Annotated in this window: 55 protein-coding genes and 4 pseudogenes (1 of these 59 running past the window's edge); 25 read left to right on the forward strand and 34 right to left on the reverse strand. The window is 68.9% G+C overall.

Features of this window, described 5'->3' with window-relative positions:
* The 11 genes from ACFZCD_RS04555 to ACFZCD_RS04605 form a co-directional block, all read right to left on the reverse strand.
* Window positions 1-230, reverse strand: partial view of an acyl carrier protein gene (locus ACFZCD_RS04555; RefSeq protein WP_391827751.1) — the 5' portion only. Its footprint begins 46 nt before the window's first position; 230 of the gene's 276 nt are visible here — the first part of the coding sequence; its start codon is at window positions 228-230; its stop codon lies beyond the left edge, outside the window.
* A gap of 2 nt (window positions 231-232) precedes the next feature.
* A complete protein-coding gene (locus tag ACFZCD_RS04560) occupies window positions 233-1,243 on the reverse strand; it encodes a 3-oxoacyl-[acyl-carrier-protein] synthase III C-terminal domain-containing protein (protein ID WP_391827753.1) in 1,011 nt (336 codons plus the stop codon).
* A complete protein-coding gene (locus ACFZCD_RS04565) occupies window positions 1,240-2,100 on the reverse strand; it encodes a hypothetical protein (RefSeq protein WP_391827755.1) in 861 nt (286 codons plus the stop codon). Before ACFZCD_RS04565 ends, ACFZCD_RS04560 begins: the two co-directional genes overlap by 4 nt.
* Window positions 2,097-3,140 (reverse strand): hypothetical protein, encoded by a 1,044-nt coding sequence (locus tag ACFZCD_RS04570; protein WP_391827757.1) that lies wholly within the window; start codon window positions 3,138-3,140, stop codon window positions 2,097-2,099. The genes ACFZCD_RS04565 and ACFZCD_RS04570 overlap by 4 nt, the downstream gene beginning before the upstream one ends.
* On the reverse strand, window positions 3,137-3,814 hold the full coding sequence (locus ACFZCD_RS04575) for a hypothetical protein (RefSeq protein WP_391827759.1): 678 nt from the start codon (window positions 3,812-3,814) through the stop codon (window positions 3,137-3,139). Before ACFZCD_RS04575 ends, ACFZCD_RS04570 begins: the two co-directional genes overlap by 4 nt.
* A complete protein-coding gene (locus ACFZCD_RS04580) occupies window positions 3,811-5,010 on the reverse strand; it encodes a glycosyltransferase family 4 protein (protein ID WP_391827761.1) in 1,200 nt (399 codons plus the stop codon). Before ACFZCD_RS04580 ends, ACFZCD_RS04575 begins: the two co-directional genes overlap by 4 nt.
* Entirely contained in the window at window positions 5,007-5,753 is a 747-nt protein-coding gene (locus tag ACFZCD_RS04585; protein WP_391827763.1) for an NDP-sugar synthase, read from the reverse strand. The genes ACFZCD_RS04580 and ACFZCD_RS04585 overlap by 4 nt, the downstream gene beginning before the upstream one ends.
* A gap of 11 nt (window positions 5,754-5,764) precedes the next feature.
* Window positions 5,765-6,751 carry an NAD-dependent epimerase/dehydratase family protein gene (locus ACFZCD_RS04590; protein WP_391827765.1) on the reverse strand — a complete coding sequence of 329 codons (987 nt, stop codon included), beginning with the start codon at window positions 6,749-6,751 and terminating at the stop codon, window positions 5,765-5,767.
* Window positions 6,748-8,067, reverse strand: a complete 1,320-nt coding sequence (locus tag ACFZCD_RS04595; RefSeq protein ID WP_391827767.1) for a hypothetical protein — start codon at window positions 8,065-8,067, stop codon at window positions 6,748-6,750. The genes ACFZCD_RS04590 and ACFZCD_RS04595 overlap by 4 nt, the downstream gene beginning before the upstream one ends.
* 81 nt (window positions 8,068-8,148) lie before the next feature.
* On the reverse strand, window positions 8,149-8,838 hold the full coding sequence (locus ACFZCD_RS04600) for a D-glycero-alpha-D-manno-heptose-1,7-bisphosphate 7-phosphatase (protein ID WP_391827769.1): 690 nt from the start codon (window positions 8,836-8,838) through the stop codon (window positions 8,149-8,151).
* Entirely contained in the window at window positions 8,835-9,638 is an 804-nt protein-coding gene (locus tag ACFZCD_RS04605; RefSeq protein ID WP_391827771.1) for a phosphotransferase enzyme family protein, read from the reverse strand. The genes ACFZCD_RS04600 and ACFZCD_RS04605 overlap by 4 nt, the downstream gene beginning before the upstream one ends.
* Window positions 9,639-9,818: 180 nt before the next feature.
* On the opposite strand from ACFZCD_RS04605, the gene ACFZCD_RS04610 reads away from it, so the two are divergent.
* The gene (locus ACFZCD_RS04610) at window positions 9,819-10,646 is read left to right on the forward strand and encodes an HAD family hydrolase (RefSeq protein WP_391827773.1); all 828 of its coding nucleotides are present in this window, start codon (window positions 9,819-9,821) and stop codon (window positions 10,644-10,646) included.
* Between the two features lie 25 nt (window positions 10,647-10,671).
* Here the strand turns inward: ACFZCD_RS04610 and ACFZCD_RS04615 are convergent, their stop codons facing one another.
* From ACFZCD_RS04615 to ACFZCD_RS04625, 3 genes are all read right to left on the reverse strand, one after another.
* The gene (locus ACFZCD_RS04615; RefSeq protein ID WP_391827775.1) at window positions 10,672-12,165 is read right to left on the reverse strand and encodes an asparagine synthetase B family protein; all 1,494 of its coding nucleotides are present in this window, start codon (window positions 12,163-12,165) and stop codon (window positions 10,672-10,674) included.
* A gap of 141 nt (window positions 12,166-12,306) precedes the next feature.
* Window positions 12,307-12,921 (reverse strand): SIS domain-containing protein, encoded by a 615-nt coding sequence (locus tag ACFZCD_RS04620; protein WP_391827777.1) that lies wholly within the window; start codon window positions 12,919-12,921, stop codon window positions 12,307-12,309.
* Between the two features lie 25 nt (window positions 12,922-12,946).
* Window positions 12,947-14,002 (reverse strand): hypothetical protein, encoded by a 1,056-nt coding sequence (locus tag ACFZCD_RS04625; RefSeq protein ID WP_391827779.1) that lies wholly within the window; start codon window positions 14,000-14,002, stop codon window positions 12,947-12,949.
* Window positions 14,003-14,770: 768 nt separating this feature from the next.
* Here ACFZCD_RS04625 and ACFZCD_RS04630 point away from each other — a divergent pair.
* From ACFZCD_RS04630 to ACFZCD_RS04680, 11 genes are all read left to right on the forward strand, one after another.
* A complete protein-coding gene (locus ACFZCD_RS04630; protein ID WP_391827780.1) occupies window positions 14,771-16,396 on the forward strand; it encodes an amino acid adenylation domain-containing protein in 1,626 nt (541 codons plus the stop codon).
* A gap of 35 nt (window positions 16,397-16,431) precedes the next feature.
* A complete protein-coding gene (locus ACFZCD_RS04635; protein ID WP_391827782.1) occupies window positions 16,432-17,340 on the forward strand; it encodes an NAD(P)/FAD-dependent oxidoreductase in 909 nt (302 codons plus the stop codon).
* Window positions 17,337-17,648: an acyl carrier protein gene (locus ACFZCD_RS04640; RefSeq protein ID WP_391827784.1), complete on the forward strand. Its 312-nt coding sequence runs from the start codon at window positions 17,337-17,339 to the stop codon at window positions 17,646-17,648. The genes ACFZCD_RS04635 and ACFZCD_RS04640 overlap by 4 nt, the downstream gene beginning before the upstream one ends.
* Before the next feature lie 10 nt (window positions 17,649-17,658).
* Window positions 17,659-18,609: an ABC transporter ATP-binding protein gene (locus tag ACFZCD_RS04645; protein WP_391827786.1), complete on the forward strand. Its 951-nt coding sequence runs from the start codon at window positions 17,659-17,661 to the stop codon at window positions 18,607-18,609.
* Complete coding sequence (locus ACFZCD_RS04650) at window positions 18,599-19,381, forward strand: ABC transporter permease (protein WP_391827788.1); 783 nt, start codon at window positions 18,599-18,601, stop codon at window positions 19,379-19,381. The genes ACFZCD_RS04645 and ACFZCD_RS04650 overlap by 11 nt, the downstream gene beginning before the upstream one ends.
* On the forward strand, window positions 19,371-20,156 hold the full coding sequence (locus ACFZCD_RS04655) for a hypothetical protein (RefSeq protein WP_391827790.1): 786 nt from the start codon (window positions 19,371-19,373) through the stop codon (window positions 20,154-20,156). Before ACFZCD_RS04650 ends, ACFZCD_RS04655 begins: the two co-directional genes overlap by 11 nt.
* 16 nt (window positions 20,157-20,172) lie before the next feature.
* Window positions 20,173-20,796, forward strand: coding sequence for a histidine phosphatase family protein (locus tag ACFZCD_RS04660; protein WP_391827792.1), 624 nt, complete (start codon window positions 20,173-20,175; stop codon window positions 20,794-20,796).
* The gene (locus tag ACFZCD_RS04665; RefSeq protein WP_391827794.1) at window positions 20,793-22,034 is read left to right on the forward strand and encodes a condensation domain-containing protein; all 1,242 of its coding nucleotides are present in this window, start codon (window positions 20,793-20,795) and stop codon (window positions 22,032-22,034) included. Before ACFZCD_RS04660 ends, ACFZCD_RS04665 begins: the two co-directional genes overlap by 4 nt.
* Window positions 22,035-22,261: 227 nt before the next feature.
* Window positions 22,262-23,002, forward strand: coding sequence for an alpha/beta hydrolase (locus ACFZCD_RS04670; RefSeq protein WP_391827796.1), 741 nt, complete (start codon window positions 22,262-22,264; stop codon window positions 23,000-23,002).
* A gap of 413 nt (window positions 23,003-23,415) precedes the next feature.
* Entirely contained in the window at window positions 23,416-24,297 is an 882-nt protein-coding gene (locus ACFZCD_RS04675; RefSeq protein WP_391827798.1) for a GNAT family N-acetyltransferase, read from the forward strand.
* A 57-nt stretch (window positions 24,298-24,354) separates the two neighbouring features.
* Complete coding sequence (locus tag ACFZCD_RS04680) at window positions 24,355-24,621, forward strand: Tn3 family transposase (protein ID WP_391827969.1); 267 nt, start codon at window positions 24,355-24,357, stop codon at window positions 24,619-24,621.
* A 46-nt stretch (window positions 24,622-24,667) separates the two neighbouring features.
* Here ACFZCD_RS04680 and ACFZCD_RS04685 read toward each other — a convergent pair whose 3' ends face one another.
* The 6 genes from ACFZCD_RS04685 to ACFZCD_RS04710 form a co-directional block, all read right to left on the reverse strand.
* Window positions 24,668-25,588: a VOC family protein gene (locus ACFZCD_RS04685; RefSeq protein ID WP_391827800.1), complete on the reverse strand. Its 921-nt coding sequence runs from the start codon at window positions 25,586-25,588 to the stop codon at window positions 24,668-24,670.
* A gap of 54 nt (window positions 25,589-25,642) precedes the next feature.
* Window positions 25,643-26,698, reverse strand: coding sequence for a zinc-binding dehydrogenase (locus ACFZCD_RS04690; RefSeq protein ID WP_391827802.1), 1,056 nt, complete (start codon window positions 26,696-26,698; stop codon window positions 25,643-25,645).
* A gap of 79 nt (window positions 26,699-26,777) precedes the next feature.
* Window positions 26,778-27,614: a sugar phosphate isomerase/epimerase family protein gene (locus ACFZCD_RS04695; protein WP_391827804.1), complete on the reverse strand. Its 837-nt coding sequence runs from the start codon at window positions 27,612-27,614 to the stop codon at window positions 26,778-26,780.
* Between the two features lie 40 nt (window positions 27,615-27,654).
* Window positions 27,655-28,230 carry a hypothetical protein gene (locus tag ACFZCD_RS04700; RefSeq protein ID WP_391827806.1) on the reverse strand — a complete coding sequence of 192 codons (576 nt, stop codon included), beginning with the start codon at window positions 28,228-28,230 and terminating at the stop codon, window positions 27,655-27,657.
* A 333-nt stretch (window positions 28,231-28,563) separates the two neighbouring features.
* Window positions 28,564-29,502, reverse strand: coding sequence for an aminoglycoside phosphotransferase family protein (locus ACFZCD_RS04705; protein WP_391827808.1), 939 nt, complete (start codon window positions 29,500-29,502; stop codon window positions 28,564-28,566).
* Window positions 29,503-29,625: 123 nt separating this feature from the next.
* Entirely contained in the window at window positions 29,626-30,768 is a 1,143-nt protein-coding gene (locus ACFZCD_RS04710) for an FAD-dependent oxidoreductase (RefSeq protein WP_391827810.1), read from the reverse strand.
* A 125-nt stretch (window positions 30,769-30,893) separates the two neighbouring features.
* Between ACFZCD_RS04710 and ACFZCD_RS04715 the strand changes: the two genes are divergently transcribed.
* Window positions 30,894-31,469: a TetR/AcrR family transcriptional regulator gene (locus ACFZCD_RS04715; protein WP_391827812.1), complete on the forward strand. Its 576-nt coding sequence runs from the start codon at window positions 30,894-30,896 to the stop codon at window positions 31,467-31,469.
* Window positions 31,470-32,092: 623 nt separating this feature from the next.
* Here ACFZCD_RS04715 and ACFZCD_RS04720 read toward each other — a convergent pair.
* The 3 genes from ACFZCD_RS04720 to ACFZCD_RS04730 form a co-directional block, all read right to left on the reverse strand.
* Window positions 32,093-32,470: a nuclear transport factor 2 family protein gene (locus ACFZCD_RS04720; RefSeq protein WP_391827814.1), complete on the reverse strand. Its 378-nt coding sequence runs from the start codon at window positions 32,468-32,470 to the stop codon at window positions 32,093-32,095.
* An 81-nt stretch (window positions 32,471-32,551) separates the two neighbouring features.
* On the reverse strand, window positions 32,552-33,052 hold the full coding sequence (locus ACFZCD_RS04725; RefSeq protein WP_391827816.1) for a GNAT family N-acetyltransferase: 501 nt from the start codon (window positions 33,050-33,052) through the stop codon (window positions 32,552-32,554).
* Between the two features lie 89 nt (window positions 33,053-33,141).
* Window positions 33,142-33,546, reverse strand: a complete 405-nt coding sequence (locus ACFZCD_RS04730) for an SgcJ/EcaC family oxidoreductase (RefSeq protein WP_391827818.1) — start codon at window positions 33,544-33,546, stop codon at window positions 33,142-33,144.
* A 287-nt stretch (window positions 33,547-33,833) separates the two neighbouring features.
* Between ACFZCD_RS04730 and ACFZCD_RS04735 the strand changes: the two genes are divergently transcribed.
* Window positions 33,834-34,097 (forward strand): hypothetical protein, encoded by a 264-nt coding sequence (locus ACFZCD_RS04735; protein WP_391827820.1) that lies wholly within the window; start codon window positions 33,834-33,836, stop codon window positions 34,095-34,097.
* A gap of 72 nt (window positions 34,098-34,169) precedes the next feature.
* Here the strand turns inward: ACFZCD_RS04735 and ACFZCD_RS04740 are convergent, their stop codons facing one another.
* Entirely contained in the window at window positions 34,170-35,471 is a 1,302-nt protein-coding gene (locus ACFZCD_RS04740; RefSeq protein WP_391827822.1) for a hypothetical protein, read from the reverse strand.
* Window positions 35,472-36,399: 928 nt separating this feature from the next.
* Between ACFZCD_RS04740 and ACFZCD_RS04745 the strand changes: the two genes are divergently transcribed.
* The 3 genes from ACFZCD_RS04745 (at window position 36,400) to ACFZCD_RS04755 (ending at window position 39,124) form a co-directional block, all read left to right on the forward strand.
* The gene (locus ACFZCD_RS04745; RefSeq protein ID WP_391827971.1) at window positions 36,400-37,701 is read left to right on the forward strand and encodes a hypothetical protein; all 1,302 of its coding nucleotides are present in this window, start codon (window positions 36,400-36,402) and stop codon (window positions 37,699-37,701) included.
* 564 nt (window positions 37,702-38,265) lie between these two features.
* Complete coding sequence (locus ACFZCD_RS04750; protein WP_391827824.1) at window positions 38,266-38,622, forward strand: winged helix-turn-helix domain-containing protein; 357 nt, start codon at window positions 38,266-38,268, stop codon at window positions 38,620-38,622.
* Between the two features lie 316 nt (window positions 38,623-38,938).
* Window positions 38,939-39,124, forward strand: a complete 186-nt coding sequence (locus tag ACFZCD_RS04755; RefSeq protein WP_391827826.1) for a transposase — start codon at window positions 38,939-38,941, stop codon at window positions 39,122-39,124.
* A 71-nt stretch (window positions 39,125-39,195) separates the two neighbouring features.
* Here the strand turns inward: ACFZCD_RS04755 and ACFZCD_RS04760 are convergent, their stop codons facing one another.
* A complete protein-coding gene (locus ACFZCD_RS04760; RefSeq protein WP_391827828.1) occupies window positions 39,196-39,576 on the reverse strand; it encodes a hypothetical protein in 381 nt (126 codons plus the stop codon).
* Between the two features lie 308 nt (window positions 39,577-39,884).
* On the opposite strand from ACFZCD_RS04760, the gene ACFZCD_RS04765 reads away from it, so the two are divergent.
* Window positions 39,885-40,421, forward strand: a complete 537-nt coding sequence (locus ACFZCD_RS04765; protein ID WP_391827830.1) for a DUF6519 domain-containing protein — start codon at window positions 39,885-39,887, stop codon at window positions 40,419-40,421.
* Window positions 40,422-40,498: 77 nt separating this feature from the next.
* Here the strand turns inward: ACFZCD_RS04765 and ACFZCD_RS04770 are convergent, their stop codons facing one another.
* Window positions 40,499-41,047, reverse strand: coding sequence for a GNAT family N-acetyltransferase (locus tag ACFZCD_RS04770; protein WP_391827832.1), 549 nt, complete (start codon window positions 41,045-41,047; stop codon window positions 40,499-40,501).
* A 122-nt stretch (window positions 41,048-41,169) separates the two neighbouring features.
* On the reverse strand, window positions 41,170-42,336 hold the full coding sequence (locus tag ACFZCD_RS04775) for a methyltransferase domain-containing protein (protein WP_391827834.1): 1,167 nt from the start codon (window positions 42,334-42,336) through the stop codon (window positions 41,170-41,172).
* 586 nt (window positions 42,337-42,922) lie between these two features.
* Here ACFZCD_RS04775 and ACFZCD_RS04780 point away from each other — a divergent pair.
* Together ACFZCD_RS04780 and ACFZCD_RS04785 are read left to right on the forward strand one after the other, a co-directional pair.
* On the forward strand, window positions 42,923-44,500 hold the full coding sequence (locus ACFZCD_RS04780) for an FAD/NAD(P)-binding protein (RefSeq protein WP_391827836.1): 1,578 nt from the start codon (window positions 42,923-42,925) through the stop codon (window positions 44,498-44,500).
* Window positions 44,497-45,786: an MFS transporter gene (locus ACFZCD_RS04785; protein WP_391827838.1), complete on the forward strand. Its 1,290-nt coding sequence runs from the start codon at window positions 44,497-44,499 to the stop codon at window positions 45,784-45,786. The genes ACFZCD_RS04780 and ACFZCD_RS04785 overlap by 4 nt, the downstream gene beginning before the upstream one ends.
* Window positions 45,787-46,294: 508 nt before the next feature.
* On the opposite strand, the gene ACFZCD_RS04790 is transcribed toward ACFZCD_RS04785, so the two are convergent.
* The 3 genes and pseudogenes from ACFZCD_RS04790 to ACFZCD_RS04800 all read right to left on the reverse strand — a co-directional run bounded on the left by ACFZCD_RS04790 (window position 46,295) and on the right by ACFZCD_RS04800 (window position 48,457).
* Window positions 46,295-47,083 carry a hypothetical protein gene (locus tag ACFZCD_RS04790; protein ID WP_391827840.1) on the reverse strand — a complete coding sequence of 263 codons (789 nt, stop codon included), beginning with the start codon at window positions 47,081-47,083 and terminating at the stop codon, window positions 46,295-46,297.
* A gap of 145 nt (window positions 47,084-47,228) precedes the next feature.
* Window positions 47,229-47,318, reverse strand: a pseudogene (locus ACFZCD_RS04795) (oxidoreductase); the annotation flags it as partial.
* A gap of 263 nt (window positions 47,319-47,581) precedes the next feature.
* Window positions 47,582-48,457, reverse strand: a complete 876-nt coding sequence (locus ACFZCD_RS04800) for an endo alpha-1,4 polygalactosaminidase (protein ID WP_391827842.1) — start codon at window positions 48,455-48,457, stop codon at window positions 47,582-47,584.
* Between the two features lie 694 nt (window positions 48,458-49,151).
* Between ACFZCD_RS04800 and ACFZCD_RS04805 the strand changes: the two genes are divergently transcribed.
* From ACFZCD_RS04805 to ACFZCD_RS04815, 3 genes and pseudogenes are all read left to right on the forward strand, one after another.
* Complete coding sequence (locus ACFZCD_RS04805; RefSeq protein ID WP_391827844.1) at window positions 49,152-50,135, forward strand: LLM class flavin-dependent oxidoreductase; 984 nt, start codon at window positions 49,152-49,154, stop codon at window positions 50,133-50,135.
* A 51-nt stretch (window positions 50,136-50,186) separates the two neighbouring features.
* Window positions 50,187-50,261, forward strand: a pseudogene (locus ACFZCD_RS04810) (transposase); the annotation flags it as partial.
* A gap of 128 nt (window positions 50,262-50,389) precedes the next feature.
* Complete coding sequence (locus ACFZCD_RS04815) at window positions 50,390-50,959, forward strand: IS5 family transposase (protein WP_391827846.1); 570 nt, start codon at window positions 50,390-50,392, stop codon at window positions 50,957-50,959.
* Between the two features lie 32 nt (window positions 50,960-50,991).
* Here ACFZCD_RS04815 and ACFZCD_RS04820 read toward each other — a convergent pair whose 3' ends face one another.
* Window positions 50,992-51,339, reverse strand: coding sequence for a VOC family protein (locus ACFZCD_RS04820; protein WP_391827848.1), 348 nt, complete (start codon window positions 51,337-51,339; stop codon window positions 50,992-50,994).
* A 213-nt stretch (window positions 51,340-51,552) separates the two neighbouring features.
* Window positions 51,553-51,756, reverse strand: a pseudogene (locus tag ACFZCD_RS04825) (hypothetical protein); the annotation flags it as partial.
* 639 nt (window positions 51,757-52,395) lie between these two features.
* On the opposite strand from ACFZCD_RS04825, the gene ACFZCD_RS04830 reads away from it, so the two are divergent.
* Window positions 52,396-52,995: a hypothetical protein gene (locus ACFZCD_RS04830; protein ID WP_391827850.1), complete on the forward strand. Its 600-nt coding sequence runs from the start codon at window positions 52,396-52,398 to the stop codon at window positions 52,993-52,995.
* Window positions 52,996-53,411: 416 nt separating this feature from the next.
* On the opposite strand, the gene ACFZCD_RS04835 is transcribed toward ACFZCD_RS04830, so the two are convergent.
* Both ACFZCD_RS04835 and ACFZCD_RS04840 read right to left on the reverse strand, forming a co-directional pair.
* Window positions 53,412-53,534, reverse strand: a complete 123-nt coding sequence (locus tag ACFZCD_RS04835; protein WP_391827852.1) for a hypothetical protein — start codon at window positions 53,532-53,534, stop codon at window positions 53,412-53,414.
* Between the two features lie 403 nt (window positions 53,535-53,937).
* Window positions 53,938-54,129, reverse strand: a pseudogene (locus tag ACFZCD_RS04840) (hypothetical protein); the annotation flags it as partial.
* 359 nt (window positions 54,130-54,488) lie between these two features.
* Between ACFZCD_RS04840 and ACFZCD_RS04845 the strand changes: the two are divergent.
* Entirely contained in the window at window positions 54,489-55,817 is a 1,329-nt protein-coding gene (locus ACFZCD_RS04845; RefSeq protein WP_391827854.1) for a TolB family protein, read from the forward strand.
* The last annotated feature ends 20 nt before the right edge of the window (window positions 55,818-55,837 follow it).

Raw genomic sequence — 55,837 nt, forward strand, 5'->3', positions numbered from 1 at the left:
ACGAAGGCCGCGAAGCTGCCCACGGTCCTGAAGTCGTCCATGTCCAGCGTGTCCGGGTCGACGAGCAGCCCGAAGGTGTCCTCCATGGCCATCAGCAGTTCCAGGCTGGTGGTGGAATCGAGGTGCAGGTCCTCGAAGAGGCGGGTGTCGTCGGTGAGCCCCGTCACCGGCCGGTTGAGCGACTCGCTGATGCCGGCCTCGATGGCGGAGACGACAGTGCGGTGGTCCATGGTCAGTTGTCTCCTGCGGAGTCGGGCCGGGGCTGTGGTGCGGGCCGGGGCGGCGGCTGGATGCTGCGGCGCTGCGGGTGGGAGGAGGGACGCGAGAGGACGGTCGCGCCGTAGCTGCCTCCCACACCCACCGCGGCCATCAGGTAGTTCCCGCCGGCCACGAGCCGGCCCGCGTCGGCGAGCGTCCTGTAGTTGATGAGGGGGTCGGCCGAGAAGCAGTGGCTGTAGCGCGCGATGTTCTCCAGGAAGATCTTCTCCCTGGGAATGCCGAGCACCTTCGCAGTCTGCCGCCAGAACGTCATGTTCACGTTGTGCGGGATCACGAGGTCGATGTCGGCGAGGTCCAGTCCCGCGTCCGCGACGGCCCGGCACATGGTCTCGGCGAGGAGTTCCGGCCCGACCACACCGGCCTGCCGCGCCGGAGCCCCGGAGGACTCGTCGTCGCTGCGCGCCGCATGGGAGCGGATCACATCGCCGGGGCCGCCCAGGGAGACGAGGCAGGCCGCCGCACCGTCGGCGAGCAACTGCCCCAGGGCGTAGTCCAGTTGAATGAGCGGGGTGAACACCCGGTCCCCGGAGATGATCAATGCGCAGTCGCCCTCGGCCCCCTCGGCGCGGAGCAGCTCGCCGGCGAGGTCCATACCCGTGAGCGCCTGGGCGCAGTTGTGCTGGGTCAGGGCGAAGGCGTCGGCATGCGGCAGGCCGAGGGCGGAGGCGAGGACCTGCGCGGCGTCGATGCCGACCGGTGTCACCTGCTGGAGGGCATGGGTGTAGATGATGAACCGGACGCGCTCGGGCGCGACCCCGGCCAGCACGCTCCTGGCGGCCGGCAGCAGCAGGTCGAAGAGGCCGAGGCCGGGGTCGAGTCGCAGCTTGTCCAGGCCGTGCACCCGGCGGAAGACCCGGATCTGCGCGGCCGACAACCCGTGGTCGTCCAGCACTTCGTCGATCGTGGACTCCGTGCGGGGGAGGAACGAGTCCACCGCCGCCAGCGTGATCGGAAGAGTGTTCATGCTCCGGCCTTCCGGTCGTGCGCGAAGGCCGCGCGGAGTGCGGTCGCGGCGTGTTCCGCCGTGAGGGGGCTGAAGTAGAGGCCGGTGGCCAGCTCCGCCGCCCCGAGGACGCGGTGCCGGTCGGGCGTGCGCCGAAGTCCCGCGATGGTGACGCCCAGATGGTGTGAAGCGGTCTGGGCGACCCACAGCTGATAGGGCATCGGCCGGCCGAAGAGGGCGTCGAGCGCCCGCACGCCGCGCGTGAGGGCCTCCGTCAGTCCGTCCCTCTCATCCCCGCCGAGCTCGTCCAGGCGGGTCCTGTGCCCCTCCGGGGTCAGTCGCAGGGTGTACGGGGCGGGCGACGCCTCGGGAACGGTGACGGACCAGCCCCGTACCGTTTCGACGTGGAGTTCGGCCCGGGTCTCCCGGCAGGCGGGGCAGTCGCGTAGTGCCGGCGGGTCCTGGAGCAGCGGCGGCAGCGTCGGGAGCGCGAAGATCTGACTGTGCGGGTGGGCGACCGTCGCTCCCGCCTCCGGGCCGCGGTTCTCGAAGACCAGCACGACGGGCGGGGTGTACCGCTGCCTCAGGGCGCTGCCGCGCTCGGCCCACACGTCGATGACGGCACGTGCCTGCGCCGCGTTCATCCGGGAGAAGTCCAGCTCGTGTCCTGTGCCATGGACCACGATCTCGCACCGGCCCGCCGCCAGGGGCGGCCACCGGTTGGGGAAGGCGTAGGGCCCGGTGACCGTCTCGGGTGCTTCCAGCCCGCCCGGGCAGAAGGGGCACTCCTCCCCGCCGGACTGAGGCCGGTTGTTCCGGTTGCTTGCGACGAACACTTCGCGGGAGCTGAGGTCGTCCCGCACCAGTCGCACCGTCATCCGGTCCCTCCTCCGTTGCGCAAAGGCAGACCGGTGGCGTGGGAGCCACTGTCCGCCAGGTCGAAAGACAGCTCCCGCAGACCTTCGGAGGCCATCGCGGCCCGCAGTTCCTCACTGCGTCCGGCACGGGCGCTGATCAGCAGGAATCCACCGCCGCCGGCACCCAGGAGCTTTCCGCCGTCGCCGCCCGCGGCCATGGCCGTCCGGTAGAGCGCGTCGATCCGGGGATTGGACACCCCCTCGCTGAGCCGCTGTTTGCTGGCCCAGTGCTCGTGCAGAAGGGGGCCGACCTCGTCGACGCGCCCGGACCGGAGGGCGTCGAGCATGCGTTCGGCGAGGGCGCCGATCGCGTGGAGCGACGAGAGCGTCACCGGGTTGCCGTGCCGGGTCAGCTGGTCCTGCCCGGTGAGCGTCTGGCCGGCGTCACGGCTCATGCCGGTGTAGAAGAGCAGGAGCCGGTCGCGGACGTAGCGGCGGACACCGCCGGGCACGTCGACCTTCTCCGGCTCGATCCGGCGTGAACGGTCGATGCGCAGCGCCCTGATGCCGCCGAACGCCGCCATGTAGTGGTCGTGTTTGCCGACGGGACGGGCGAGGTCGATCATTTCGATGGCGCTGGCCTCCTCGGCCAGGGCCGCGGGCCGTGGGTCCTCCGGGCAGCGCAGCGCGTGCAGGAGGGCCACGGTGAAGGCCCCCGAACCACCGAGGCCGGTGCCGCTGGGCACGTCCGCGCATACGGCGATCTGGGCATTGCGCAGGGTGCCGGTGCGCAGCAGAGCGGCACGTGCGAAGCGGTGCCGCATGCTGTGCGCGTCCGGCACGTGCTCGGTCACCTCGCCGGTGAAGTGGATGCCTCCGTCGAAGCTGCGGGGGTGCACGGTGACGCCGACGTACTGGTCGATGGCCAGGCTGACGACGGTGCTGCCGAACTGGTCCGCGTAGCTCGGCAGATCGGTGCCGCCACCCGCCAGCGAGATCCGCAGCGGAGCCCGCGCGAGCACGAGGGAAGAGAGGGGGCCGGTCGGTGCAGGGTCGCTCATGAGCTGAGCCCTCCCGGGGCGAAGCGTGCGAGATCGTCGGGTGCCGGTCGTGCGGCGAGGGTCCGCGCCAGGCCGGGCGCGTCGTAACGGCAGGTGGCCCACCGGGCGAGCGCGTCCCGGACACCGGGGTCGGTGAGCTGCTTCCGCGCCGTCCTGGCCTCCCGCACGATGATGCGTGCGGTGTGCCGGCCGAGGTGGCCGCTGTCGACCAGCCGCCGGAACCGGTCCGTGTCCTTCCAGCGCGGCGACCGCTCGCTCGCAGGGAGCTCGACGTCCAGTTCCCGGTCCATGGTGTCGAAGCCCCAGGCCGTCCGGCGCAGGGGATCCTGGCAGTTGACGTACCACTTGCGCACCCGCTGGGTGACCGGATCGGAGAAGACCGCCGTGCCGTACCAGCGGCCCCACTCGATCACATACGTGCCGTGGTCGCCGCGCCACGTGGTGGGGTGCAGCCGCCAGCCGCGCTGCCAGCCGTGCGCCCGGCGCCCCCGTCGGTCGAACGCCGCGAGCCAGTCCGTGCCTTCGTGGATGCGCAGGACGGCGCGATCGGGGCCGTCGTGCAGCACCGTGACCGGCAGTGCGCACCAGGTGCGCCGGCCGGACACGTGCCGCAGCAGCACCTGGGCGGCCGCGGGCCACGGCTCCCGCCTGCGCATCGGCGTCCTGCCGGTCACCGTTGTCTCCCCGGGCCGTCGTTCGCATGTGACCGCCGGCGTGCGAGCGCGGCGTCGTAACCGGTGAGGGTGTCCGTCACCATACGGTCCTGGCTGAATCGTTCCTCCGCGCAGGCCCGGGCACCGGATGCGAGCGACGCGGCAAGTTCCGGGTCGGAGAGCACCCGCACCATGGCCTCGGCCAGCCGCCCGGGGTCGGACGGGGGGACGAGCAGGCCGTTGACCCCGTGAGTGATCACCTCGCTGATGCCGGTGACCTCCGTCCCGACGACGGGCTTGCCGGCGCTCATGGCCTCGATCACCGCGAGTCCGAGCCCCTCTTCGAGCGAGGGCTGGACCACGAGATCGGCGGCCGCGTAGACACCGGGCATATCGGCGGCGCCCAGGTCCTGCCGGAGCGTCACCCGGTCGGCGACCCCCAGACTCCGGAGGAGCTCCCACATGCGCTCCTCGTAGGCGAAGTCCGACACCCGGCCGGCCAGCAGCACCTGGACGTCGGGGCAGCGGGCGACGACGGCCGGCAGCGCCGCCGCCAGGTCGAGCTGGGCCTTGCGGGTGTAGACGCGGCCGGGCAGCACCACCAGTCGCCGGCCGTCCACGACCCCGTACCGCCGGCGCAGCGCGGCCCGGACCGCAGCGTCGGCAGGCACCGCGGGAACGCCGTGGTAGACGAGACGCAACCGGTCGGCCGGTACGCCGTAGCCGACGGCGCGGTCCGCGTAGAAGCGGCTGGCCGCGAAGTACATGTCGACGGGCAGGACTTGGTAGGACAGCCGGCAGCGGCCTTCGCCGTACTGCTCCAGGCCGGGGTTCTGCTCGTGCAGGGAACAGACCAGTGCGGCGTTCATGTCCAGGGCCACCATGCTCGCCAGCACCAGGGTCTCGTGGCTGTTCGCATGGACGACGTCGAACTTCTCGCCGGCCAGGGCTCCGCCGAGCTCGTCCAGGACGGAGTACTGCATCTGGCGCCACTTCACCTTGTCGCGCGCGTCCACGCGCCCGGCGAACTCCCGCAGCCTGAGCAGCCGGCCGGCGGGCTCCTGAGAGGTGAGCGGGAGGCCGTCGAGCCACGATCCGTCGGTCGCGACGACCACGTCGTGGCCGCGCTCCGCCAGCCCTTCGCACAGCAGCCGGGCATAGGTCTCCGCGCCGCCGGTCAGGGGTTCGTAGGTCGAGGTGAGCATCAGGATCTTCACCGTTGCGCCTCCGTCCCCGCCGTCACGGCGCCGAGCCAGGGGATGCGCCCCGCGGCGGCGTCCGCGCGGGCCGCGTCCAGCGCCTCCGGGGTGCCCACGTCCCGCCAGTAGCCGCCGAGCCGGTGCACGCCGACCCGCCGGCCGTCGGCGATCAGGGCCGGAGCGAGGTCCTTCGCGTAGTCGTAGACGCGGTCGCCGGGGATCCGGCTGATCACCCGGGGGTCCAGGCAGTAGACGCCGGCGCTGATCCACCGGTAGTCGTCGTCCGGGACATCGGGTTTCTCCTGCGCGCCCCGGACCTCGTCATCCGTGCCGATGTCCAGCACGCCGTACCTGCGTGCCTCCCGGACCCGGGTGCAGGCGAAGGTCAGCGGAGCGGGCCTTGCGAGGTGTGTGGCGACGAGTCCGCCGAGCGGTTCCCCGACGATGACGTCCGCCGAGGCGACCAGCACGGCGTCGTACTCCCGCAGCTCCGTAGCGAACAGGCGCAACGCACCGGCGGGACCCGTCAGTTCCGGTTCCGTGCGGGCGTGGACGGGCACGGACACCGGATGTGCCTGGAGATAGGCGCGCATGCGCTCGGCCCGGTAGTGGAGGTTGACGAAGATCTCCGCGACGCCCGCTTGGACGAGACGGTCCGTGAGGTGCCCGAGGAGCGGCTTCCCGGCCACTTCGAGGAGGGGCTTGGGCGTGTCCGCCGTCAGGTCGCCCATGCGGCTCCCGAGCCCGGCTCCCAGAATCATCCCGGCGAGCCTCATACGGCCGTCTCCGTCCCGTTCACTCCCGCCGGACGGGCCGCGGCTTCCGCCCTCAGCCAGCCGACCACGCTGCGTATGCCGCTCGGCAGGGGCACCTGAGGAGCCCAGCCCAGCTGTTCGAGGGCGCGGGAGTTGTCCAGGCGCACCCGGCGCACCTCTCCCGGCAGGGCCGGGCCGAAACGCGGGGGCTCGGTGCCACCGGTCTCCTGCCGGACCGCGTCATGGATCTCCTGTACGGAGTGTTCCGTGGCCGAGGAGATGTTGATCAGGCCGTGTCCGGCGCCGACGGCCCGCACGAAGGCGTCGGCCACGTCGCTGACGTGCACGTAGTCACGTGTGGTCAGCCCGTCGCCGTTGATGACGCACGGGCGCCCGTCCAGCATGCGCTGCGCGAAGATGGCGATGACGCCGGCCTCTCCGAACGGTGTCTGCCTCGGGCCGTAGACGTTGCCCAGGGCGAGCGCGGCGTACTCCAGGCCGTGGATCCGGTGGTAGATGCGCAGATAGTCGAGGGCGGCGGACTTCGTCAGGCCGTAGAACGACTCCGGTACCCGCGGAGTGGTCTCCGTGAGGAGCGCCTCCTCCTCGGCGGCCTGCCCGTAGATCGTCCCGCCGCTGGAGGCGAACACGACCTTGCGGCAGCCCCCGCGCCGCGCGGCCTCGAGCATGTTGACGAGACCGATCACGTTGACCCGCGCGTCCAGCAGCGGGTCGCGCATGGAGACCTTGACGCTGAACTGGGCTGCCAGCAGCAGCATGGCGTCGGGCGCGAAGTCCGCCACGGCGTCGGCCGTCCCCGGGTCCGCGACGTCGGCCCGCAGAACGGTCAGGCCGGCGTGCGCCTCCCGTGCCGCGGCCAGGTTGCGCGGGTCGCCGGTCGAGAAGTCGTCGACGACCAGGACCTCGTGCTGTTGATCGAGCAGCCGGTCGACGATGTGCGAGCCGATGAAGCCGCCTCCGCCGGTGACGACGATCCTGCTCATGAGTTCTGCTCCTCCAGGGTCGTGATGTCGTGGACACCGAGTGCGGAGAGATCGCCGGGGAGGTCGGTGTAGCCCCGCCGGATGTGGAAGTCGTCCCGGACCACGCACGGCCCGTCGGCCACGAGGGCGGCGAGCACCAGGGACACGCTGCCCCGGATGTCGGCGCAGGATCCCAGGTCGCCACCACGGAGGCGATCACGGCCGTTGGCCCGGATGTCGGCGTGGACGGCGGAACGGCCACCGCGCGGTGCGTGCCGCAGCGAGATGCCGTCCAGTCCGTGCGCCGTCAGATTCTCCGTGTACTGGAAGCGTCCCGGGAACACGTCGTCGCTGAGCGTGCTGCGGCCCTGCCCCCGCATCGCGAGGAGCAGGGAGGTGAAGGCCACCCAGTCGCTGCTGAACAGCGGCTCGGACCCCGCGGCGAGGTCCACCGGGCGGAGGGAACCGGAGCCGGGGAACGCGGCGGTGACGCTGTCCGCCGTCACCTCGCCGAGCGCCCCCGTGCGGTCCAGGAACTCCACGTAGCGGGGAATGTCCAGTGGCCCGGCGCCGGAGACGGTGACCTCGCCCCGGGTCAGCAGCCCGGCGGTCAGGTAGGTGACGGCGTGGATCCGGTCGGGGCCCACGGCCCACTGAACGCGGGAGTACGTCCCGGCGCCCTCGATCCGTACGTCCGGCAGTGTCCCCGTCGCTCTGCCGCCCATCGCCCGCAGGCAGGACAACTGCTCCGCGCAGGACGGCTCGACGGAGGCGTTGGTCACCGAGGTCGCTCCGGGAGACACCGCCGCGGCGGCCAGGGCGATGACCGTGCCCGTCATCGAGGGGTAGTCGAACGCGATTCGCGCGGCGTGGCGGCGGCGCCACGTGTGAACGATGGCCGTCCCCTCGGCGCGCGACTCGACCCCGAACTGCGACAGGATCTGTGTGTACCACTCGGTGGGCCGCTGACCGATCCGGCAGCCCTGCGGCGCGGCTTCCACCACGACTTCCCCGGCGCGCGCCAGCAGCGCCGGCAGGAGGCAGAACAGCGAACGGGAGCGGCCGGCCAGTTCGCCGGATATCGTCACGCGCGGCGGGTGCAGCGGTTCGCCGAAGGACAGCCGCCGGGCTGCGGTCTCGTAGTCCACCCGGCCGAAGACCAGGGACAGCGCGCTGCGCAGGGCCCGGGCGTCGACATGGTCGGGGACGTCGTCGAGGACGCCCTCATCGGCGAGGGCGGCACAGGCCAGGGCATGGGCGAAGGCGTGCTTCGCGCCGTCCAGCCGGATCTTCCCGCTCAGCGGTGTTCCGTCGTGCTGAATCAAGAGGTCTGACATGAGAATGCTGACTCCGCGATCGAGGGGTGCCCGGTTCGGCCAGGCCGCATACGAGGGAATCGGGGGAAGGCGCCCGGCCGCTCAGGACGACGGGCCGGCCGCCGGCGGCCGCGTGGGATCTCCGGAAGGCGTCGCCGGATCCTGCGCCGGCAGCCCGTGGACGAACTCGACGGCCGCGGCCAGATCGGGCACGACCGGTGTCCCCGCGGCCTCGGGGTGCGCGGCGAGCCGGTCCGCGTGAGCCCCGCCCCGCCCCGTGCGCACCATCACGCCGCGGACACCCCCGCGCCGGGCGGCGAGCATGTCCTCGACGGCATCCCCGACCATCAGCGTCCGGGAGGCGTTGAGCCCGAATCTGCCGAGTGCGGCGTGGACCATGCCGGGTGCGGGCTTCCGGCAGTCGCAGAGCCGGTCCGGTGCGTGCGGGCAGAGGAAGCTTCCGGCGATCCGGACGCCCGCGGACGCGAGGTCGTCGACCAGCCGGCGATGAATGCCCAGGACGTGGTCCCGGGACAGGATCCCGCGGCCGATGGGGGACTGGTTGGTGAGCAGGACGATGGATATCCCCGCCGCCGAGACCCGGCGGAGGGCTTGCACCGCGCCGGGCAGAAGCTTGACGTGCGCGAACTCACGCACATAGTCGGAACGGTTCTCGATGATGGTGCCGTCGCGGTCGCACAGGAGCGCGGCGGAGCCGGGCGCTGAGGGCTGTGAAGCCGCGGTCGCGCCCGCGGGGCCGGCCTCCCCCGGCAGGTAGAGGGGCCCGTTCACGCCTCACCGCACGGCACTTCTTCCAGGAGACAGTCCTGGTTCCGCTGTACGTACTCGATGTCGCGCAGGTACAGGTCCACGTGCCCCTCGTCGATGGCCCGTTGGAAATTCTCGTCACCACCCGCGGCGGACTCGCGCATCAGATCGACGAGGGCTTGGAGCCGAGGCGCCACCGTCCGGACGGCTGCCTGCCCTTCTGCGGGCGTGCAACCGTAGCTCCGGAGGAAGAGACCGGCGCGCTGCGCCTGTTCCCGAAGGTCACCGAAGCCGTCTTCGTTGGCGGGGTGCGTCAGCGGGGCGAACCGGTAGAGCGCGTAGGCGAGATCCCAGTGGCGCGGCCCCGGCCTGGCGTAGTCGAAGTCGATGACTCCCACCGTCTCCTGGCCCTCGAAGACGCAGTTGTACGGTGCGAAGTCGCTGTGGCAGATCACCTCGACCGGATCGATCGGGGGCGCCTGCCAGCCGTCGCCGAGGGTTTGCGCAAGGTCCGCGGTGGCATCGTGGAGCCTGCGCAGCAGCCGGGCGGCAGTGATCAGCGCCTGCTCGCTGCGTACATCGGCGCTGAGCGGATAGTTGCCGACGGTGCCGGGCAGGTAGTCCAGGACCTCGCGTCCGCTGTCATCGATGCCGTGCCAGCGGGGCACTCCCGCGATGCCCGCCCGGTTCAAGTGGTCCAGCAGACGGTGCACATTACCGCTCCAGGGCCGCACGGTTCTCCTGACGGTCTCTCCGACGCGTACGACCTGAGTCGTCCCGCCGCCCGTCAGCTCAATTTCCGAGGGATCGGTCTTCTCATCCATGACCGGCCTCATGCCTCTCTTCCCGTGCGCCGCGCGCTGCTGGAGGGCTGGAATTGACGCCCTCTCGTCTCCTGGCCCAACCATTCCGGAGATGGAATGCGCCGAGGCTTTCTCAAGGGTTTCTATACCGGCTTGCCGGTGCATCGTATCAGCGGGTGGGGTCGTTTCCAAGATCTCTAAATGTTCACAAGTGGAGTGACTTACTTCAAGGTTGCCGCCGATGCTTTCGCTTATCGTGGGCGTGACAGTGGCCTGCAGTTCCGGGTAACACGGCCGGCCACACGGGCGCACCGTATCCAGTATTCGGGAGAAAAATTGAAGTTCGCATCCGTCCTCTTTGACCTTGCCGGTACCCTGACCGTTCCCATGCCGCCCATGGACCCGGACGAACCCTGGCGGCGCTATGTCGAAGCCCTCGCCGGAGAAAACGCGGAAGACCAATTGAGCCGTCTTCGCGAGGCTGAAATGGAAGCATTCCGGGCAGGCCGGGACGAGCAGCGGTCCTTCACTTTCGGGAAGGTCCTCGAGCTGGCCGGAATACCGTGGACACCGGAGGGCGTGGCCGCCTACCGCGGGGCCTGGGAGCCGTACACCCGTGTGCCCCCGGAGACAGTGGCGGTGCTTGCGGCGCTGCAGAGTGCGGGGGTGCCCATGGGCCTCCTTTCGAACACCATCTGGCCGGTCGAGTGGCACCGGGAGGCGCTCGTCCGTGACGGTGTGGACCACTTCTTCACGGCGACGGTCTTCTCCAGTGAGCTGGCGGTGGCGAAGCCGCACCCCGATGCGTTCCGCGCACTGCTGGCCCGGCTCGGCGACCCGCCTGCCCAGGAGTGCCTGTTCGTGGGCGACCGGGCGTTCGAGGACGTCTCCGGGGCCGCGGCCGTGGGCATGAGCACCGCTCTGCTGCCCGACAGCAGTGTGGCCACCCAGCACCGGGTCGCGGCACCGGTCGAACCAACGTACCGGGTCGCCTCCCTCGCCGGGCTCCTGGACATCGTGGACCACTGACCCCCTTCGCCATGAGCCGGCGGCCTCACACACTGTGCGAGCGCAGGTACGGGGCCCGGCCGTAGCCGTAGTCCAGGAAGTGCTTCAGGAACAGCCGTTCACTCGGATACCGGGGCAGAGAGGCCCACTCCGGGGGAAGCGCGGCGCCGTCCTCCTCGGCCGGCCCGAAGACGCTGGACACGGTGTTCCCCGAGTAGACGTACCCGGCGCCGCGCGCGAAGGACAACTTCTCGCGCGCGGAGATGCGCTGCGGAAGCAGGCCCTGTGACGCGGCGCGGAGCACCCACTTGTTGCGGCCGTCCCGGACCAGCCAGCGCGAGGACAGGCCGAGGGCGAACTCGGTGACCGAGCGGTCCAGGAACGGCACCCGGCACTCCAGCGTCGCCTGCATGCCCATGCGGTCCAGCCGCCGGCAGTTGGTGCGGTGCAGGTCCCGGACCCTGGTGAGGCGCTCGGCCTGCAACTCGTTCTCCGGCAGGGCCGCCGAGCCCGGGTAGCCGCAGAACAGCTCGTCCGCGCCCTCCCCGGTGAGCACCACCCGGTGGCCGTCGGCCCGGATGGCCTCCATCAGCTCGGCCATGGGAGCGGCGTGGTTGACCACCTGCCACTCCCAGGTCTCCACGGTGCGGATCACGTCCGGCATCCGCTTGTGCAGCTCCTCCGGCTCCGCGGCGGCGACCTGCACCAAGGGCACGTCCAGCCGGCGGCACAACTCCACCGCATAGGGCAGGTCGGGAGAGCCGGGCCGGTTGAGGACGTAGGCCGTCACCTGATCGTTCGCCTCCCGGGCCAGGCGGAGGATCAGCGAGCTGTCCAGGCCGCCCGAGAGCGCAACCGCATAGGGGGTCCGCGGCGTCCGCAGGTGCACCGCCTTGCGCAGCAGCTCACCGAGGCGGGCGACCGTCTTCTCCGCCTCACCTTCCTGGTCCTCCCCGTCCGGTGACGGGCCGGTGCCCCCGGGCGGCGGCGCGTGGTCCGCCGGCGTCCACCACACCGTCGTGACGGGGGCGGCGGACCGGTCCGGCGCCCACCGCATGAGGCTTCCGGGGGCGACCGGTTCGATGTCGGCGGTCGCGTGGGGCGCAAGCGCCTTGATCTCCGACGCCCACAGCACCGAACCGCCGGCAACGGTCCAGTAGAGCGGCTTGATGCCCAGGTGGTCCCGGGCCGCCCAGAGAACCCCGCTCTCGGTGTCCAGGCAGAGGTACACCCCTTCCCAGACGAGCTCGGAGACCGCAGCGACCGGCCCGAAGTGCTCGATGGCGGCGGCGAGCACGGCTGTGTCGCTCTCCGGCAGCGCGGCGCAGGAAGGTGCGACCCCGACCAGGCGGTCCCTGAGCTCCTGGTGGTTGAACACTTCCCCGTTGAAGACCACCAGATAGCGCCCCCGGGGCGAGGCCATCGGCTGCTGCCCCGCCTCGCCACCCACGATGGGCAGCCGGTTGATGCCCATCGTGGTGGCCCACATGCCGGAGTCCGTGGTCAGCCGGCCGGAACCATGGTGTCCACGGTGCGCCATGGCTTGCAGCACACTGCCGGCCAGCGACCGCCTGCGACCGGCGCCGGCATCACATACCGCGGCTATTCCGCACATGTTCCTCCCCCTTGTGGACACGGCATGGACCCGGCCCCGCAACCGCTGCGCCGGAGCGCGCGGTACTTACGCCGTACGACACCTGCGCGGTTCGCCGCCGGTGAGCACGCGCGTCACGATGTGGTTCATGGCGAGATGCAGGTCCTCGACCAGGCCGTAGTCGTCGGATCCGATGTCGACACAGCTGTCGCAGTACTTCTCCAGGCTGCTGGAGGTTGCACCCACCCAGCCGACGACGGACATCCCCAGTGCCTCGGCGGTCTCGGCGGCCCGCAGGAGGTTGGGGGACTCGCCGCTCACGCTCAGCACCAGCAGGACATCGCCGGCCGAGGCCTGGAGGGTGAGCTGGTGGGCGAACACGTCCTCGAAGCACGTGTCGTTGGCGAGCGCCGTGAGCACGGCGGCGTTGTCCGCAAGACCGATGACGCGGGCACGCGGATGGCCGGCGACGCGGCAGGTGCCGAGCAGGTCGCACACGATGTGGCCGGCCGTACTGGCGCTGCCGCCGTTCCCCGCCACGAAGACGGTGCGCCCGGCCAGGACCGCGTCGACGATCTCCCGGCAGGCTCGGCCGACGGCGTCGGTGTCCATGCGCAGGGCCAGTTCCGACAGGTCCCTCAGGTAGGTGGTCGCTGTGCCGGCCGCGTCCGTGCGCCGCGGTGACAAGGGCTGGGCTGCCACGGATCTCATTCCTCTCGCGCTTTCCTCACGCCGTCGCGGGCTGGATGCGGTAATCGACCGCAGCAACCGGGTTGGTGAGGAACATCCGCCGCACCGCGGCTTCGTCGAACCCGAGCGAGAGGATGTTCTCCCGCTGCTTCTCGAACCCACTGGAACCGGCGGCGACGGCACCGTCGTCACGCAGCCACAGCGGATTGTCCGCATTGCGTTCCAGGGGCTCCTGCGCCATCGTCGCGACCTCGGTGTGGTCGGTGAGGGCGATGAGCTTGTCGGTGCCCAGGTATTCGACCGTGCGGCGGGCTATTTCGAGATCGACGTGATAGCCATCGAAATTGATGCAGGGGAAGAGGAGCGAGTCCTGGGCGGCCCGCAGCATCTCCGCCGACACCGGACCGAGCAGGCTCCGCAGATCCGTCTCGTGCCAGTCGGGGTCGAGTACGTGGCGCAGCTCCGCGTCCCTGCGCGTACGGGCCTCGGGGGTGCGCCACGCGTGCGTGAAGCTCCGGGGGGTGTCGTTGTAGAGGTGGTCGGTGAGGACCAGGTACGGCGACGACTTGTAGCGGCCGTGCAGGAACTCGAGCACGTTGCGCAGACGTCCGGCGCTGCGCTCCGGTGCGTCGCGGTGGTAGTGGCCCACGGCGATGCGCAGACCCTGCTCGTAGAAGCTGACGAGGAGATCGGCGAAGGTCAGGCTGCCGTCGACGGTTTCGGTCAGGTCCAGGGCGTCCGGTGCCATGACGATGTAGCGCAGCCCGAGAGGGCCGAGGGACGCGATGGCGGCCCACTCCTCGGCGGAGGGATACCAGCGGCCGGCCCGGGGGATGCCGCCCTGCGGACCGAGCAGGGGGCCTTCGATGGCAAAGCCCGCGATGTTCGGAACGGCGCCCGCCTGGGCCAGCCGGTCGTATTCGCGCAGCACTTCCACCAGCCGGGGCAGGTTCTCCCGGCGCAGGTAGACCGTGGGCAGGATGCCGTAGTCACGGGCCTGTGCTGCTTTCTGGAGCCTCGGTAGTTCATCGGGCGAAAGGCTCGAGAAGTCGAGGTCATCGAGTCCGTGGAAATGGTATAGGAACGCTTGCACGCTGCCCTCGATCTGATTCCAAGGGCCCTTTCGGGCCAGCGGTCATGTCTGTGAGGCGTCATTGCATCTACTGCCTGAGTTGCAGCGCAGCAGGTTCGTGCATTCGAAATCATCAAGCGGTGCGACGATGCGCGGATAACCCTTCACCCCGGGGGTGGATCTGCTCCCGGTCAGGTGCGGCTTGTTGAAAGGTAGGCGAGAAGTAGATCATTCTGATCGCTCCGATGGCAAGTGTGGTCATCCTCACGCTGTGACCCTGGGTAATGAGGCAAAGAAAGTAAAGGGAAAACGTAGTAGGTAATTCCGATTGTGGTCGTCGCGTATTGGGTGGGGTGTGACCGTCGGGCGGGGCCGGTCCGCTCGCCATGGTGTAGACCGCGGGCGCGAGTCAACGGCCCCTGCAGGCAGCTCGTTTGGCGCCGTACCTGCAGCCCTCTCTCGGCCCGGCGAGTGTTGTCGGTCACCAGCATCGGAGCTCAACTGGCCTTGACAGCCTGCAAGGAGAGCGACGTAGGTTGATCGTCGGACATGTGAGTGTTCACCTTAGGGGGAGGGGTGGAACGGCCGGTGACGTGCATGCGGCCCCACCCTTTCCATATCTGCTGGCCCGGCGGCCAGTTGACTGAGAATCACCGATTCGCGGCCGGCCGTGGCCGTGTCACGAAGCCCAGCCCGACCGTGCGTACCGCACCGTCGACGGCGCCTTCGCGGAGGGCCGGCGCGCGCCGATATGAGCGCAACACGGCATCCTGACAAGGAAGGAGAGTGATGCGAGGAAAACCTGCGGCGCATCCGCCCGAGGTCGCCCGCTGGAACAGCACCGCTCGTGCGTACTCCGCGGACCTGAGCCCGGTCGACCTGCTGGATGCCGCCGCCGAGCGGCACGCGCTCCGGCCCGCCGTGCGGACCACGGCCGGCGTCGCCTTCACACACGCCGGCCTGGCGCGGGCGAGCCGGTATGTGGCCGCGCAGCTCGCCGGGATCGGTGTGCGGGACCGGCAGGCCGTCGCCGTGCTGGTCGACCACGTGCCCGAGGCGGTCGCGGTCATCCACGGGATCGTGCGCCACAACGCCTTCTACGTTCCTCTCGACCCGAGATGGCCGGTGGCCCGGGCCGTATCGGCGGTGGCGTCGATCGGCGTGACGCACCTCATCGTGACCCCGGGGTACCGGGAACTGGCCCATCGGCTGTGGTCCGAGCACGACGGCGGCCTGACGATCCACGAGGTCGCCGCCGACGGCACCCTGTCACTCGTCGCCGAGGGCCGGACGCAGCCGCAGCACGCTGCCCGGCCGGAGCTGGGCCACCTCGCGTACACGATCTTCACGTCCGGATCGAGCGGTACGCCGAAGGCGGTCGCCGTCACGCGCGACAGCCTCGTCAATCTCGTCAGGTGGTTCAACCGCCGCAACGAGGTCGGCCCCGAGGACGTGCTGCTGCAACTGGCCGCGTGGAGCTTCGACCTGTCCGTCTACGACCTGTTCGGGGTTCCGGCGGCCGGAGCGAGCATCCTGCTGCTCCCGCAGTCGGTCATGGACGACCCCGAGGAGGTCGCCGACGTGGTGACCGGCCACGACGTGACCCTGTGGAACACCGCACCCGCAGCGTTCACCACCGTCGCGCTGTTCCTCGAACTGGGCGGCGGCCCCGCCAGCACGACCATGCGACGGGTCTTCCTCAGCGGCGACTGGATTCCGCTCACCACACCGGCTCTGACGGAACGGATCTTCCCCAAAGCGCTGCTCGTCGCCCTCGGCGGGGCGACCGAGGCATGTGTGTGGTCCAACGACTTTCCCGTGCGGGAGGCCGACCCCGAGTGGCCGAGCATCCCCTACGGCCACCCCATGGACAACGCGCGCTACTACGTGCTCTCGGACGACCTGACGCCATGCGCCGTCGGCGAGCCGGGGGAGCTGTACATCGCGGGAGCGTGCGTGGCCGCCGGCTACATCAACGACCCCCAGCTGACGGCGGAGCGGTTCATGCCCGACCCGTGGAGCGCCACCGGTGAGCGCATGTACCGCACGGGGGACCAGGCCAAGTGGACCGCGGCAGGATGGGTGGAATTCCTCGGCCGCCTCGACTCACAGGTCAAGGTCCGGGGCTTCCGGATCGAGCTGGGCGAGGTCGAGCAGTGCGCGGGGCGTGTTCCCGGCATCGCCGAGGCCGTCGCGGTGACGGCGGGAGAGCCGCGCGATCCCGTCCTGTGCCTCGCGGTACGCGCCACGCAGCCGATCGGCCCTGACGAGGTCCGCGCCCACCTGGCGGAGAAACTGCCCGGCTACATGATCCCCGCCAGGATCGCGGTGCTCGGAGCGCTGCCCGTCGGCAACACCGGCAAGACCGATCGCCGTGCGGTCGGCGACATGTTCACCAGCTCGATCGGCCAGTAGCTGCCGTGCCCGGACAACAGGTGGGAGAAACCAGCATGTACGACGTCGTGGTCATCGGTGCGGGGCCGGCCGGCCTCTCGGCAGCGATCATGATCAGCCGTGCCGGGCGCAGCGTGTGCGTCGTCGCCACGAAGACCCGCCGGAACTCGACCGCTTCCAGCGTGCAGAACGTGCCGTACGCCCACGGGACCAGCCCCGAGGTCATCTACGCCAAGATGGAGCGTGACGCCCTCGACTGCGGCGTCGAGTTCATCTGGGACGAGGCGGTCGACGCGTCGTCCTTCGACAGCCACGTCTCGGTCGCCATCCGCTCCGGCCAACAGGTCGAGGGGCGGCGGCTGCTGCTCGCGGCCGGCCGCGTGGACGACCTGCCCGCCTGGCTTCCCGAAGGCGTGTGGGGACGGTCCGCGTTCGACTGCCCCTACTGCCACGCACACGAGCGGCGCGGCGGCAGGTTCGCCGTCGTCGGCGTCGACGGCGAAACGCTGACGAAGGCCGCCCTCGCGCGTGTCCACGCCAGCGCCCTGACGGTCGTCGTGTCGGACGCCGGCACTGCCAAAAGCCCCCTGGCCGACCTGCTCCGGCGCGAGGGCGCCGAGGTCGTGCACGGAACCGTGCGCGATGCCGTGGTCACGGACGCCGGGGCCCTGCGGCTGACCACGGATCAGGGGTCGGCCATCGACGCCGACACGCTGCTGCTCGGCAACATCGTGCGGCCCAACCGGAAGTTCGTGGAAGCCCTCGGCCTCGACGACACCGAAAGCGGGTTCCCGGAGACCACGCTGTTCGGCCAGACGTCCGATCCACTGGTCTTCAGCGCAGGGAACGGCGACGGCTCCTCCCCGTACTACATGTGGACGGGTGCGGCGAGCAGCGGCATCAACGCCGGCCGGCTGATCTGCGAGGACCTGGCGTTCCGTTCCGCCCTGCTGGAGAGCCGGTGACGGACAGACCCGAGGAGGAGCACACCCTCATGACCGGTTCACCCGAGCAGACGACGGCGGAAGCCCTCGCGGAGATCTGGCGCGAGGTGATCGGGCAGCCGCCGACCGCCGACACCGACTTCTTCAAGGCGGGCGGCGACTCGATGCGGGCCGCCATCCTGACCACGAAGGTCAAGCGCACGCTGGAGAAGGGCGTGCGAATGAGCGCCATCTTCGACCACCGGACGTTCGGAAGCTACCTGGAGTGGGTCGAGGCGCTGCGCGCTGAACGCGGATCCGGCAAGCCCTCGGGCCGCGACGGAGACTGACGAGAACGACATGTCACCCGACGACACGCGCACTCCGGTGCTGGAAGTGACCGACCTCGTCCACACCTACCCGACGAAACCCCCGACAGAGGTGTTGCGAGGCATCGGCTTCAGTGCGCATCAGGGCGAGATCCTCGGCGTGCTCGGCATCAACGGAGCCGGCAAGACCACCCTCATCAAAGCGATCTCGACCCTGCTGTACCCGAGCGGTGGCAGTGTGCGCGTCGACGGGTACGACGTGGTGCGGCAGGCACGGCAGGTGCGCGACCGCATCAGCGTCGTCCTCGGTGGCGACCGGGGACTGTACAACCGGTTGTCGGTGCTGGAGAACCTGCGCTTCTTCGCTTCGCTGCACGGCATCCGGCGCGGCCTGCAGCAGCGTTGCAGGGACGCCCTCGAGCAGGTGCAGCTCGAACAGTACGCGAGCAGGCGGGTGGAGACCCTGTCCAAGGGGATGCGCCAGCGGCTGAACCTCGCCATCGGGCTCATCAGCGTGCCGAGGCTGCTTCTGCTGGACGAGCCCACTGTCGGCCTGGACATCTTCGAAGCCCGCCGCGTCCGCGAGACCGTGGCCCACCTCGCACAGCAGGGCACGACGGTCCTCCTGACCAGCCACTACCCCATGGACATCGACCAGCTCGCCACACGGATCATCCTCGTCGAGAAGGGCCTGATCAGCTGCGACATGCCGGCGGACCGATTCCGGCGCCAGGTCGGCCACATCGCGGAGATCCGGCTGTCCGGCACCGGAACCGGCCCGGACACGGCGGCGTTCGAGGGCCTCACCCTCGAATCGAGCGGCGGGCAGTGGACCGCGACCTTGCGGGTGCGGTCGTGGGAGCCCGCCGTGTTCGACTGTCTGAGTACGATCCTGCGGTCGACGGCCGTCACCGATCTGCACGTCCACCCGGTCGGTGTGGAGACGATCCTGCACAGTCTGGCGGGCGCGAGTGCCCGGTGACCGGCAGCGCGGCCTCTTCCCGTGGTGGGTCTCCTTCCACGCGGAGTTCCTGGAGTCGCTGCGCAACGAGACCACGGTGTTCCTCGCCGTCATCCAGCCCGTGGTGTACATGACGCTCACGCTCGGCTCCACGCAAGCGAACGCCGGCACGAAGGCGTCAGCGCTCGTCGGAGCCATCACCATGGCTCTGTGGTCGACCACGCAGTGGGCATCCGGATCGGTGGTCAGCCGTGAGATGACGGCCGGGACGTTCGGCGGCATCCTGTCGCGGCCGACCCCCATGCTCGCCGTGGTGTCGATGAAGGGGCTCGGTGCGTCCGCGGCGGGCCTCGTGCTCTCCGTCCCGTCGGCGGTCGGCGTTGCGCTGCTCATGGGCGTGCCCATGTCGTGGCGGACGGCCGGGGTCCTGGTGCTGCTGGCCGGCCCCGCGGTCCTGTGCGGAACCGCGATGGGCCTGCTGCTGACCACACTGGTGGTGGTGACCAGGGCCGGGATCCGGCTGGTCAGCACCCTGACCTTCCCCATGCTGCTGCTGGGCGGTTTCCTCATCCCGGCATCGGCGCTTCCGCCGTACGCGCGGTGGTTCGCGGACCTCGTCCCCCTGCACTGGATAGCCGACGTCATGTCGGCCCTGCTGGTCGGCCGTGCTCCCTCGATCGGCAGCGTCGCCATGCTCGTGGTGCTGACGGCGTCCTACTGGGAGATCGGCAGGCGGCTGCTGGCGGTATCGGTCAGGCGCTGCCTCACGAGGGGGGAGCTCGATGTCCGGTGAGCGCTTGCTGGCCCGGGCGCATGCGATCAGGGTCGTCGCCGCACTCGCGGTGCGCGACTACCTGGTGGCCGGCGGATTGTGGGCGCTGCCCTGGGCGGTACTGGGCCGGTCGCTGGTGGAGATCGTGTTCCTGTGGACGTTCTCGCGGTACGTGGCCCCCGACTACGATCCCCGGCTCGCCTTCGCCGGCGCGCTGGGCTTCGCGGCCGTGGAGCCGACGATCTCGCGCATGGTCGAGGTGATCCAGCCCGACCGGCAGCAAGGCGTACTGCACCGCCTCCACCTCGGCCGGATCCCGGTCTACGGGATCATGGTCGCGCGGGCGTGGGTGTACGGACTGGAAGGTCTGGTCAGCGCAGTGGTGGCCGGCTGCATCGCGGGGGCGGCCATGGGCTACCTGTCAGTCGTGGTGTCCGTGCTGCCGTTCCTCGTGGTGCTGACGCTGTCGGCCGGCGGCTTCGGCCTGGGCCTCGCCTCCTTCAGCCTGGGACGCACGAGTTCGCCGATGGTGGGCTATTTCGCGGTCTCTGTCGTGCTGCTGGCCGGCGGCGCCGTGCCCAGCGGCGCGATCGGCGGCGCTGTCACCGCGGTCGGAAACGCGCTCACCCTGCGGCACGGGCTGGCGGCGGCTCGCAGCGCACTCGTCGGCGGCCCGTACCTGACCCAGCTGTTCTTGGAACTGCTCGTCGGCGCGGCCTGGCTCGCCGCCGGTGCACTGATCTGCGCGGCGGAGACGCGAAGGGCTCGCGTTGGCGGGTTCGAGGGATTCGAATGAGAGGAGGGACGGCCCGATGACCCACGGCCAGATGTGGCTGGTGCGCCACGGCGAATCCGAGATGGCGGTCCAGAAGAGGCTGAGCGGACACAACGACTCGCCGCTCACCGAGGCGGGGCGAGGGCATGCGGAGGCGGCGTCCCGGACCGTGCGCGCACTCTCCGCGCGCACCGGGCGCCGCCCCACCAGGGTGGTGAGCTCTCCGGTCGCCCGCGCGTGGCAGACCGGAGAGATCATCGCTGAGAGCCTCGGGCTGCCGCTGTCGGCGTGTGCCGACCTGGCGGAGACGGACTTCGGGGCGTGGGACGGCCTCAGCAGCCCGGAGATCGTGGCCGGCTGGCCCGAACTCATCGTGCGCTGGCGGGCCGACAAGTCGACGCGACCGCCGGGAGGCGAGACGTTCGCCGAGACCGCGGTACGTGTGTGCGCGGCCCTGAAAGAGATCGCCCGCGCGGGCGAAGAGGCGGTGATCGTGGTGTCGCACTCCAACCCGATCAAAGCCGCGGCGGCGTCGGCGCTCCTGGGCGTCGAGGACAGGGTGCTGGAGGGTGCCCACCTCGATTTCGGAGGCACCTCAAGGTTTGAGATATCCGAAAAGGGCGACTGGACATTGCTGAGCTGGAACGAGGTCAACGGATGAGGCCCCAGGAATCCCTTGAGCGGTGGGAGGAACGGGCGGCCGCTGCGGCGGCGCGCGGACTGCTCGCGACCTCCGACGCGATGGAGAACCGGCTGCTGGCCTGGCGGAAGGACCCGGGCGTAGCGATCTTCCCGCTGACCGCGACGTTCGAGATCCAGGGCGGCCTCGACCGTGACCGGCTGGCCAAGGCATGGGCCGGGGTGGTCGCGCGCCACAGGATCCTGCGCCTGCGGCCGGTGCTCGGCGAGGACGGCGGCGTCTGGTTGCGCGAGGCGGAACCCCCGGCCATGCGCTTCGACGGCCAGGACAGGGACCTTCGCGGGACGGACCCCTTCCGCGACAGCCTGGTCGACGCGCACTGCCGCCCGGTCGCCGAGGGGCACCTGCTGCGGTTGCAGATCAGCCACCTGCTGGTCGACGCGTATTCCATGACCCTGGTGGTGAAGGAGCTGGCCGCCCGGTACAACGACCCCTCGGCCGACCTGGGTGAGGCGACCGACTTCACCACTTGGGCGGCCGAAGAGCGTGAGTACCTGCGGAGCGCCGAGGCCGAGGAGGACGCCGACTGGTGGCGGGGCGCGCTGAATCGCGACTCCGCACGGCAGTCCGTTCTGACGGGCTTGGAGCGCGGCGCGTCGCACGAGGTGAGGCGGGCTCTGCCGGACGAGCTGGCCGGACAGGTGCGGCGGGCGGAGGAGAACCGCGTCACGGGCTATTCGCTGATGCTGACCGCGCTGGCCGCGACGCTGCGCGGCGACCGGAGCGAAGCCGGCCTCGTTGTCACCACGAGCTTCGGGCGCCGGCTCACCATGGCCGATTACGCGACGGTCGGTTGCCTCACGTCGAGGACGCTGATCCCGGTGCAGTCGGTCGGCGTCGCGTCGTTGGACGCTGTGGCCGGTGTGCAACGGCAGTTGTGGGAAGCGCTGGAGCACAGTCGTCTGCCGTACGCGTGGATCAGGCATGCGGCGTGGCCGGACAGAGGCAACCTGCTGGACGCAGATCCGGAAGTGCCGTACTTCGCGCTCAACGAGACGTGGAAGGGCGGGCTGGTCCTGGAGGGCCTGGAGACCCGGGGGGTGGAGCGGAGGAGCGTTCGATCGGCGGACACGTTCGAGCTGTGGGTCGAGCAGCTGCCGACCGGCTATGAACTGACCACGCGAGGCCCGTATGCGGAAGGGACGCTGCGAGCATTGCAGGACGAGGTGGTCGAGCGCCTCGGGGCAACGTTCGGCTGATCGTGCGCAGCCTCGGCCTCGGCCCTCGCCCGGCCATCGGCCTCGCGTGAAAACCGGTTTGGCGGACCACCGCAACCACTGCTACGTTTCCGGAGGCCGTGCGAGAGATCGAGGAGGTGGTACCCGTGAACGCAGTATCGACGTGGGTGCTCCCCTCCGGGGTCACGGTCGGACGATAGACAGGTCGTCCGGGAGCGCCATACAGTGCACTCCCGAAAGGCACGACCATGCATTTCACTTCTGAGCAGCGTCTCGACGACGATGTCGTCGAGCGCGAATTCACCCTCGGCGAGATCCCCGGCATCCTGTGGACGCCGGCGTCCGCATCCGAATCCGCACCCGTACCGCTGATCCTGCTCGGCCACCCCCCGCTCGGACTGCGCAAGATGTATCCCCGGCTGGTGGGGCGTGCCCGGCAAGCCGCGGCGGACGGCTTCGCCGCGGCCACCATCGAACTCCCCGGGAGCGGCGACCGGCCCCGTTGGGCCGCCGTCGAGCAGGCCCGCGCCGATCTGCGCCGGGCCATGGATGCCGGCGAACCGGTCGGCGACGAGATCATTGACGCTCTCGTTCTCCCGCTCGTCGACAAGGCGGTCCCGGAATGGCAGGCCGCCCTGGACGCCCTGCTGTCGCTGCCCGAGATCGGCGGCCCCGTCGGATACTCGGGGGGAGTGATCTCCATCGGCGTTCGCCTTGCGGCGGTCGAGCCGCGCATCGCGGCCGCCGTTCTGTTCGCCGGGAGCTTCGTGCCTCGCGCCATGTTCGAGGAGGCCCGCCAGGTCACCACTCCGCTGCACGTCCTGCTGCAGTGGGACGACGAAGGCAACGATCGTCAGGCGGCCCTGGACCTGTTCGACGCCTTCGGCTCCAAGGAGAAGACTCTGCACGCCAATATGGGCGGGCACACCGGCGTCCCGCAGTTCGCGGGGGACGCCGCGGCCCAGTTCTTCACCCGGCATCTGAAGTGACGCCGGGCCGTCAGGCCACCAGCTGAGGGTAAGCGGTGCGGTGTCGTCAGCGAGGCCAGTCGCCTCGCTGACGAACGGCGAACGGGCCGGAAAATCCGGGTGAGAACTAACGAAAACCTCAGTAAGAGTCTCAAGTGCCACCGGCCGCGGCCACCAGGTACGACAAGCCGACGGTCCGCTACGAGGCAACCGTGCTGGTCGCGGCCATCAACGAGTGGCTGTAACCGCACGTTCGCACCCGGTCTCTCGTTATCCCTTTGCCGAGGAGGCGATGGGCCAGCTAAGTTCTCCCAGCCGTCCGATGGTGTTCGGGACCGGCGCTGTCGATGAGGAGGTGTGGAGCACATGCGCAGGAGTGCCCAGCAGTTGAGTCCGCGTACTGACTTCTGCCACTTCCTCACGACGGAGACACCTTGTCGTCTCGCATCACCCCATTGACCGACCCCGTTCACGGTCCGAACAGCCGGCGTCTCGCATGGCTGGCGTCCGACGCTGATTCCATCCCCATCGGAACCGCCTTTCTGCGCCTGTTCAACAGTCCCGGACAGGGGCACCTGGCTGAACTGACCCTCGGTGTCCATCCCGCAGAGCGACGCCGACACATCGGCTCGCAGCTCCTCAACGCCGCCGTGGCCGCTGCCCGGGCCGATGCCCGACGCTGCGTCATCGCGCAGGCCGAGGCCGGATCGCCGGGCGACCACTTCCTGCCGGCGCACGGCTTCAGGAAGGTCCTCGCCCTGAGGTTCTCCCGCTTGCCACTGGCCGATGTGGACACCACCGCCCTCGCCGAAATCATCGAGCATCCGCATCCCGGCTACCGGCTGATGTCATGGCACGGAACCGTGTCCGACGGCCTCGCGGAGACGTTTGCCGCCTCGCGTCGCGCCATGGACGACATGCCCATGGACGACACCGACTACGGCACGGTGACCTGGGACGTGGAGCGTGTCCGGGCCGCGGCGAAGGCTGTCGAACAGCGTGGCGACCACCTGCACACTGTCGTTGCCGTCGACGCCTCCGACGGCTCGATCGCCGGGTTCACCGAGCTGGTCGTCCCCGGCAACGGCAGAGGCGATGGCCAGCACTACGGCACCGGCGTGTTGCCCGAGCACCGTGGACACAGCCTCGGCCGATGGATGAAGGCCGAGTCGATCCGACACGCCCATGGGCGCTATCCGGACCTCGGCGGCCTCCTGACTGACACCGCCGACAGCAACACGCACATGAGACAGATCAACGACAGTCTCGGTTACAGGCCCACGCACACGACACACCAGTACCAACTCGACCTCTAGCCGCGGACGGACGGGCCGGACCTGGACATCACATCGTCCGGCCCGTCCGTGCTGTTGATGCACGGCCTGGCCGAGCGTCTGCTCTCGGTGATCTATGCCTACGGCACGAACACCGGGATCAAGGCCGTCACCTCCGGCGGGCGTGGCCACACCGAGGACGAACTGTGCTACGTGCACTGCCGGTACCTGCTGGCGGAGGTCGCCCGTGCCATCACCATCCGGATCACGAACGCCACCTTCGCCGTCCGCAGCACCGAGTTGTGGGGCCAGGGCTCGACCGCGGTCGCCCCCGGCTCCACGTACGTGCGAGGTCAACCTCGATAGGGGCCTGCATGCGTCGCTGGATCCGCAGGGGGAAACTCAATGCGGTTCAGGCCAGGTGATGGGAAGAGCTCATGAGTTCTGCCAGGTCGTCCGGGCGGAGGAAAGACGGCGGCGGGGGTGGTCCCCAGTTGAAGAGGCCTTTGGCGTCGTCGAATACCTGTGGTGTCCAGAGGCGGTCGTCAGGGATGCAATCCATATCGCTGTAGTACTCGGTGAAGTTGCCGACGGGGTCTTTGAGGTACCAGAAGAAGTTGGCGCCGGCATGGTGGCGCCCCAGGCCCCAGACATGCCGTTCGGGATGGCCTTCCAGCATGGCGTGGGCCCCGCGTCCGATCTCATCGATGTCGTCGACCTCCCATGAGGTGTGGTGCAGGAAGGGCACGGGAGCCGCCATCACCATGACGTTGTGGTGGTCACTTGAGCAACGCAGGAAGACCGCCTGGTCCTTGACGATGTCGGACACTTTGAAGCCCAGGCCGTCACGGAAGAAGGCCGCGGTGGATTCCACATCGGTGGAACCCATGACCACGTGTCCGAGCTTGCTGGGGCGTACGGGCTGGTCTCGCAGCACCGTCGCGGCGCGCCCGCTGCGTTCCATGCGTCCCGGACGGTTGTAGGGGGTGGCGGGGGCTGGTGGCGGGGCGATGGGTGGGCCTGTTGTCACACGCACGCGGACGCGGGTCGCCAGGTCATGGGTGCTGAGCTCTTGGGCGAGGAGCCGGGACGGGACGCCCAGCTGTTCCAGTCGGCGCCTGAGCTCGTGCAGATCGTCTTCGTCGTCCGTCTCAAGATGGATCTCCGTCAGACGACGGGTGGGCGACGGGATGATGCGCAGTTGTCGCCCGCCGTCTCGCGTGCTGAACCAGCCGTCGGTCTCCGGGGCCAGGCCCAGGTGAGCGTAGTAGCAGGCTGTCTCTTCGGGGCGCGGTACCCCCATGGTGATGGAGGCCAGTCGGTGCAGTGGCACGGTCAGCTCCCTGTGGCCGGTTACGGAAGCACGGCGTGCTGCGGTGATGCGGGGCTAGTCATCGAAGGTGATCTGGGCTTTGATGCGCGCTCTGGCCTTCGTTCGGAAAGCTTCATGAGCGTGGTGCGCGGGATAGCTGTGGGTGAGGAGCAGGCGAGCGTCCTCGGCGTGGCGTTTCAGGAAGTGCATGGCCTGGGGGAAGGCCCCGGTGCCGCCGACGGATCCCAGGAGTGTCAGCCCTTTGGTGATGAGAAGGCCGCTGCGGATGCGGGTGGTGTGCGTCAGGCCGAAGCACAGGACGGTGCCGCCGAGGTCCGCGAGCTGGAGGGCGGTGTTCAGGGATTCCCCGGCCCCCGCGCATTCGATCACGAGCGGGTAGCGGGCCAGCGCTGCGGTCGAGGCGTAGGTGGTGGAAGCGCTGCCCGGGCCGGACGGGTGCAGGGGGTCGTGCCAGGTGAGGGCCGGAATCCGCTGCGTCAGGCATTTCACTTTGAGCTGGTCGGTTTCCAGCAGGTGCACCTGGAGTGCCGGTTTTTCGCGGGTGACCAGCAGATAGACGGCCATGCCGAGGGCGCCGGCGCCGATGATGAGGACGGGAGCGGAGCGCGCGAGGGGCGCCTGCCGCAGGCCTTTTAACGCGACGGCGAACGGTTCGGCCAGCGCTCGTACCTCTGGGGGGAGCGGGTAGGGGTCGGGGTACAGGTAGCGCGCCGGTACGCGTACGTACCGGCTGGAAAAGCCGTCCATGGTGAGACCGAACTTCTCGATGTGCCGGCACAGGTTCCGGTCGCTGCGGCATTGGTCGCACTGGCCGCACCAGCGTGAGCAGTCACCGGTGACGGCCTGGCCAAGGAGGTGGCTTGCGCCGGAGCCTGCGGCCACAACGACGCCCGCCCATTCGTGGCCGAAGCGGATGGGGTAGGTCCGAGGGCCGCCATAAGTCCCGTGGTAGAGCCTGTAATCGCTGCCGCACAGGCTCACACAGTCCACCTGGACCACCACCTCGTCCGGCCCGGTGGCGGATGGCGGCTCGACCGGCAGAATCCGGAGCCGGCCAGGGCCGGCCAGTACCAGCTCTGCCGGTCCGGGCCCGGAATGGGTGTGCTTCACGGCGCGTGGTGGTGCAGAACGGCGATCACTTGCGCGAGCAGCATCGTCGGTCCTTCCGTCCGGCCGGCAGCTTTGGCCTTCACGAGGTTTTCGTCTGAGCGATGCGAAGAACATCGTGGCTGCGGCGCAGCGCCTCGCGATAGCGGTCTGTCTGGTTGTAGAGCTCCACGCTCACATAGCCCTTATAGCTGCCGCCGGCGAGAAGGCTGAAGAATGAGGTGAAGTCAATGTCACCGTCGCCAGGGATCTCATGGTGATGGCGTCGGCCCTTGATGTCCTCGATCTGAATGTGCCTGGTGATGGCGAGCCACTGATCACTGGCTGCGAGGTAGTCGTCTTCCACCACACGGCAGTGACCGAGGTCCTGGCAGAGGGTCAGAGTGTGCAGGCCTGGGTTTTCCCGTAGCGAGCCGACTTGAGCGTTGGTCTCGATCAAAAATCCGGGTTCGGGCTCCAGGGATAGTGCGATGTCGTCGCCTGCGTATTCCAGCAAGGTGCGGATGCCGTCCTGGAGCCAACGCAGAGCCATGGCAGGCTCCACGTGCGGCCGGAGCCTGCCGCTGGCGAAGCTGACGACTGGAATTCCGATGGCCCTGGCCATCGCCATGGATCGGACGAGCAGGTCCAGGCGACGCTTGCGGCCTTCGGCCTCGGGGTGAATCAGCGACGGTTCAAACGGCTCGACGCCGAGCAATCGCGCGTCCCCGGTGGCCAGGGCGCAGGCAGTGATCCCGGCTTCCGCCAGCCGTTGCCGGATATTCGCGGCATGGGATTCTGTGAAGTCGAATGGGTCGAGCCGACCGTGGGCCAGCGATAGTTCGACGGCATCGAATCCCGCGGAGGCGATCTCGTCGATGGCGCGGGGGAGAGGGATGCAGTGGAGCCCGTTGTCGTTGTAGGCGAGAGGGAACGCCAAGACGCCTCCTCGGAGAGAGATGAGCGATCGGCGACTGCCCCTACCCTGTGACGGTCATGCTCACAGGGCCGCCGGCTCCCGTCATGCCTTGAGGGCTGAGACAGGCCAGCAGGCCGGTGTTGGGCAGGATTTTCGTCTGGACCGTGGTGGCACCTGCGAACAGGCCGGATACGACAGACCCGGTCGAGACGACGACAGTTGTGCCGTTCGGCTTGAGATTGATCTTGAATCTACTCTCCACAACGCTGGTGGCGCCGGTGTTCCAATGGTAGACCGACTTCTCTGTGACATCCCCCGACAGACAGCTCGTGTTTCCCGAACCGGTGGTGGTGAATTTTGCCCCTTTCACGTCCTGCGAGCCCGAAGACAGGCACGCGGCCAATGTCCCGTGGGCGACATAGTCGACGTATCTGGAGGTGAGGTTCAAGCCCGGCTGGTAGGTGGTGAATTGCGATCCGACGGGGCAACTGACAGTGGTGAGAGACCCTCCTGACGATGCCGCCGCAGCCGGGCTGCCGACGGGGAATTGCAGCCCCATGCCGATGACAGCAGAGACGATGAAAAGGCGCGTGCTCTTAGCCGGCCTTGACAAGGCATCCCTCCGATGTTTTTCCACGGGTCTATGTCTGCTGAGCCGGCCCCCGGGCCCCCGGCCCGCTGCGTCCAGAAGGGATTCCGTGAAGCCGCCATGCCCCTACACGTCTGCATGTATATCGGAGTCGATGACGGCGCAAGACTGTGAAATACCCCCCAGGCGGACAGTGCCGGCCCTTGTCATGATGCCCGTCCGGCAGATGCCCACACCGCCATGACACAATCGAGCGCCCAGGCAAACACGCGTCCGCTGACGGCATGGCGGCGGAAGAGTTGACCGTGCCAGACAAGGCGCTCATAGCAGCTGACAGGTACAGCACTGGCTGAGCGGATCCGGTCAGAGTCACCGGGCGGGTCAGGCGCCGGCCAGGGCCATGAGGAACTCGGTCTTCGCGTCGTCCCGCCCCGCACACAGTCCGGGAACCGCATTGACGGCGGCCAGGGCCTGGCACCAATCCAGCACACGATGAGGAGACAGACCGGGAACCAGCGCCGCCAGTTCCTCGATCCTCTTCTCCAGCATGGCTGGATCTGTGACTCCTTCAAGCACCCAGTCCACAGCATCGAAGTCCGGGTCGCCCCACGTCGGCCTCGGATCGATCGCCACCAGGCGGGAGCCCGGACCGGACAGCACGTTGGCCGGATGGAGATCACCATGCACGAGTCCCACAGGCCCCCTGTCTGCAAGCTTCAGGGCCGCCACCCGGGCTTGACCAAGCACCGCCCGGGCAGCCAGGCCCTTCGCGCGGGTCGCCGCCAACCTCCGTTCAGTCAAGTCGAGCAGGAAGTCGATCCGGTGCGAGAGAGGCCGCAGTACCGAGTGTTCCCCTGGCACGGGAGGTGAGGTCCGCAGATCTCGCAGCAGGGCTGCGACCTCGGGCAGCTTCCAAACGAGCTGCCGCACCGGCACTCCGGGTTCCACGTTCTCCAGCAGCAGAGCCCCGGCTGAGAGGTCCGCTGCCAGCAGAGTGACAACCGACGGTGTATCTGCCCAGGCTCGCAGGGCTTCGGCCTCCTCACGCGCGATCAAGAGCTCGGGCGTGAGCTTCAGCCACACCGAGGCACCAGTGTCACGCTGCAGACAGCGGAACACCCGCGAGGTGCCTCCACCGCTCGCCGCAACAAGGTCCAGATTCCAACGGGCAGTGAGCTCATGGACGAGGGCCGGCAACTCGTCACACCAACCGAGCACATCAGCGCCGAACCGAACGACGAGCCGGTCCCGGACCTCTGGCGCGACGCAGGCCAACTCTCTCAACAGGTCCCCCGCAGGTGGTCGATGCAGTTCCTGCATCCTATGAGCGCGTTCCGTGCACGCCCCACCACATTTCAGCGCTCAGGACTATCGACGCTCACCAATCCCGACCCCGGATAGAGGGGGAGCCATGTGGTGATGCCCCTGCTTCCCTGGCGCTGGTCAGTGGTTCTGGGTCATGTGGGCGAGGGTCCGGTTGGCGCTGTCGGGGGCGAAGGCGCTTTCGATGCCTTCGGCCGCTCCTTCGGCGGCTTCGGTGGACCGGGGCAGGAGGATGTCCTCGTAGGCAGTGATTGCGTCGTCGATGGTGGGGTGCTCGATGAGGGCGGAAGCGAGGTCGGCGCCGTCGCGCATGGCGAGGTTGGCGCCCATGCCGGAGAACGGGGACATCAGATGGGCGGCGTCGCCGAGGAGGGTTACGCCCGGGGTGTGGGGCCAGGTGTGCGGAACGGGCAGGGCGTACAGGGGCCGGTTGATGTAGCCGGTGTCGGTGTCGGTGATGAAGCAGAGCAGGTGGTCGCTCCAGCCGGCGAATTCCTTCAGCAGCGCTTCGCGGACGGCTTGGCCGTCGTCCAGGTCGAGGCTGCGCTGCTGGTACCAGTCCTCGTCGGTGCGCATGCCGATGTAGGCGCGGATGTGGCCGCCGCCGTTGCGCTGGGCGACGAAGCCCTGGTTGTTGTCGAGGGCCATCATGGTGCCGTTGCCGGTGAGGTCGGCGAGTTCGGGGTGACGGTGGTCGGCGCCGTCGAAGCCGGTCTCGACGAAGGTGACGCCGGTGTAGAGGGGTGTCGCGTCGGACAGCAGGCGGCGGACTTGGGACCAGGCGCCGTCGGCGCCCACGACGAGGTCGGCGTCGGCGGTGGAGCCGTCGGCGAAGTGCAGGCGGTGGGTGCCTTCGCCGAGCGGTTCGGCGTGGGCGAGCTTGTGGCCCCAGCGCACGGTGCCGGGGGTGAGGGAATCCAGGAGGAGGTCGCGGAGCTGCCCGCGATCGATCTCGGGATTGCCCTGGCCGTCCTGGGGCGGTGCGGCGTCGAACATGACCAGGCCGTTGCGGCTGACCAGACGCATCTGCTCGCCTTCGGGGCGTGAGATCGCGGTGAAAGCGTCCCACAGTCCGGCTTCGCGCAGGGCGTGCTGGCCCGTGTCGGGGTGCATGTCGAGGGTGCCGCCCTGGTTGCGGGTGGTGCGGGAGGCATCGAGGTCGTGGACCGTGACCGGGATGCCGTGCTGCTGGAGGATGCGGGCGCAGGTCAGTCCGCCCGGGCCGGCCCCGATGATCGCGATGCGGAGGGCGGGAGTGTTCATGGTCGTTCTCCTTGGTCAGGGCCGGGACGTGGCCTCCTCGGCCTGCCTAACCAAAAAAGCACACCCATGCAAAAGATGCAACGACACAACTTTTTGCATGGCATCGGTTTCTGTATGATGCGGATATGAGCGCACCCCTTGGACGCCGCGAGCGGAAGAAGGCCGCCACCCGCCAGGCGCTGGCCGATACCGCCCTGAACCTGTTCCTCGAGCACGGCTACGACCGCGTCACCATCCGCGACATTGCGGACGCCGTGGACGTGTCGACCACCACGCTGCTCAAGTACTTCCCCACCAAGGAAGCCCTGGTCTTCGACGAGGACGCCGAGCAGGAGACCGCCCTCGTCGCCGCTGTCCGCGACCGGCCGGAAGGGCAGAGCATCCCCCAGGCGCTGTGCGCGCACATCAAGCGGATCCGCATCGGTGCCGGCGACTCCGACGCACGGTTCGCCGCCTTCACCCGCCTCGTGGCTGACACGCCCGCCCTGAGCGAGTACGCGCACCGCATGTGGATGCGCCACGAAGACGCACTCGCCCGCGCCATCGCCGAGGCCACCGGCAGCCGACCCGACGACTACCGGTGCGCCGCCCTCGCCCACTTCGCACTGGAAACCTCGGCCTTCGCCCAATGCACCGACAACGCCGAGTACGCCGTGGACGCCGCGTTCACACTTCTCGAGCACGGCTGGAACGCCGCATAACGGATCACGCTGGGCAGGGGATCAGCGCCCTCGCGCGGCTGCGACTGCCTCCTCGACAGTGTTCGCCGGGGCGCGGGGGCGGGCACGGCGCCGGCCGGCCCCAGGCCGAGACGCTTGTTCATGTCCAGGCGGAAGGTGCAGTACGGGTTGACGTTGGATCAGGACGGTGCGGTCAGGCCGCACCGGTCCTCGTCACTGAGCTTCTTCGCCCAGGCCGGTTCGGCCAGAACCTGCCGGACCAGTTCTCCACGACCTGGGGGCCGCCGCGGGTCTCCCGGCGCAGGCCGGCGTCGGCCAAATGTGGTGCTGGAGGCGAGGGCCTGGCCCGCTCGCGCGGCGGCTTCACCACCGAACTCCACCTCAGCACGGACGGCCGCTGCCGCCCGTAGTCCCTGATCGTCACACCGGCCCAGCGGGCAGACCGCATGCAGTTCAAGCCGGTTCCGGAGAAAATTCGCGTCCCGAAGCTCAGGCCGGGCAGGCCCCGCAAGACGCCGGACAGCGTCGCAGCCGACAAGGCGTACAGCAACGGATTGTGCCGCACGTACCTGCGGCATCGGGGCATCCGGCATCCCGAACGCCGACGGGGCGGGTTCAGGAGAAGGACAGCGACAGAAGGATGCTCAGGAGGCGAACGGCTCGATCTCCCCGGCGAAGACGATGACCTGGTCGATGAGGCTCCGTCGCAGATGGACGACATCGGTTCCCGCCAGGCGGGGGCCTCCGTCAGGCGTGGTGAAGACCCACTGGTACCGGGCCCATTCGCCGGGCATGTCCACTGCTGAGCAGCGCACCATCGTGCCGGTCCCCGCCGGGTGGCGCCGGATGTCCAGCACGAACCGCTCGACCGCCGCGATTCCTTCGCTGCGACCCAAAGGCCCCCAGAAGACCACGTCTGAGGTCAGGGCCTGGGAGAGCAGGGCAGTCACAGAGATGTCGTCCGGGGCGTTGAACGCGGAGATGAACGTATCGATTGCGGAGCGTGCGGTCTCTTCCTGCATGCCCCAGTAATACCAGCCGTTTCGCGTGGGCTCGACCCACGAGCCGCCTTGCGATCACGGTGAACCTTCCCGGTCACAGCACTAGCCGTTCGTCAGGTCCTTGGCCATGACCTGTTCCCTACCCACGCCATCAGGCAGGAGATCCCCCGGCTCACCGGTGTCCGTGAACCCGTGGCGCTCGTAGAGAGCGGCAGCCCTCACGTTGTCCGGCATCACAGACAAACGCAAAGTCTTGGCACCGCGCTCTGCAGCCCACCGTGCAACTTCCCGGATCAGGCAGTCGCCGACCCCTCTGCCGCGGGCCGCGGGACTGACCCACATCGAGATCAGCTCAACGCTGTCCTCTGCCTGCTCAGCTGGAACGCCGCTGGCCATCCCCGCAGGACGACCGTCGACTACCGCAACGACATTGTGTGCGCCGGGAATCTCCAGACGGGCACGCCAGCGGTCTTCGCGATCACCAGCTCCCTGCCACTGGGCGAGCGTCGATCCGAACGCGTAGGGCGCCTCCGCCAGGGCTGTCTGCCGCAGTTCCCGCCAGATCGGCCAGTCATCTGATTCCAAAGTGCGAAATTCAATCATGCCGCAGACCCTGCCGTAGTGACGGAAGCGACAGCAACGGAATAACGTCCTATCCTCGCGCAATCCGGTACACCTATACGGTCACAGCACTAGCCGGTGACGACCCCCGTGTTCTGGCAGGCGGTCAGCAGCCAGCGGCCGTCGGTCTGCTTCGAGACCACGTACAGCGGGGCTCCCTCGCTCTCCTCGCCGGGGGCCAGGTAACGCTGACGGACCTTGACCGCAGCGACGTCGGGACGGATGAAGAGCACGTGGACCACCTCGTAGGTGACCTTGCCGTCCCAGCTCGCCGCAGGGAGGACCTTGCGGGTGAACTCCGAGATCGCGTCGAGGCCGATGAGGACTTTGCCGTGGGCCGTCGTCCAGATTGCGTCCGGGTGGAAGAGGCCGAGGAACTCCTCCGGGTCCTTGGTCTGCTGAGAGCGCTCGACGGTGGCGACGAGCCGGCTGATCGCTTCGACATCTGCCGCGTGGGACTTGGATTCCGTGGTCATGTGGATCACCGTCACACCTCAAGCGGGATTGAGGTCAAGCCTGTGATCGCATGGCGATGTGAGGACGGCCGGACATCCGGCGCCGTCCCGGACAAGCCGCCCAGGGGGTCTGCGCCCTGGGCAACGACCCGGGCAGGCGACGTTCACATGATGGGCCGGAGAATTCCTAGCGGCACTGCCGATGTCACTGGCAATCGCGGGCCGCGTGGCTCCAGACCCACCTCGTTCCGCGCGGGACGGTTCTGGGATGCCGGGGGCCACCGCTAAGGGGAGGTACGGTCTTGGCGGTGCCATCCTGCCGATGCGGCGCATACGAGCACTGCGAGGGACGAACCGGACGACCGCGCGAGCCCGCCTCGATCGGGTGGGCGATGCTCCTCGGCGGGTCGGCGAGCGCCGTCGCGTCCATCGCCCTCGACCGGCTTCACGCCCTGACCGTGATCGGGCTCCTTGTGGTGACCCACCTCATCGGCTACGAGGCGGTGGGCGCGAGCCCCGCCATGATCGTCGGCCATCCCAACTCGCTGGTGACCTCGGCCGCGATGACCTGAGGCGGACCATAGTGCCCCACCGGATGCGGTAACGGGGCCGGTAACCGAGGTTACCGGCCCGCACACATCCGCTCAGTTGTCGACGATCACAAAATACGGCTCACCATCGAGGATGCGGGCCGAACGGGTCGCTTGGCTCAGCTCGTTGCCGGCCGCCTCGTTGTCCTTCTCGGTGACATGGGAGCGCACGCACGCCGCCGTGTCGGGGTCGCCCCGCATGACCCTCACATTCGCCACATCCCACGCGCCGCCAACCTCCTTAGGCAGGATGTCCACACACAGGTTGTTGGGCTTGCCGCCCTCAGAGGACCGGGCAAAGGGGAACTCGTCACAGGAGTCTCCCGGTACCAAAAGAGGGTCCGCCGGGAACGGGAACGGGAGGTTCTTGCACGTCCTACGGCGCTTGGTGTCCGTCCAGGACTCATCGGAATTAGGGTCGCGATGCAGGGGGTTCACCTTGGTGCCGGTGACAGCGGACTTGAGTTTCTTCTGCGCCCACTCGTAGGTGACGGCGGCGGCCCTGTATTGCGACTTGTGGAACGTCACGTTGGCCATGTGCGTATCGTCGGCACAGCCGGGCCCGTTACCGACCTTGTAGTCACATCGAAGCCAGGGGCCCTGCCACTCGTCCGAGGTGTTGACGGGCGTTGCGGGCACAAGGATCGCCCCTGTCATGTGGTAGAGGGGCTGGGACCGTGCCTCACCGCCCTTGACGACCGTGGTCCTGTAGGTGATCGACGTGAAGAGCTCCCTGCCCACCGCCGGAAGGACCGCTTGCCCGCCGCCAAAAGCCGCGCCGCCCGTGCACGGGCCGGTGCAGTCGGACCTCAGGCCAATCGTCATCTTGGGCATTTTGGGTGTTTCCTGAGTGATGGCCGCACGGACCTCCTCCTTCCACTCGGATACGCCGACCCTGGCCGAGGTGACGACGACGCCCTCGGCGTGCTCGACCACCTTCCTGTCAGCACCAAGAAGCTCGTAGCCGATCGGGTGCTGTACGCAGTACGTACTACGGGAGGTGTTGACCTCCTTCCTGCTCTCCCTGCACAGATCGAGCGGATCGGCCGGGTCGACGTCGGGGTCACGGGCCGCGACGCGGGCCGTAGCCGGTCCGTGGGCGCCGGTCAGGCGGTGCATGGCGGCCAGGTCGCGGGCGGTGGCCGGGCCGCCCGTCTTGAAGCAGAACCAGGCGGCGCCCTGGCGCCGGAGTGCGGAGCCAGGGGCGATGGCCGCGCAGGTGCCGTGGCCTTGGGGGGCCGCCCGGCCGGCCGACGGCGGTGCGGCGGCGGCGGCCGGCGAGGTGCTCAGGGTGAGAAGAGCTGCGGTGAGGGCGAGTGCGGCTATAGCCGCCAGCAGTCGTCTGGCGCGTTTCAAAGGTGGTCCCCCTTTTTCCGGTGGCATGTAAATCCACTCGGGATCGAACCGGCGTAGTGCCCGTCTGTGTCAGCCGGAGATGGGCCTTCCGCGATCATTCGTTGGCCCGTTCGGGCTTCACGCCGCCGCCCGTCTTCGCGACGGGACTCCCGCGGTCGACAGGATGCGCGGGCACGGCGGCCGTCGCTGGGGCGCCGAATGCGGCAGCGGCGGCCGGCGTCGCCCCTGACAGGGCACGGCGCCGCCTGTTCGGTCTTCGGTCCCGTCCTCCGTGGTGATGATGTAGACCTGGTAAGGGCATGTTCGCTTTCTCCTTGTTTTCCGATGAGTTGTGTTCCGTGCCCGCACTGGATGCGGTCGGGGATCATGCGGAAGCTGCCGGGTCGGCCGTCGGGACCGGCGCATCTCCTTCCGGCTCACCGCCAGACGCCGTCTGGCTCGATTCGCTGGATTCCCTTCTGTCGTGCTGATGCCTCTCTGCCGCCATCGTTCATAGGGCCGTTCACGCTGGCGCGCAAACATTCAAGGCGTCACGGCCGCCGAAGGTCCTCGATTTCAGAATGCGCAAGTTGGCCTAATACTGTGATGGCTTGGTGGCAGTCGGCCGCGCCGGCAGACGATGAAATCCGTTCTGGCGGTCGCCGGCCGTCGAGGCGGCCAGTGGAATCACGACTGAAACAGCCCATCTGTGCGGCGGCGGTGGCGGATCTTAGCACCGCAGATGAAATCCTGATGAACCCCGGGCAGGTCAAGTCTGTCCAACAGTCCATGAAGGGCGATGAGTTCCGCCTCGGACCGGCTGATTCCGTCATCGTCACTGCATCGCTGCCGACGCTAAATTCGCCTCGATCGACCATCGCTCCCCACCACATAACTGGCAGGGTTCCGGCCCAGGGCCGACATGGCGCCCGGCCAAAGGAAGGGCATGATGAGCCACTTAAGATCTCCCGGCCGCAAGGCCAGAGGGCTGATTGCCCTCACCGTAACCGCCGCATCGGCGCTCGCCGCCATAACTGCCGTGGCCGGCCCCGCCGCCGCCCAGGGCGCCACCCCCGCCGTCGGCGCCAGCGCCGTTCAGGCCGGGCAGTCCTGCACGGCTGCCGACCTGGGCAAGCGCCACCCGTTCATCAAGTCAACCGAAGTCGCCCCGACGATCACTCACTTCAAGGGCTGGTACGTCACCGAGGGCACGACCGGAAGCCACTCCGTCTCCACCAACACCCAAACGTCCATCTCCGTCTCGGTGGGCCTCAACGGCAACATCCAGGGCAGCTTCGGCAGTGAGGCCCTCGGCATGGTCGGAGCGAGCCTGGGCCTCAACGTCCAGGTCACCTACTCTTCCACGTCCAGCGTGTCCGACACGGTGAACTGGAACTTCAACCAGCCCGGCTACTACGGCGTGTACAAGGGCACCAAGAAGGTCACCGGCACCTATGGCAGTCTCAACTGCAACCGCGTCCTGCAGGGCGACGGCAGTTGGGCGCTGAAGTGGATCGAAGGGGCCGACACCGGCAGCTACACCACCTACACCGCACTCGAAGAAGGCGCGGTGCGCTGCCAGGACAAGGTCCCCGCCAACAGCATCATGGCCAAGGCCCAGGGTCTGTTGGACTGCGGATCCCCCGCCGCAACCGCGAAGCACCCGGCAGGGCCCGTCCCCTCGGCCAAGGCCGACCAGGCCAAGCACGACGCCGACAACGCGGCCAAGGCCGCCAAGGCCGCCAAGGCCGCCCAAAGCATGAAGGCCACCCGGGCCGCCAAGCCCGCCCCGCCCGCCGCACTGAACTGCCAATCCGGCGTATACAGGATCGACGTCCCCGGCAAGCCCCTGAACTGGAGCGCACCGCTCCTGGCCAACGACGGCATCCGCCTGCGCGAATCCAACTGGACCAGCGCCCACCTGGACAACTGGCGGCTGTGCAATGTGACGGAGCGCAACGGGGTCATCGAGGCGTCCCTGTGGAACTGGGGCAACGGCGGCTGCGCGACCATCCCGGCGGACATCGCCAACCTGGAGCAGGCCTACCTGACCACGGCCGCCTGCGGGGAGGACGACCTCCAGCGGTTCTACGTCTACCGCGACGTACCCGGCAGCTCGAACATCGGACTGCAGAACAAGTACACCGGCTCGATGCTGGGCCACGACCGGTACGCGGATGGCGAGCTCATCCGCCAGTACTCCAGCGGCAGGCAGGACGGCACGGGTACGTACACCCTGACCGGAGTCTGACAGCCCCCACCCCGTGAGCGCGGCCCCGCATGTGAACCCCCGGCCTCCCGGCCCCGTGCGGGGCCTTCCGCGTCTCTACCCCGAGCCCAGCCTTTGCGCCGCCCGGCCGGGGCCGCGTCACGGTCGTCACGTCGAGGAAGAAGAACCGCTCCAGCTGAGGGCGCGTGGGCGCCCGGGTGAACGTTCCATACGCCTCGGGCTGCTCGTCAGTCAGAAACTCCACCGGCACGGCCGGATCGTAGCCAGCGCCGACGTCCACTCGACGATCTTTCAGCGAACTTCAGTGGCAGCCGCGCTGCGTGCTAGCCGACCATGCAATCTCAGCAGCACTTCCTGTACCGCAACTACTGAGTTTGTCGTTAGTCCTGTGGGTGCAGGGGCTGCAGTGGTGTGAGGATGCTGGTGTGCCTTCCGAGTCTCCGTCTGTTGTTGCCGAAGTGTCCATTCTGCCGCTGACGCGGCTGCAGTTGGCCGAGGCCCGTCGTATGCGCGCGGTCGGGTTGTTCGAGCGAGGACGTCCTCAGTCCGAGGTCGCACGGATGGTGGGGATGCACCCCCGAGAGCGTGCGTCGGTGGAAACGCCTGGGGGAGCAAGGCAGGGCTGAAGCACTGCGGCGACGGCCGGCCGGCGGCCGGCCGCCCAAGCTGGATGACTCCCAGGTCGAAGCGGTCCGGGCTGCGTTGGAACAAGGCGCCCAGGCGCACGGGTTCAAGGCCGACCTGTGGACCCTGGAGCGGGCCGGAGTGGTCGTTGAGCGGGTGACCGGGGTGACACTGGCCCGGGCATCGGTATGGCGGCTGCTGACCGGGCGGCTGGGATGGAGTCTGCAGCGGCCCAGGCATCAGGCTGTGGAACGGGACGAGGCGGAGATCGCCCGATGGGTCGCCCAGGAGTGGCCACGCATCAAAAAGGGGCGGTGAAGAAACGTGCATGGATCGTGTTCCTCGACAAATCAGGCGTCTCACTACTGCCCCAGGTACGCCGCGCCTACGCGCCACCCGCGGCCGCACTCCCGTGCTGCGGCACCGGCTGAACTGGAAACGCGCTTCGATGGCCGCCGCGCTGGGCTACCACGCAACCGACCCCGGCCGTGGTCCGCGGCTGTGCTTCCACCTCAAACCCGGCAGCTACAACACCACCTCCCTGATCCAAGTGCTGGAATAGGCCAAAACCTTCTATGCCGGTGAGCCGGTAGTCCTGGTCTGGGACGGGCTCTCTGCACACTGGCGCCGGCGCATGCGCGCCTGGGCAGCCGAGCAGGACTGGCTCACCCTGGAGCAACTGCCCGCCTACGCACCCGAGCTCAACCCGGTGGAACTGCTGTGGTCGTCCATCAAGACCCGAGAGCTCGCCAACCTCGCCAGCGACCACCTCGCCGACGTCGCCGAACGCGGCATCCACCCCCCACAACCACAGAACTAACGAGAACTTCAGTAAGGGATGTCCCGTAACTCCTGGTTACCCCTGGCGAGATCAGCTCTGCGGTCAGGCAGTCAGCAGAAGTCGAGCGTGACGTCCTTGTCCACGCAGTACTTCATGACGTTGATCAGCTGGCGGGTGTCATCGATGCGCCGTTGGAGAATAGGGTCGTCGGCGGTATGTGGCCGCTCCCCGATGATTGCTTCCAGCCGGGGCAGCGTGGCCGCGCATTGAGCGGGTGCGAGGTCGCCCTCGTGGTCTGGATGGTCGAGTAGCGGTGCCAGGGTGGTGATGACGCTGCTCCACGGACGGTTTCCCCCAAAGCCGACCATCCCGGGAAGGGGGAATCCCTCGGTTTCGGCCAGCCACTTCCTGAACAGGTTGAACCCGTAGTGCGACCAGGAGATATCCGGGCTGGTCACTTCGTCGTCTCCGGGGCAGAGCATGAGCCCCATCCTGTCCTCCTTGCTTGGTGCCCATGATCGGCTGTGGGGAGATGTATCGGCAACTGAAAATGATATATCGCATGGCTGGTGTGATCACGGCGGCGGAACCGTCCTGGACAGCGCTGTTCGCCGAGCTGAGCCAACGCTGTCCATCGGCTCCTGATCCGACGGGCAGTGCCACCGAGCGGGTTGCGGTCCCAGGGGAGCCTTGCGACGTCGGCGCGGGCGCTGTCCGTCCAGTGCTGGGGATCGTCGTGTCGGCTTGCGCCTGGCCGTGATCCTCATCGCACGGACACTCGCTCCATCTGCTGGCCCCGATGTGGTCAGCGTTCCGCTCGATGATGTCGACGGGCTCGTCCACGGCCCCCGGTGGCACCCGCCTCCACCGCGTGACGGACATCGACCACACCGCCCGGTACGTCTTCCTGGACGCGGACCCGGACCAGGACGCCGGTACCGACCCCGCCCTGCACCCGGTGCTGCGTCGCTGGGACCACCGTCCGCCGGAGTCCGCGGACGGAGAAGGGGCCATCGTCGTCCAGGAGGACACCTGGCTGTCCTTGGAGGACGGGGTCGCCGTGCGCTTCTCCCGCGAGGACCCCCAGAAGCCTTGCGTATACCGCAGCGGTGACTACTGGCTGATCCCCGCCCGAGCGGTGACCAGCGACGTCGAATGGCCGACCGACCCCCAGGGCAAGCCCGTACCGAAGGAGCCCCACGGCGTTCACTACCACTACGCCCCCCTGGCCGTCGTCAAGCCGGCCGAACCCGGCGACGAGCCGGGCACCCGCGGAATCCGGGACCTGCGCACCCCCTTCCCCCAACCGAGCCCACCGCGCCTGGACCAGGCCTGAGGCACGTCGCGTGACAAGGGGCGCCAACGATGCACGGCGCCCCCACCGTCAGGACCCCCGCCGGGCGGGTGAGACCGTCAGCCGCCGGTCCCCGGCCGGTCGACTCGGTAGAGGTAGTGGGCCCGGTCATCGACCGGATTGTCCGGCGTCAGGTCTCCGGCCCCGACCCGGCGTAACCCTGCCCGCTCGAGCGCCCGCCACGAAGGGCGATTGGCTGCCACCACCGGGACGACAATGCACGGGGCGGCCGGGTGTTCGGCCCAGGTTCGCACGATGACGGAGCGGATCATCGCCGTCCCGATGCCCTGGCCGGTCCGGCCGGGATCGCCGATCAGGTAGTCGATGGTCATCGCGCCGTCAGGCACAGGGACGATGGCCGCCAGCTCGGCCAGGTACTCGGGGTAGTCGATCAGCCGGGAACGCTGGACGAGACCGACGGGGCGGCCTTCCAGGAAGGCGAGGAGATCCTCCGAGGGCTCCTCGCCCCGGGCAGCGGGGCCGAAGTCGCGCGCCACCGCTTCCGCTGTGGTCTCGTGATTCCACCAACGCTTCACATGGGGCTGCTGAAGCCACCTCCGCAGCAGAGGGAAGTCCTGCTCCTCGATCCGACGCCACGTGATCTCCATGAGGCCACTCCGGGAACGCTTACCGACTCCCTGGCAGGCTACGTGCTGCGCGGCCCATGCGCATGGTCCGGTCCGGGCCCGGTGCACCGCCCGCGCTGCCCACCGTTTCTGCCTGCCGGCTTTCAGGTCCTCGCGCGGGGGAGGCGGTTCTCGGGTGTGTCGAGCCAGGTGTGATGTTCTCCGTCGACGGTGACGGTCAGTCCGAACCGCGTGAGTTCGGGGCGTCCGTGCTCGTCCCACCACGTGCGGGCCGTCAGGACCTCGTCCCACAGCGATCGCGGGCCCTGTTGCAGGACGCTGCCGGCCTCGTCCCAGCCGTCGCAGCACACGGACGCGAACGAGTCTGCACCGTCCCACAGCAGGATGCGCCGGTCACTCGCGCCGGTCGTGCGCTGCATCGTCAGCCCGGGCATCAACTGGCCGATGACAAAGGCCGCATGCCAGTCGCCGTCCAGGGCCTTGTCCGGATCGGCAGGGGAAGCAGTCAGCCGCTCCCTGCCATCGCGTGGCGGACGGCCACCCGATGCCCGGTGCGCACGCAGCCACATGTACGAGGCCGTGTGCACGAACCGCCCCTCAGCCGCACCGCCCGAGCCGACCGACAGACGCAAGAGCCCGCTGCTGGAGAACAGCGATCCGTACGGGGTCAGGATGATGCCGCCCGGCCGGACCTGCTCCCGCCACGCCCGGGGGATGCTCCGCGCGGACGCAGTGCAGACCAACCGGTCGTACGGAGCGCCCTCGGCGCATCCCATTTCGCCGTCGGAGCAGACGACCCGGGCGGTGTACCCGGCAGTGCGCAGGTTGTGCTCGGCCTGCTCGGCCAGGCTCCGGTCGACTTCGATGGTGACGACGTTCCCGGGCCCGGCGCGCTCTTCCAGCAGCGCGGTGTTCACGCCCGACCCGGTGCCGATCTCGAGAACCTTGTGCCCGGCCTCCAGGCCGAGGAAGCCGAGTTTGACGCAGACGATGTCCAGCGCGGACACCGACGAGGTCGCGGAGCCACGCACCGTGCCGGCCGTGGTGAGCGGACTCTGCTCGCCGTCGTTGATCTGCGTGACGACGGCCTTGACGGGGTCGTAGACGGCCGCTGCCCACGCCTGCGGCTCGGCGCTGCAGGACACGGCGCGGTAGCCGTTGCCGGTCCACACCCAGATGTCGCGGGGAACGAACCGCTCGCGTTCGATCGTTGAAACCGCCTCGCGGGCCCACGGGGCCCGGTCGAAGCAGCCTGCCGCGGCGAGCTTGCCCACCGCCGCGGCGCGGAGCGCGGCGTCCGGGTCGGTCACTCCTCGTCGTCCCGCAGTAGGCTGCGCCGGCCATGTCGTAGGAGGCGGTCCGCGCCGCTTCGGCTTCGACGCAGAGTCGGTCACGGCAGCAGTGTTCGCCGCGCCGGCGCCGCGGGGCGAGATCAAGCCGGAAGCGGTACGAGAGGCCGCGCGGCGATACGCCCCGGAGCACTGACCCGACCCCGTACGGGGTACGGGATGCCGGCGTCCGCCGGGCCGGCACCGCATCCCGAGGGGTGGTTCAGGCGGCCCCGGAGGCTGTGGGCAAGGCCATGGACCGGACCATCGGGCTCCGTGTTACCGCCGGAACGGGGTTCGGTGAAACCCGGTGGAGGAATTATGGCCTCCGTCACTGTGGAACCTCCTCCCGAACTGGTGAGGTAAGCCTTAGACGCCGGTTCGACATCGCTTCTCACCAGGGGAGTTGAGGAGCCGGCGGGATACGCATGCCGGAATTCCCGTGGAGCCGACTGCCGGAGGCCCCTCCCGCCGGAAAGACCACCGTGATCCCTCGCGTTCCCTCTCGCCGATGCCGGACCGCCGCTCGTATCGAGGGACGTGTCCACCACACACCGGAGCAGCAGTGTTGAAGAAAAGAACCATCGCCGTCGTCGGAGGCGGTGCCGCGTGCACCGCGTTCCTCGCAGCGTACGCCCGGCAGTTGTCGGGCGACGTGGCCGGCGCGGCGGCGGATGTCATCGTCTTCGAACCAGGGAAGAGCTTCGGCCCCGGCATCGCCTATGCCGAGGACGCCGACACCGCTTTGCTCAACCGGCCCTATTCCGCCATGTCCGTGGACTACGGCGACCCGGGACAGTTCCGCCGCTGGCTCTACCGGCAGACCTCCGCCGGCCGGGCCGGCGACCCGCAGGCGCGGCACACACCGCGTTCGCACTTCGTCTCCCGCACGCTGTTCGGACAGTACCTGGAGAACGTCTTCTCCCAGTCCCGGGAGGACCTGCGGCTGCTCGGAGCGCAGGTGACGCTCGTACCGTCGGCCGTCGTCGACCTCGCCGTGGAAGACGTGGAAGACGGGGGCACCGGGGGCACCGAGGGGACGGCGGGGGCCGGGGGAAGTGACACTTACCTCCTGACCACCGCCGACGGCGAGCGCTTCGTCGCCGACGAGGTCGTCCTCGCGATCGGTGCCATCGCACCGTCCGATGTCTACGGGCTCAACGGGTCCGCCGGATTCGTCGCCCAGCCGTACCCCCTGGTCAGCTCGCTGGAGCAGGTCGACCGGAGTGCGGAGGTCCTGGTGCTGGGGGCCGGGCTGACGGCGATCGACGTGGCCGTCGTCCTGGCGGACGCCGGGCAGGAGCGCAGGATCACGCTCGCCTCGCGGTCCGGGATGATCCCGGACGTCCGCACCGACCTCGGTACCGGCGAACTGCCGGAATTGATGGCCGGTGTCCGCCGGCTGTTCGCCCGTGGCAGCGTCAGCCTCCGTAGCATTCATGAACTCGTCGACACCACCCTCCGGCTGAGCGGGACAAGCATGCGCGAGGCGCTGCTCCCGTACACCGATTCCTGGTCCGCACCCGACCTGATGCGCCATCGACTGGAGAACCCGCTGCCCGGCGGCCTGGCGCAGCGTTGCGTCGGTGCCCTCACCCCGTTCTACTCGGAGCTGTGGCGGGCCCTTCCCGAGGCCAGCCGCCGCCTCTTCCTGCGGGAGCACTACCGGACGTACAACTGCCTGCGCAATCCGATGCCGGTGACCAACGCGCACCGGCTGCTCGGCCTCCACGAGGCGGGCCGGCTCGACTTCGCCAGAGGCATCACCCACGTCCAAGCGGCCACGGGCGGCGGCTTCACCGCGACCTTCGCCGACGGGCGCACCGAGCACTACGACGCAGTCGTCAACGCGGTGGGGCGCACGAACAACACGGCCGCCGCATCCGCCTCCTCACTGACGTCGCGGCTGGTCCGCAACGGCACCTTCGTCTCCCACCCGCTGGGCGGCATCCGGGTCGACCCCGGGACCAACCAGGTGCGCGGCTCCGCGGGGACGGTGTTCCCCCGGCTCTACGTGCTCGGCGACCTGGCCTCGGGCGAGCACTTCCACGTGAGCTCGATGGAGCTGGTCGCGCGGCAGGCCGCCAAGGTGGCGGCGCAGCTCGTACCGGCCTCGGACCGGCTCCTGGTAGGGGCCGTCGCGTGAAGCAGGCCGGAGCCGGACTGCCGCGGGGGCTGGCCATCTGCCTGATGTCACTGGTCTTCGTGCCGCAACTGGCCCTCGCCGCCTACGTCCCCGCCCTGCCCGCCATCGGCAGGTCGTTCGGCGTAGGGCCGGGCAGCACCAGCAGCTCACTCGTCGGCTACATGGCCGCGTATGCCGTGTGCATGATCCTCACCGGCAATCTGGCGGACCGTTACGGCTCCCGGCGCGTCCAGCTGACCGGGCTCCTCCTCTTCACCGGTGCGTCCGTCCTGTGCCTGCTGGCCCCCGTGTACGGGGTCTTCGTGGCGGGCCGGGTGCTGCAGGCACTCGGCGCCGGTACGGGCACGGTGATCTCCCGGCTGTGGGTGCAGCGGGCGCTGCCCAAGGAACAGCGGCTGTCGATGCTGACCGCACTCTCCACAGTGATCGCGGTGACCCCGGCCGCATCACCCCCGCTGGCAGGTATGGCCGTGGAACACACCTCCTGGCGCGTGCTGTTCGCCTTCATGGCCGTACTCGGGGCCATCGCCGCCGGCGCGGTCGCCAAGCTCCTGCCGGCCGACGACACCGTCGGCACCGCAAGGGAAGCCGAGGGGGCCCCGGGCGGTCCCATGCGGGCGCCGGAAGGGTTCGCCGGGCTGGGCAGGGCGTACCGCACGGTTCTCACCAACCGTGACTTCACGGTGTTCGCCGCCGCCATCAGCCTCGCCTGGTGCACCTACTTCACCTTCACCACCTACTCCAGCGATCTCCTCCAGCTGCAACTGGGTGCTTCGCCCACCCTCTACGGAGTCCTGTACACGCTGGTGATCACGGGCTACGTCGCCGGCAGCACCACGGCGAAGCGGCTGGGCAGGACGCGGTCGCTGGAGTTCATCGCGCGCACCGCCGCCGCGGTGGCGGCGGGCACCTCCGCGCTGATGCTGGTCACTGTGCGCCTGTGGCCGCACAGCACGCTGAGCATCGTCGTGCCGATGGCCGTGTGCATGCTGGGCGTAGGAGCGCTGTTCCCCACCTGCCAGGCCGGGATGATGCGGTACGAGGGCGAGCACGCCGGTGCCGCTTCGGGGCTGTTCTTCTTCCTGCAGATGGCATCGGGAGCCTGCTACACCGCCCTCACCGGCATCCCGGGATCTCCTGATGCCCCGATGCTCGCCCTGGCCGTCGCCCTGCCCGCCCTGGCACTGCTCCTGCTCTGCCTCTGCGCACTGCGAAGCCGCCCCCGAGCCGGCCAGGAGCTCCCGGCCGTCCGGAACGCAAGCCCCGTGAAATCGGGCAGCTCCTGATCGGCGGAGGGTTCCGGACCTGTCCATCGGCTGCCGCCTTGTGAGGGGTGGCAGCCGACGGGCTCGAGGCCCTCACCGGAAGCCGGCCGGCGGACGGCAGCGGGTACGGGGGAGGGGCGAGATGGCCGTCGGTCCGTGGCCCGGAGGCAGGTCCTCTCGCTCCGCCGGCAGCCCCGCCCGCGCGCGGTGATCCCGGTGGGCAGGTGCTCACGGGTGAGCGTGCGCAAGGCGTCGGTAGCGCTGTGTGTCAACTCCCCACGACCAGGCAATGTCTGCCGGCCGCACGCAGACACGGCCTGCGGCCGGCAGACACAGGGAAGCCATCACCTCCGCGGAGCCGCTCCGAGCGGCGCGTCGCGACGGCCCAACAGCAATGGACGAGGCCGCGAGTCTGGAATCCACGCTGGTGGCCTCCCGGCCCGGCACTCTGCCGGCCGCCGACCGGCCCTGCCGCACCGCCGCGGTGGAGGACGTCCGTATGCGAGGTCAGGGCCACCAGAATCCGAATTCAGGCCCGTCCGTCGAACGCCGGCCCCAGCAGAACCTGGGCCCAGCGTGCCGGTCCCGGGCCGGGGCCGCTGACGCGGAACCAGAGGGTGCATGCCCCCGCCGGGTCATCAAGCGTGGTGAATTCACCGGCCTGTCCGTTCTTGGGGAGCCCGGGGCCGTGTCGGCGGTCGTTGACGATGACCGCCTGGGGCGTGGTCGGCGCAGTCGGACCAAGGGGGTCCAGCCGGCGGGGAGGGAGCCGCAATTGCGCCCCCTTCTCCGACTCGAACACCCCACCGTTGCCGTTCCCAGGACCGTTGCCCATCACGACGGGAGATCCCTCCCCGAAGACGCCGACGGCCTGTTCGCTCGTACCGCGGACGCCGGAGGCAAGGGTGCTTGTCCCTTCGACCCCGAAATTGTTCCCGCTCTCCCCGCGGACCCCACCGTCATCGCCTTTCCCGCGGACACCGATACCTGTGGCGCGCCCGCACACAGCCGACGGATCGGCTGCCTTCCAGGCGACGTCCCTGGCCGCGTCCTGCGAGTATCCGACCACGCTGGGAGCGCCGCGGGCGAAGACTCCGGGCAAGGCAGTGGTGCCGGCACCGAGAACGCCCTGAATGGCATCGACGCCTTTCGGTACATCCCTGAGAACCCGGTCGTTGCCGATCGCCACGCGCAGCACGTAGTCCTCGCTGTAGCCATCTTCGTCACTGCCTTTGGCGACGAGGACGGTCCGCTCTTCGCTTTCGTTCGTCCGGCCCACGACCATGTCGTCACCCGCGTTGTCGGCTCCTGCACCCATAGAGGTTCCCCTCCTCAGGACGGCCTGGATTCGATAGCCTTCGCCTTCCGCCTGAACGCCACGATCTGAACGCCACGATGCCCTGCGATCCCCTCCGCGTGCGGTGCAAGCTCGGGCTGATGATCCTGAGCTGCGGGTGGCACCGGGCCAGCCGCTCCAGCCGGCCGGTACGGCGAGCGCCGAGAAAGCTCCGGTGCCCGCCGGCCGCCGGACGGCGTGCGGTCGCCTCACCGATGCCGCTGCCCGCACCAGTGGTAGCCGCGACCTCGGTGGTCTGCGTCGTGCTTCTTCCTCCTTGCGGGGAACGGGGTGCTCGTGGCGGAGCAGAGGCGACGGATCCGCCCGTGGCGCCGAGACCGGTGCCGTCGGGCAAAGGGCTCGGCCGTTCACTCGCCGCGCCCTTCCGCACCTCCGTCCAGCTCGTTCTCCGGAGTCCGGGATTCGGCGGAGGGGCCGGCCAGGACAGGTTGGTCCTGGCAGCACCGCATTGGAAGGCATTCAGCAGGACTCGTACACATAACCGCGCTTACCGGCGGGGCTGACCTCCCGATCGCGCAGAGTGATGGACAACTCCTTCCCCCACGCCCGGCAAGCAGCGGTGAAGTCCTTCCTCTCATACTCGATGTCGAAGACTCTGGCACCGTAGGCGCGGCTGAATTCTGGACATTCCTTGAAGTGTCCGCATTCTTCGACGACGGCAAAGTCGAACCCGATGCGCGTGTGCTGGGGAAGTAGGTCCGTGGTGTTCTTCTGGGCGATGGCCAGGTTCCGCTTGTGTGCGCGGGCGGCCAGGAGACGAGCGAAGGCGACCGCGTGCTGGGAGGTGAGCTTGCCGTCGGAGCGCTCGTAGGAGTCGAGGTTGTCCGGTTCCACCGCGTCGTAATGCGCCGCGGCGCAGCCGTCAATCCATGGGCCGATGATGTTCATCAGGGCCTCGCGCTTGGCCGGGGTCGAGATGTCCAGGAGGGGTTCGTCCCAGTCCTTGTCGACGATCAGTTGGCCCTCGTCGTTCTTCAGGAGCAGGTCCGGATGCTCCTTCTTCCACCAGTCGACGGCGTCGCCCGGTTGTGTCTGGAAGGCGTTGACGTAGCAAATGTTGTAAAGCCCGCCGGCAGGCTTGGCCTCACGGTCACGGGAGACAGCCCGCACCTTGCCGGCAGGCGGGTAGGCGCCGCCGAGTTGGTAGTCGAAGACGGCGTCCGGGCTCGGCCGCCGCACGTTCGCCGGGGCGTCGGCGTCCGGGGCTTCGGCAGTGGGACGGGTGGTTTCCTGGGGGGCGTCGCCCTGGCCCGTTCCCGTGGCAGAACAGGCCGCGACAAAGAATGTGGACAGGACCATGGCAGCACAAGCGGCGCGGGTGCGGAGAAGGAACACGAAGACACCCTATGTTCACACCGGCACAAGCCTTCGCCTGCTGTGAAGGGCACGAGCGGGTTGCTGTCAACAGAGCTGCGAGTGGTTCGCGCTTGGCATCACGGTGGCCTTGGCACGGCCCGGCCTTCCAGGGCCGAAGGTCTTTGACGGTGACCGCGCCGTGTGGCCGGTCGTGTGTCTCCAGAGAATTACCCGGGTGCGGGGCCGTGAATCGATGTCCGGCGGCTTCCCCGGCCCCACCCCTGCGAGACCACTCTCTGTCTGAAAGGTATTCCCGTCTCGCATCGAGGGGGGTGAGGCACCAGCGAGGTGAGGTGGTCATGTGCCCACCGGACAGGCTACTGAACTTGAATTCGTGTTGGGTCAGCCGTCCATGACCAGGCCGGTGTCGGCGAGGCAGCCGTTGACCGGACCCGGGCAGTGTTGGATCTGCTGGGCTTCCGTGTCTCTTTGTGCTCCGGCGGGCGCGTTGCGGTCGGCTGAGCGTGAACTGGCCGGTTCTGCGCCGTCATGTCCAATGCGTCTCCGGCCCCGGGCTTCGGCCGTGGTTGAGCCGACCGGGGCGTCCGTGCTCATGGCTGGTCCCACGCCTCGACGGTCAGCACCACTTTCAGCGGCCCCGGCAAACGCGGTCTCCGTCAACCGGGGAAGACCGTCCTCTCCTCACCGATCGCCTGATCCCTATGCTGACCATATGATCAACATCCCACTTTCGGCGCTGGAAGTCGCGATGGTCCAGACCGGTACCCGAGCCGTGGACACACTGCGTGACACCGCAGCCTTCGCGCAGGCATTGGAGCGGCTGGGCTACCACCGGCTCTGGTACGCCGAGCACCACCACTCGCCCGCGATCGGCGCGTTTCCGCCGGTCGTATTGACCGCACACGCTGCGGCTCTGACCTCGTCCATCCGTCTCGGTTCGGGCGGAGTGCTGGCCCCCAACCATGCCCCCATCACGATGGCGGAGCAGTTCGGGACGCTGGCCGCCCTGCATGAGAATCGCATCGATCTGGGGATCGGCCGTGGCCCCGGAACCTTCGACGAGGCCACGGCGCGGGCACTGCGCCGGGGAGCCGGGCCGACGACGGACGAGGAGTACCGGAGCGACGTTGCCGCGACCATGTCGTTCCTGGTCGACGAGGTCGCACTCGGCCCCCTGCCGGAGCCGTGGTTGCTGGCATCCAGCACCGCAGGTGCCGCCCTGGCCGCCGCGCTCGGTCTGCCGATAGCTGTCGCGCACCACATCCGGCCGCAGAACACCCTCGCGGTCCTGGAACGCTACCGGGAGGCGTTCAGCCCGTCCCGTTGGTGCGAGGAACCCCGGGTACTGGTGTGCGTCGAGGCGGTGTGTGCCGAGACGGAAGAAGAGGCCGCACGGCGAGTCGGGCCTATGGAAGTCGTCAAAGCCGGGCTCCTCAAGGGGCAGAGTGAGATTCCGTTCCCCACGCCGGCAGATGCGGCCGCCTACTCCTTCACTGCGGAAGAACGGCAAGCGCTGGACGACTTCCGTGGGAAGCAAGCCATCGGGACGCCCAAGACCGTCGTGCGCCGGCTCGCACAGCTGGCCGGCGAAACCGGAGCAGACGAACTCATGCTGACTACCCCCGTCTACGCCCTCCACGACCGCATTCGCTCGTACGAACTCATCAAGCAGCACGTCGAGAGCACGACACCGTAAGGGAGCGGGGCGACGGTGATCTAGGGTATGTATCGAAAGTGGATCTGACAGTTGGTCGACGGTATACGGTGGCGGACGCGGACCGGGGCGCCATGGCGGGATATCCCGGAACGGTACGGGCCCTGGGGCCGGGCGTACGACCTGTTCCGCCGCCGGCAGCGGAACGGCACCTGGCATCGGATCTTCACTGAACTCCAGGCCCAGACTGACGCGAAAGAGTTGATCACCTGGGACATCAACGTCGACTCCACTGTGTGCCGGGCCCACCAGCACGCCGCCGGTGCGAGGAAAAGGGGGAACTACAGAAGGAGCCGCCCGGCGGCGTCAGCGTCGAGCCGGACGACCACGGACTCGGGCGCTCGCGCGGCGGTCTGACCACCAAGCTGCACCTGGCCGTCGAACAGGGCCAGAAGCCCATGTCCATCGTGATCACGGCCGGGCAGCGGGGCGATTCACCACAGTTCGAGCCGGCCCTGAACAAGGTCCGTGTCCCTCGTCTTGGGACAGGCAGGCCGCGCACCCGTCCCGATCGGGTGCGGGCCGACAAGGCGTACGCCTCCCGCAAGAACCGTGCCTACCTGCGCAGACGCGGGATCCGCTGCACCATTCCGGACAAGGCCGACCAGGTCCGCAACCGCAAGAAGCCCGGCGCTCGCGACGGCCGTCCGCCGAAGTTCGATGAGGTCTACTACCGGGAACGTCATGCGGTGGAGTGTGTCATTAACCGCCTCAAACGCCACCGGGCAGTTGCCACGCGCTACGAGAAACTCGCCGTCCGCTACGAAGCAACCGTCCTGGTCGCCGCCATCAATGGGTGGCTGTGACCAGCACTTTCACCAGGGCGCGGGAGGGGCCGTCAGCGGTGTCCCAGCACGTTGACCACCCGTCCGCTGGGGTCGCGAACGAAGAACCGACGCACGCCCCACTCCTCGTCCTGCAAGGGGTGAATGATCTCCGCATCGCTCTCCCGCATGACCGTATAAGCCGCGTCCACGTCGTCCACCTCGACGCTCATGTCGGGGGTGACGGGCGCGGTCTTGTCGCTGGTCATGACGCTGATCTGTGCTGCCGGGCTGGTCGGGGAGGCGAGCGTCATGATCCAGCCGTGGTTCATGACCTCCTTGAAGCCCAGCAGGCCGTAGAACTCCCGGCTCTCCTGCGCGGCCTCCGACCGGATGTTGGGTACGACACGGCGAACTGCCATCGATGACTCCAAACGAGAACGAACCTGTCTTTGTGTCTCCCCAGCAGTACTACGACACGTCTGCCGCCGCACACACTTTGGATGCACGCCCTAGAAGCCCAGTTCGCCGGAAGCCGGACCCGTGCAGCAGGGTCAGGGCGGTGCCGGCTACGGCCCGGGTGGGTAGGCCGGTCTTGGACTGAGAGGCATGCTGTTCGTCCGGGCCGGCCGCGGTCAGACCGCCGAGCGCACCCGATTGCGGGGGCGGTCGGCGGGGGAGCGCCGGGCGAGCGCCATCGTGAAGCCCTTGGGCTTGAGAGTGAGGGGATTTTTGACCTTCAGGTCGTAGCGAGCGTGGTCGATGAAGCGGTAGCGGTCCACCAGTATGGCGAGGAGCATGGTCGCCCCATGGAGGGTGAACTGCTCCCCGATGCAGGCACGCTCGCCGGTGCCGAAGGGCTTGTAGGTGGTCGGGGAGCGGGCGGCCTCGGTCTCGGGGGCGAGACGGGGCCGGGGCGGACTCCTCGGTGTTGTCGCCCCAGGACGGGTCCTGGCGGAGCATCGGGGTGAAGGACGACCAGCCGGTCACCGGCCTTGACCGGGTAGCGGCCGCCGATGACGGTGTCGGTGCGGGCCTCGGCGGTCGGCCACAGCCCCCACGGCGACCGGACGACTCGGAAGTGGCCGAGCAGGAGTTCGTGCACCTGGTGCTGAGCGCGCAGGAGACCCCGGATCCTCCCCCTGGTCGCCGCCGACGCCACCGCCTCGGTCATGGCCCGTACGGTGGGCATCAGCGTGGACGGGATCAATTACCCACCGACACGGTTGTGCCGCCGGCTGGCGGTACCCAACCGGTCGGCGCTGGTGGCCCGGGCGTATGGGCTGGGACTGCTGGGCCGGCGGCGTGGCCGCCCCGAGTCATGCCACCGGCCGCGCCGCGTGGCGGTCCCGCAGTGGGCGACGGTGAGGGCGAGGAACGGGTGACGGCTCCCACGACGATCGCCGAGCCCTGCCGCCGCCGAGCAGATCCACCAGGCAGATGCATGGGCAGCCCCACCAGGACGTAGGCTCGTGATCATGGGAGTGGACATCACGGCCGTCATAGTGGACTGGACCGAACTGGAGAACATCCCCGTTCTCGAACGCGAGCGCGCGCTCATAGAGGCCGCGGATCCGGACGACTATGACGGAGCGCTCGAGGACGGCTGGGCCTGGCTGCCTCCCACTCCCGAACCGTTCCCGGCCTGGTGTGCACGGTACGAGTTCGGCGGCACGCTGGGATCGTTCAAGCCGCATTTTTGGGCGGGAGAGCGGTGGGAGGCCGTTCGCGAGCACGTCCCGGCTGACCTGCGCACGGCGCTGGACACCTTCCTTGCCGGACTGACCTGGGTTCTGCCAGGCACTTACAGCGACCCGCAGGACGAGGACGACGCCGAATTCTGGTACGACGCCATGTGGGTCTACTGCCCGCCCCCCGACGTGCCGGCCCTGACACAGGCGTGGACAATAGCCGGCCCTCAGCTCCAAGCGCTGCGCGAACCGTTCGACATCCACGCGGCTGCCCCCGGGAATTGGGTCGGTACGTTCGAGGAATTCACCGCGCTTCTCCACGGATGGGCCGAGGTCGTTGCAGAAGCTCACCACCGCGGGTGGGGGATCATCGGGCTTCCGATCTGAGTGGCCGCCGACCACTCAGGCGGCGTGCAGACGCATTTGCGTACGTGGGATCTCGGCGTGACAGGGGCCGACTACGGATGTTTCCACGAGTGGCTGGAGGCACCGAGTGCGGTTGCCGACGAGAGTGTGGCCGGCGGCGCGGAAGGTGGCGCCGCACGCTGGGACCATGCGCCCGCGGGCTGCCGGGGGGCGGAGGCGTAGTCCAGCCCTGCCGGATCCTCGGCCATGTACCGGATCAGCGCGTCGAAGTGGCCGGTGGGGTTGGGTCGGCCATTCCAGCGTTCCCATTTCCTGCGGGGCGAAAGTCGTCCGGCAGAGGTTGATCGCGGCGCGCAGCCGCGCCGGCTCCCAGAGGGCCTTCTTGACCGCCTCGAAGTCCCCTGTGACGTCGTAATCGGCCGCGGTCTACACCGGGATCAGGTGCCGAAGGCGGATTCCCTGGATTCCGGGATTCCGTGGAGCAGGAGTGCCAGGGGGCGGTCGACCTCCTCCACATAGGAGATGTCCACACCGGTGGCGACAACGTGCCCGTGGCCCATGTCAGCATCGAGATTCTCCTGGCGGGCCGGCCGGCCCGCGCCGGGAGCCTGGGGTGTCCAGCGGAGCCCGTTGCCGAAGACCTGGGTGGGGGCTTACACGGTGATGGTCGCGCGGACGAGGTGTGGTCCGAGAGGCCCTCCGTGCTTTCGACCGCCGTACCCCTGACGTCAGCGCTTCGTACGACCACGTGGTCGATCCGTGGTGGGGCCGAGCCTGACGGGTGCGGCCGTGTGGGCAGGGCGTCTGGCGGGAGATCCGCGATGGTGAAGCCGGCGCCCAGAGCCGACGGCACGCTGGCACGGTCGGCGATGAAGTCACCGAGAAGAACTGTCGCTTGTCGTAGGGGAGCGGTGGCCGGTTCGGCCAGGCGAGCCGGCTGGCGCATGCGCTGCTGATCCCCGCTCACGTGAGTGGCGAGATGAGTGTTACGGGGACCTCGACGGCAAGTACTCGCTTCCCCGGTCGTCCTCGAAGGACGGCCCGGTGGACGCCGTCGCCCTTGAGACGGCAGTCCCGCATGATCGCCCAGTTCCTCATACAGGCGAAGACGTGCCCGACTCGGGCCCGGACCCGCCGGTGGGAGTGTTGCGCCTTTCCCGTCCGATGCCCCGGCCTCAAAGACATCCCGTAGCAGACGCCGAGCGCCGGTGAAGTTGTTGCAGACAATGCCGTCTGCCGTCACGCGCGTGCCGTTTGCGCCCCTGTCTGTGAAATTCGAAGTTCAGCACCCCAGCACTGGCTCCTCCCGCTTCCTGTCCGGCCACTGGCCACCCGGGCCGGGCGCGTGCAGGCCGATTCTGAATGCCGCATGGCTCGCGCCCATTCTGATGAGTATTTGCCGGTGCAGGCAGGTGAGGTCCGGAGCCGGCTCCTCCCTGTTGACCGCGGGCCTCGCGAGGCTGTTGGCTTCCCTCGGCTCGTACACCATCCGTTGCTTCAGCAAGGAGAGTCGCATGCGCTATCTCAGACGGACGGCCGTCGTGGCGGCGGTCTTAGGGACCTGTGTGACGGTGCTGCCGGCGGCCGCCGCAACGGGAGGGCACCGGGCACGCACCGAGCGGGTCAGCGTCGCCGCCGACGGGGCGGAGGCGAACGGCGAGTCGGGGCAAGGGAAGATCAGCGGCGATGGCCGCGTCGTCGTCTTCAGCTCGGGGGCTGACAATCTGATCCCCGGCGACCCTCGCAAGGGCGGCCCGTTCGTGAAGGAGTTACGTACGGGCAAGGTCGAGCGGGTCGGCGTGGCCACCGACGGCACACCGGCCGACGGCGCGACGCGGGACGCGGCGGTCAGTGGCAACGGCCGGTATGTCGTCTTCAGCTCGGACGCCACGAACCTCGTGCCGGGTGGCAACCCCACCGGCAGTACCGAGGTGTACGTGCGTGACCGCTGGACCCGGCGCACCGAGATCCTCATCGGGGATCCGAAGCAGGTCCGCGTAGACAACAGCGAACCATCGATCAGCGCGGACGGCCGCTACGTCGCTTTCCTCTCCACTCGCAGCGACCTGGTTCCCGGGGACACTAACAACGCGCGGGACGTGTTCGTGAAGGACCGGTGGCGGGGGACCGTCAAGCGCGTCAGCGTCGCATCCGACGGCAAGCAGGCGGACGGCGAATCCATTTCCCCGGTGATGAGCGCGGACGGCAGCCGCATCGGGTTCAAGAGCAGGGCCTCCAACCTGGTCCCCCAGGCGGGCGCTGACGAGGATCTGCGGGCGCGGCCGCGGGCCCGCGTGTTCTACGCGCACGAGCTGCGCACCGGCCGCACGGAACTGGCAGCGCACACCCTCACCGGGTCGAAGGCAGCGGTTCTCACCGACATCGGTCTGAGTCCGGACGGGCGCTACGCGCTGTTCATGAGCGCCAACAGCGACATCGTCGCCGGCGACACCAATAACACCGCGGATGCTTTCGCCACGGACCTGCGCACCGGCGTCACCCGGAGGCTCAGCGTGGCGGCCGACGGGGCCGAGGCGAATGGCATCTCCTACGGGCACGTGGCCATGAGCGCCGACAACCGGTACGCGTTCTTCACCTCCGGTGCGTCCAACCTGGTTCCGGGCGACACCAACGGCAAGGAGGACGTATTCGTGCGCGACCTGTGGACCGGCGCGATGGAGCGCGTCAATGTCGCGTCCGACGGGATTCAGGCAAACGAGTTCACGTTGAGTTTCGGTGTCGACCTGTCCGGGCGCACGGCGGTGTTCGACAGCGGGGACAGCAACCTCGTGCCCAAGGACACCAACGGGGGGAGCGACGTCTTCCTCCGGCATTTGCGGTGAGCTGAGCGGTTACGGTGAAG

Origin of the sequence: Streptomyces sp. NPDC008001 (genome assembly GCF_042958085.1) — a bacterium.
Taxonomy (GTDB): Bacteria; Actinomycetota; Actinomycetes; order Streptomycetales; family Streptomycetaceae; genus Streptomyces.

Coding starts and splice junctions, on each gene's coding strand:
- ACFZCD_RS04665 (WP_391827794.1), top strand. CDS start 20,793: ATGAGGCCCCAGGAATCCCTTGAGCGGTGGGAGGAACGGGCGGCCGCT.
- ACFZCD_RS04560 (WP_391827753.1), bottom strand. CDS start 1,243: ATGAACACTCTTCCGATCACGCTGGCGGCGGTGGACTCGTTCCTCCCC.
- ACFZCD_RS04845 (WP_391827854.1), top strand. CDS start 54,489: ATGCGCTATCTCAGACGGACGGCCGTCGTGGCGGCGGTCTTAGGGACC.
- ACFZCD_RS04755 (WP_391827826.1), top strand. CDS start 38,939: ATGCGCGCCTGGGCAGCCGAGCAGGACTGGCTCACCCTGGAGCAACTG.
- ACFZCD_RS04705 (WP_391827808.1), bottom strand. CDS start 29,502: ATGCAGGAACTGCATCGACCACCTGCGGGGGACCTGTTGAGAGAGTTG.
- ACFZCD_RS04595 (WP_391827767.1), bottom strand. CDS start 8,067: ATGTCAGACCTCTTGATTCAGCACGACGGAACACCGCTGAGCGGGAAG.
- ACFZCD_RS04760 (WP_391827828.1), bottom strand. CDS start 39,576: ATGGGGCTCATGCTCTGCCCCGGAGACGACGAAGTGACCAGCCCGGAT.
- ACFZCD_RS04570 (WP_391827757.1), bottom strand. CDS start 3,140: ATGAGCGACCCTGCACCGACCGGCCCCCTCTCTTCCCTCGTGCTCGCG.
- ACFZCD_RS04610 (WP_391827773.1), top strand. CDS start 9,819: ATGTTCACAAGTGGAGTGACTTACTTCAAGGTTGCCGCCGATGCTTTC.
- ACFZCD_RS04790 (WP_391827840.1), bottom strand. CDS start 47,083: ATGGGTGCAGGAGCCGACAACGCGGGTGACGACATGGTCGTGGGCCGG.
- ACFZCD_RS04805 (WP_391827844.1), top strand. CDS start 49,152: ATGATCAACATCCCACTTTCGGCGCTGGAAGTCGCGATGGTCCAGACC.
- ACFZCD_RS04715 (WP_391827812.1), top strand. CDS start 30,894: ATGAGCGCACCCCTTGGACGCCGCGAGCGGAAGAAGGCCGCCACCCGC.
- ACFZCD_RS04720 (WP_391827814.1), bottom strand. CDS start 32,470: ATGCAGGAAGAGACCGCACGCTCCGCAATCGATACGTTCATCTCCGCG.
- ACFZCD_RS04770 (WP_391827832.1), bottom strand. CDS start 41,047: ATGGAGATCACGTGGCGTCGGATCGAGGAGCAGGACTTCCCTCTGCTG.
- ACFZCD_RS04710 (WP_391827810.1), bottom strand. CDS start 30,768: ATGAACACTCCCGCCCTCCGCATCGCGATCATCGGGGCCGGCCCGGGC.
- ACFZCD_RS04730 (WP_391827818.1), bottom strand. CDS start 33,546: ATGACCACGGAATCCAAGTCCCACGCGGCAGATGTCGAAGCGATCAGC.
- ACFZCD_RS04605 (WP_391827771.1), bottom strand. CDS start 9,638: ATGGATGAGAAGACCGATCCCTCGGAAATTGAGCTGACGGGCGGCGGG.
- ACFZCD_RS04725 (WP_391827816.1), bottom strand. CDS start 33,052: ATGATTGAATTTCGCACTTTGGAATCAGATGACTGGCCGATCTGGCGG.
- ACFZCD_RS04830 (WP_391827850.1), top strand. CDS start 52,396: ATGGGAGTGGACATCACGGCCGTCATAGTGGACTGGACCGAACTGGAG.
- ACFZCD_RS04660 (WP_391827792.1), top strand. CDS start 20,173: ATGACCCACGGCCAGATGTGGCTGGTGCGCCACGGCGAATCCGAGATG.
- ACFZCD_RS04565 (WP_391827755.1), bottom strand. CDS start 2,100: ATGACGGTGCGACTGGTGCGGGACGACCTCAGCTCCCGCGAAGTGTTC.
- ACFZCD_RS04615 (WP_391827775.1), bottom strand. CDS start 12,165: ATGGCGCACCGTGGACACCATGGTTCCGGCCGGCTGACCACGGACTCC.
- ACFZCD_RS04655 (WP_391827790.1), top strand. CDS start 19,371: ATGTCCGGTGAGCGCTTGCTGGCCCGGGCGCATGCGATCAGGGTCGTC.
- ACFZCD_RS04645 (WP_391827786.1), top strand. CDS start 17,659: ATGTCACCCGACGACACGCGCACTCCGGTGCTGGAAGTGACCGACCTC.
- ACFZCD_RS04585 (WP_391827763.1), bottom strand. CDS start 5,753: ATGATTCTGGGAGCCGGGCTCGGGAGCCGCATGGGCGACCTGACGGCG.
- ACFZCD_RS04635 (WP_391827782.1), top strand. CDS start 16,432: ATGTACGACGTCGTGGTCATCGGTGCGGGGCCGGCCGGCCTCTCGGCA.
- ACFZCD_RS04745 (WP_391827971.1), top strand. CDS start 36,400: ATGAGCCACTTAAGATCTCCCGGCCGCAAGGCCAGAGGGCTGATTGCC.
- ACFZCD_RS04670 (WP_391827796.1), top strand. CDS start 22,262: ATGCATTTCACTTCTGAGCAGCGTCTCGACGACGATGTCGTCGAGCGC.
- ACFZCD_RS04630 (WP_391827780.1), top strand. CDS start 14,771: ATGCGAGGAAAACCTGCGGCGCATCCGCCCGAGGTCGCCCGCTGGAAC.
- ACFZCD_RS04835 (WP_391827852.1), bottom strand. CDS start 53,534: ATGGGCCACGGGCACGTTGTCGCCACCGGTGTGGACATCTCCTATGTG.
- ACFZCD_RS04765 (WP_391827830.1), top strand. CDS start 39,885: ATGTGGTCAGCGTTCCGCTCGATGATGTCGACGGGCTCGTCCACGGCC.
- ACFZCD_RS04680 (WP_391827969.1), top strand. CDS start 24,355: ATGCACGGCCTGGCCGAGCGTCTGCTCTCGGTGATCTATGCCTACGGC.
- ACFZCD_RS04820 (WP_391827848.1), bottom strand. CDS start 51,339: ATGGCAGTTCGCCGTGTCGTACCCAACATCCGGTCGGAGGCCGCGCAG.
- ACFZCD_RS04590 (WP_391827765.1), bottom strand. CDS start 6,751: ATGAGCAGGATCGTCGTCACCGGCGGAGGCGGCTTCATCGGCTCGCAC.